General features: G+C 53.1%; 40 protein-coding genes (2 of these 40 running past the window's edge). 9 read left to right on the top strand and 31 right to left on the bottom strand.

What is annotated here, in order from left to right; all coding sequences use genetic code 11:
* From M2108_RS09600 to M2108_RS09575, 6 genes are all read right to left on the bottom strand, one after another.
* Nucleotides 1–791: the 5' portion of a DNA-3-methyladenine glycosylase family protein gene (locus M2108_RS09600; protein ID WP_277468880.1), read on the bottom strand. It extends 115 nt beyond the left edge of the window; 791 of the gene's 906 nt are visible here — the first part of the coding sequence; the start codon lies at nucleotides 789–791; its stop codon lies beyond the left edge, outside the window.
* Nucleotides 772–1,380, bottom strand: coding sequence for a methylated-DNA--[protein]-cysteine S-methyltransferase (locus tag M2108_RS09595; RefSeq protein ID WP_277468879.1), 609 nt, complete (start codon nucleotides 1,378–1,380; stop codon nucleotides 772–774). Before M2108_RS09595 ends, M2108_RS09600 begins: the two co-directional genes overlap by 20 nt.
* Nucleotides 1,361–1,948 carry a bifunctional transcriptional activator/DNA repair enzyme AdaA gene (locus tag M2108_RS09590; RefSeq protein WP_277468878.1) on the bottom strand — a complete coding sequence of 196 codons (588 nt, stop codon included), beginning with the start codon at nucleotides 1,946–1,948 and terminating at the stop codon, nucleotides 1,361–1,363. Before M2108_RS09590 ends, M2108_RS09595 begins: the two co-directional genes overlap by 20 nt.
* Nucleotides 1,949–2,181: 233 nt before the next feature.
* On the bottom strand, nucleotides 2,182–3,186 hold the full coding sequence (kdgT, locus tag M2108_RS09585) for a 2-keto-3-deoxygluconate transporter (RefSeq protein WP_277468877.1): 1,005 nt from the start codon (nucleotides 3,184–3,186) through the stop codon (nucleotides 2,182–2,184).
* A 52-nt stretch (nucleotides 3,187–3,238) separates the two neighbouring features.
* Nucleotides 3,239–4,201 carry a tripartite tricarboxylate transporter substrate binding protein gene (locus M2108_RS09580; RefSeq protein WP_481856887.1) on the bottom strand — a complete coding sequence of 321 codons (963 nt, stop codon included), beginning with the start codon at nucleotides 4,199–4,201 and terminating at the stop codon, nucleotides 3,239–3,241.
* Between the two features lie 182 nt (nucleotides 4,202–4,383).
* A complete protein-coding gene (locus M2108_RS09575; RefSeq protein WP_277468876.1) occupies nucleotides 4,384–6,705 on the bottom strand; it encodes a helix-turn-helix domain-containing protein in 2,322 nt (773 codons plus the stop codon).
* A gap of 254 nt (nucleotides 6,706–6,959) precedes the next feature.
* Between M2108_RS09575 and M2108_RS09570 the strand changes: the two genes are divergently transcribed.
* The 4 genes from M2108_RS09570 (at nucleotide 6,960) to hflX (ending at nucleotide 14,344) form a co-directional block, all read left to right on the top strand.
* On the top strand, nucleotides 6,960–8,588 hold the full coding sequence (locus tag M2108_RS09570) for an SWIM zinc finger family protein (protein ID WP_277468875.1): 1,629 nt from the start codon (nucleotides 6,960–6,962) through the stop codon (nucleotides 8,586–8,588).
* Nucleotides 8,585–11,581, top strand: a complete 2,997-nt coding sequence (locus M2108_RS09565; RefSeq protein WP_277468874.1) for a DEAD/DEAH box helicase — start codon at nucleotides 8,585–8,587, stop codon at nucleotides 11,579–11,581. Before M2108_RS09570 ends, M2108_RS09565 begins: the two co-directional genes overlap by 4 nt.
* 443 nt (nucleotides 11,582–12,024) lie before the next feature.
* Nucleotides 12,025–12,543 carry a hypothetical protein gene (locus tag M2108_RS09560; protein WP_277468873.1) on the top strand — a complete coding sequence of 173 codons (519 nt, stop codon included), beginning with the start codon at nucleotides 12,025–12,027 and terminating at the stop codon, nucleotides 12,541–12,543.
* A gap of 532 nt (nucleotides 12,544–13,075) precedes the next feature.
* Nucleotides 13,076–14,344, top strand: coding sequence for a GTPase HflX (gene hflX, locus M2108_RS09555; protein ID WP_277468872.1), 1,269 nt, complete (start codon nucleotides 13,076–13,078; stop codon nucleotides 14,342–14,344).
* A gap of 88 nt (nucleotides 14,345–14,432) precedes the next feature.
* Here the strand turns inward: hflX and M2108_RS09550 are convergent, their stop codons facing one another.
* From M2108_RS09550 to M2108_RS09535, 4 genes are all read right to left on the bottom strand, one after another.
* Nucleotides 14,433–15,158, bottom strand: a complete 726-nt coding sequence (locus M2108_RS09550; RefSeq protein WP_277468871.1) for a protein-glutamine gamma-glutamyltransferase — start codon at nucleotides 15,156–15,158, stop codon at nucleotides 14,433–14,435.
* Between the two features lie 127 nt (nucleotides 15,159–15,285).
* The gene (locus M2108_RS09545; protein WP_277468870.1) at nucleotides 15,286–16,548 is read right to left on the bottom strand and encodes a PucR family transcriptional regulator; all 1,263 of its coding nucleotides are present in this window, start codon (nucleotides 16,546–16,548) and stop codon (nucleotides 15,286–15,288) included.
* Nucleotides 16,549–17,028: 480 nt separating this feature from the next.
* A complete protein-coding gene (gene ald / locus M2108_RS09540) occupies nucleotides 17,029–18,162 on the bottom strand; it encodes an alanine dehydrogenase (protein WP_277468869.1) in 1,134 nt (377 codons plus the stop codon).
* 295 nt (nucleotides 18,163–18,457) lie between these two features.
* Nucleotides 18,458–19,684, bottom strand: a complete 1,227-nt coding sequence (locus M2108_RS09535) for a Zn-dependent hydrolase (RefSeq protein ID WP_277468868.1) — start codon at nucleotides 19,682–19,684, stop codon at nucleotides 18,458–18,460.
* A 216-nt stretch (nucleotides 19,685–19,900) separates the two neighbouring features.
* On the opposite strand from M2108_RS09535, the gene M2108_RS09530 reads away from it, so the two are divergent.
* The 4 genes from M2108_RS09530 to M2108_RS09515 all read left to right on the top strand — a co-directional run bounded on the left by M2108_RS09530 (nucleotide 19,901) and on the right by M2108_RS09515 (nucleotide 24,672).
* Nucleotides 19,901–20,776, top strand: a complete 876-nt coding sequence (locus M2108_RS09530; protein ID WP_277468867.1) for an aldose 1-epimerase family protein — start codon at nucleotides 19,901–19,903, stop codon at nucleotides 20,774–20,776.
* A gap of 244 nt (nucleotides 20,777–21,020) precedes the next feature.
* Complete coding sequence (locus M2108_RS09525; protein ID WP_277468866.1) at nucleotides 21,021–22,010, top strand: glycosyltransferase family 2 protein; 990 nt, start codon at nucleotides 21,021–21,023, stop codon at nucleotides 22,008–22,010.
* The gene (locus M2108_RS09520) at nucleotides 22,007–23,113 is read left to right on the top strand and encodes a polysaccharide pyruvyl transferase family protein (RefSeq protein ID WP_280776987.1); all 1,107 of its coding nucleotides are present in this window, start codon (nucleotides 22,007–22,009) and stop codon (nucleotides 23,111–23,113) included. Before M2108_RS09525 ends, M2108_RS09520 begins: the two co-directional genes overlap by 4 nt.
* Before the next feature lie 44 nt (nucleotides 23,114–23,157).
* The gene (locus M2108_RS09515; RefSeq protein ID WP_277468864.1) at nucleotides 23,158–24,672 is read left to right on the top strand and encodes an oligosaccharide flippase family protein; all 1,515 of its coding nucleotides are present in this window, start codon (nucleotides 23,158–23,160) and stop codon (nucleotides 24,670–24,672) included.
* Between the two features lie 121 nt (nucleotides 24,673–24,793).
* On the opposite strand, the gene M2108_RS09510 is transcribed toward M2108_RS09515, so the two are convergent.
* From M2108_RS09510 to M2108_RS09480, 7 genes are all read right to left on the bottom strand, one after another.
* A complete protein-coding gene (locus M2108_RS09510; RefSeq protein ID WP_277468863.1) occupies nucleotides 24,794–25,414 on the bottom strand; it encodes a P-loop nucleotide/nucleoside kinase family protein in 621 nt (206 codons plus the stop codon).
* A gap of 3 nt (nucleotides 25,415–25,417) precedes the next feature.
* Entirely contained in the window at nucleotides 25,418–26,284 is an 867-nt protein-coding gene (locus M2108_RS09505; RefSeq protein ID WP_277468862.1) for a class II fructose-bisphosphate aldolase, read from the bottom strand.
* Nucleotides 26,285–26,323: 39 nt separating this feature from the next.
* The gene (locus M2108_RS09500) at nucleotides 26,324–26,719 is read right to left on the bottom strand and encodes a tetratricopeptide repeat protein (RefSeq protein ID WP_277468861.1); all 396 of its coding nucleotides are present in this window, start codon (nucleotides 26,717–26,719) and stop codon (nucleotides 26,324–26,326) included.
* Nucleotides 26,720–26,752: 33 nt separating this feature from the next.
* Nucleotides 26,753–28,042 carry a PTS sugar transporter subunit IIC gene (locus M2108_RS09495; RefSeq protein ID WP_277468860.1) on the bottom strand — a complete coding sequence of 430 codons (1,290 nt, stop codon included), beginning with the start codon at nucleotides 28,040–28,042 and terminating at the stop codon, nucleotides 26,753–26,755.
* A gap of 30 nt (nucleotides 28,043–28,072) precedes the next feature.
* The gene (locus M2108_RS09490; RefSeq protein ID WP_277468859.1) at nucleotides 28,073–28,381 is read right to left on the bottom strand and encodes a PTS sugar transporter subunit IIB; all 309 of its coding nucleotides are present in this window, start codon (nucleotides 28,379–28,381) and stop codon (nucleotides 28,073–28,075) included.
* Nucleotides 28,382–28,408: 27 nt separating this feature from the next.
* Nucleotides 28,409–30,499 (bottom strand): BglG family transcription antiterminator, encoded by a 2,091-nt coding sequence (locus tag M2108_RS09485; protein WP_277468858.1) that lies wholly within the window; start codon nucleotides 30,497–30,499, stop codon nucleotides 28,409–28,411.
* 205 nt (nucleotides 30,500–30,704) lie between these two features.
* The gene (locus M2108_RS09480) at nucleotides 30,705–31,796 is read right to left on the bottom strand and encodes a threonine aldolase family protein (RefSeq protein WP_277468857.1); all 1,092 of its coding nucleotides are present in this window, start codon (nucleotides 31,794–31,796) and stop codon (nucleotides 30,705–30,707) included.
* 193 nt (nucleotides 31,797–31,989) lie between these two features.
* On the opposite strand from M2108_RS09480, the gene udk reads away from it, so the two are divergent.
* Nucleotides 31,990–32,631, top strand: a complete 642-nt coding sequence (gene udk / locus M2108_RS09475) for a uridine kinase (RefSeq protein ID WP_277468856.1) — start codon at nucleotides 31,990–31,992, stop codon at nucleotides 32,629–32,631.
* 83 nt (nucleotides 32,632–32,714) lie between these two features.
* On the opposite strand, the gene M2108_RS09470 is transcribed toward udk, so the two are convergent.
* The 14 genes from M2108_RS09470 to iolC form a co-directional block, all read right to left on the bottom strand.
* Nucleotides 32,715–33,962, bottom strand: coding sequence for a helix-turn-helix domain-containing protein (locus M2108_RS09470; protein WP_277468855.1), 1,248 nt, complete (start codon nucleotides 33,960–33,962; stop codon nucleotides 32,715–32,717).
* A 164-nt stretch (nucleotides 33,963–34,126) separates the two neighbouring features.
* A complete protein-coding gene (locus tag M2108_RS09465; protein ID WP_277468854.1) occupies nucleotides 34,127–39,652 on the bottom strand; it encodes a S8 family serine peptidase in 5,526 nt (1,841 codons plus the stop codon).
* Nucleotides 39,653–39,948: 296 nt separating this feature from the next.
* A complete protein-coding gene (locus tag M2108_RS09460; protein WP_277468853.1) occupies nucleotides 39,949–41,352 on the bottom strand; it encodes an MATE family efflux transporter in 1,404 nt (467 codons plus the stop codon).
* 82 nt (nucleotides 41,353–41,434) lie between these two features.
* Nucleotides 41,435–43,192, bottom strand: coding sequence for a hypothetical protein (locus tag M2108_RS09455; protein WP_277468852.1), 1,758 nt, complete (start codon nucleotides 43,190–43,192; stop codon nucleotides 41,435–41,437).
* 51 nt (nucleotides 43,193–43,243) lie between these two features.
* Nucleotides 43,244–43,927, bottom strand: a complete 684-nt coding sequence (locus tag M2108_RS09450) for a hypothetical protein (protein ID WP_277468851.1) — start codon at nucleotides 43,925–43,927, stop codon at nucleotides 43,244–43,246.
* Nucleotides 43,927–44,838, bottom strand: a complete 912-nt coding sequence (locus M2108_RS09445) for a sugar phosphate isomerase/epimerase family protein (protein WP_277468850.1) — start codon at nucleotides 44,836–44,838, stop codon at nucleotides 43,927–43,929. Before M2108_RS09445 ends, M2108_RS09450 begins: the two co-directional genes overlap by 1 nt.
* Nucleotides 44,839–44,922: 84 nt before the next feature.
* Nucleotides 44,923–45,795 (bottom strand): carbohydrate ABC transporter permease, encoded by an 873-nt coding sequence (locus M2108_RS09440; RefSeq protein WP_277468849.1) that lies wholly within the window; start codon nucleotides 45,793–45,795, stop codon nucleotides 44,923–44,925.
* Nucleotides 45,796–45,820: 25 nt separating this feature from the next.
* Nucleotides 45,821–46,723, bottom strand: a complete 903-nt coding sequence (locus M2108_RS09435) for an ABC transporter permease (protein ID WP_277468848.1) — start codon at nucleotides 46,721–46,723, stop codon at nucleotides 45,821–45,823.
* A gap of 81 nt (nucleotides 46,724–46,804) precedes the next feature.
* A complete protein-coding gene (locus tag M2108_RS09430) occupies nucleotides 46,805–48,418 on the bottom strand; it encodes an extracellular solute-binding protein (RefSeq protein WP_277468847.1) in 1,614 nt (537 codons plus the stop codon).
* A gap of 421 nt (nucleotides 48,419–48,839) precedes the next feature.
* Nucleotides 48,840–51,089: a helix-turn-helix domain-containing protein gene (locus M2108_RS09425; RefSeq protein WP_277468846.1), complete on the bottom strand. Its 2,250-nt coding sequence runs from the start codon at nucleotides 51,087–51,089 to the stop codon at nucleotides 48,840–48,842.
* 1,622 nt (nucleotides 51,090–52,711) lie between these two features.
* Nucleotides 52,712–53,608 (bottom strand): myo-inosose-2 dehydratase, encoded by an 897-nt coding sequence (iolE, locus tag M2108_RS09420; protein ID WP_277468845.1) that lies wholly within the window; start codon nucleotides 53,606–53,608, stop codon nucleotides 52,712–52,714.
* A gap of 78 nt (nucleotides 53,609–53,686) precedes the next feature.
* Nucleotides 53,687–55,720 (bottom strand): 3D-(3,5/4)-trihydroxycyclohexane-1,2-dione acylhydrolase (decyclizing), encoded by a 2,034-nt coding sequence (gene iolD, locus M2108_RS09415; protein WP_277468844.1) that lies wholly within the window; start codon nucleotides 55,718–55,720, stop codon nucleotides 53,687–53,689.
* Between the two features lie 24 nt (nucleotides 55,721–55,744).
* Nucleotides 55,745–57,205 (bottom strand): CoA-acylating methylmalonate-semialdehyde dehydrogenase, encoded by a 1,461-nt coding sequence (locus tag M2108_RS09410; protein ID WP_277468843.1) that lies wholly within the window; start codon nucleotides 57,203–57,205, stop codon nucleotides 55,745–55,747.
* A 187-nt stretch (nucleotides 57,206–57,392) separates the two neighbouring features.
* A protein-coding gene (iolC, locus tag M2108_RS09405; RefSeq protein WP_277468842.1) for a 5-dehydro-2-deoxygluconokinase crosses the window boundary here: on the bottom strand, nucleotides 57,393–57,671 show its 3' end. Its footprint extends 729 nt past the window's final position; 279 of the gene's 1,008 nt are visible here — the last part of the coding sequence; its start codon lies off the right edge, out of view; its stop codon occupies nucleotides 57,393–57,395.

Here is a 57,671-nt window from a genome sequence, read left to right as displayed (position 1 = left end):
TTGACCGCATTTTGCAGGCCGACATCGCCTGTAGGATACGCGGTTGTATCACGCAGGCAGCGCATCCGCACATACTGCGAGGTCCACGGGCCGATGCCCCGGAGCTTCAGCAGGCGCGCCTCCGCTTCCTCCGGCGAGGGCAGGGCCAGCAGCTCCTCCCGGCTCAGGCCGCCTCCGGCGATAAGGGCGGCAACCTCCAGCACCGTCCGCGCTTTGTTGCGGGTCAGCTGCAGGCTGCACAGCTCCTCCTGGGTGACCGTGAGGAACACCTCCGGTGCAGGGAAATGATAATACGTGTGTCCTTCATATTCTAATGAAGTCCCGTATTCGGCAGTGAGCCTGTGCTTGAGCCTGTAGGCAAAGGCCAGATTGACCTGCTGGCCGAGAATAGCCCAGCACAAGGCCTCGAACAGATCCGGGATGCCGATAATCCGCAGCCCCCTTTCGCTCACAGCCAGCGGCTGCAGCAGCGGGTCCCGTTCCGCAAGCCCAAAGAACGGGGCGAGATCGCGGTCCAGATCAAACCACTCCACAATATAGCGGACCAGGCCGGCCGTGGCCTCCGCTCCAGGAACAGCCCCGCTCAGCAGTGTAACCTGCAGACGCGGAGGCTGTTCCGCCGCCGTTGTCAGGCGGACCAGCAGCGGCTTCCCTTCCGGCATAAACAGCCGGTTAACCCCCTCATTGTCCGGACGGAACAGGCACTCCAGCGGGGAGCGGTTCATATAGGCCAGACAGGCCTTCAAGTCAAAATAATCCGGCAGCGGCAGCTCAAAAAGCAAATCGTTCATGTCCCTGCGCCCCCACATGTGTAATTCCCTCCAGTGCCAGCAGCTCCTGCTTCAGCTTCAGCCCGCCGCGGTAGCCGGTCAGGGTGCCGTTCGCCCCGATTACCCGGTGGCACGGCACGATGACCGGTATCGGGTTTTGACCGTTGGCTGCGCCTACGGCACGCACCGCAAGCGGACGGCCGATTTGCACAGCCAGCTCCTTATAGGTAGCAAGCTGCCCGTGCGGGATCTGCATCAGCCCTTTCCAGACCTCCTGCTGAAAGGCGGTTCCCCACAGATCAAGCGGCAGACTGCCGAAGCTGACAGCTTCACCCGCGAAATAGCGTTCAAGCAGATTGATAACCCCCATCTCCGCAAAAACGCCTGCATTCTCTTCAAGCTGTGCGGAAGGGGCATGGAGGTTCAGCCAGCCCGCCGGAAGCTGACCCTGATCCTGTTCATAGGAAACGCGGATCAACCCCTTGGCGCTCGCCCAAAGCGTCCATGCTCTGCCTCCAAGATTCACGGTATGATGATAGATTGTGACCGGCAAGGCAGCAGCACTCCTCCGGTTCCCGGCCATTTCAGGTTTACTCGTGATTCTGCTCATGAGCAGTCCCTCCCTTAGATTGATTGCGGTACTCTGTTGGTGACAGACTGTTCTTACGGGTGAACCAGGCGGCAAAATGTGATGCGCCCTGAAAGCCCGCCGCCCTGCCGATCTCGGCAACCGGCATATCTGTACGGGCCAGCAGCCCGCATGCTTTGTCCGACCGCAGCTGGTCCACCCGTGCAGCCGGCGAGCAGCCGGCCACGCGCTTATACGTCCGCTGCAGATGGAACGGGCTGACTGCAAGTTCCTCAGCCAGCTTCGCCAGCGTCAGCTTCTCAGCCAGCCGGGCCTCCATAACGGCATCCGCCCGGGCGGCCAGCACCGCATCCGGGCGGAGTGTGCCACCCTCCTCGGGCCGGCACCGCTTGCACGGGCGGAAGCCCGCCCGGACCGCTTTTTCCAAAGACGTATAAAACTCTACATTCTCCGCCTTGGGCGTCCTGGCCCGGCAGGACGGGCGGCAGACGATACGGGTCGTAAGCACTGCCGTATAATAAACACCGTCATAGGTCGGTTCACGGTCAACTACTGAAGCATAAATACGCTCAAACAATGCCTGCTCCATAATTACATCACCTCATACCGCCAGTATAAACGATTGGCCCCGGCTTATGCAGGTTTCCGGAACAGGAGAGCAAGATTACGACAGTGCAGGCCGAAACGGCTGTACAGTCTTTAACAGGGTCGTAACCGCACACAAAAAGAACCCTCCGCATAACGCCATTAGGCGCACGGAGGGTTGTTCAGCAAATAGATCTATTTTATAAACTATATCATTAACGTTGTTATAAGAATTATTTAAACAGCAGCTTTCGGTGTTCCAACATCAGAAGGCCCCTCTGACACAGGCGGTTTCTTCTTTTTCATATAATCGGAATAGTAAGCCGTAATGATTGGAACCAGAATGGAGGTCACAATAACGGATGCGGCTACAAGCGCTGTTGCGGTTTCGGCCGCAGGCAGGAATTCCGGCTTGAGGTTAGCCACCAGCATAGGATTCGCGACAGCTGCTCCGGCGGTGCTGGATGCGGCCAGTCCTGCTGTACCATTGCCCCCGCCGATGTACTTGTCGGCCAGAATCAGCGGAATACCGGTAATCACAATAACAGCGAGACCGAGCAGAATACCCAGCAGACCTGTATCCAGAATGACGCCAAGGTCAATCGAGCTGCCGAGTGCGAAGCCAAAGAACGGAATGAGGGTCTGTGTAGCTTTTCCGAAATAAGCGCGCAGGTCGTGGTCAAGGTTACCCAGCAGGAAGCCGACGAGGAACGGAAGTACAGCGCCTACAAATACATGCGGTTCAAATACGGCTACACCGGTACTGCCGAGGATCAGCATGGTTACGAGCGGGCCGGATTCCAGGGACATCAGCACGAATGCGCCGGATTCTTCTTTGGTCCCGTACTGCTGCATAATGGAGGCATACAAGCCGCCGTTGGTCATATCCATCGCTGAGATGATAGCAAGCACTGACAAGCCGGCGAAGAAGCCGTTCTTCACGCCGCCTTCAGGCAGGAACTGGATGGCAATCAGGGCCACAACCCAGGCTACGGCTATTTTGGTCAATACCAGTGTTCCGGATTTGCGCAGTACCGTTCCAGTTGCCCGCACGTCAATCGCTGCGCCCATACAGAAAAACCATACAGCAAGGATCGGCACCGTACCCGTCATAAGCCCCTTGGTGAAACCGCCGAAGTATTCGCCCGCATTAGGGAAAGCCGTGTGGATAATCGCCCCCAGGAACAGCGGTACCAGCATCATGCCGCCGGGAATCCGGTCGAGCGTCTTTTTAATCTTCATAGTAATTAATCATACCTTTCATCTTAGGTTGTTGCCCGGCCGCCTCTTCATGTCAGTTACGGCTCAGTCCAAGCTCCGGAATCATCCGTGAGAATAAATCATCGCTTTCCTTGAGCTGCCGTGAGAACGCCTTACCGTCCTTAACCAGCAGTCCAAGTCCGTTCATTGTCATAGCTTCGCGAAAGTTACGGTCTTCCGTCCCTTTAATAAAGGCCTCTGCCAGCAGCTCCGAAATGGCATCCGGCGTATCCTTAGGTACTGCAAGCCCTCTCCACGTACCGGTAAAGTTCACATGTATTCCGGTCTGTTCCTCCAGTGTGGGTACCTCAGGCAGCGCTTCTGAGCGCTTGTCGGCATTGACTGCCAGCGTCCGCAGCTTTCCTTCATCCACATACCTTTTCACCTCGGCCGGACTTACCGGTACCGCATCGACAAAGCCGTCCATCAAAGCAGAGACGGCCGGCCCCGCACCTTCAAAGGGGATATGGGCGAACTTCACACCGGTTTCCCGTTCCAATGTTACGGCAGCTAAATGCCATATGCTCCCCGTTCCTGCGTTTCCCATTTTCAATTCGCCTGGATGCGCTTTCGCAAAGTCGAGAAATTCATTCACAGTTTGCCATGGCGCTTCGGCTCTTACGGTAATGGCGGAAGGATCAAAATTCGTCTGGGCGATCGGTTTAAACTTCTCATAAGTAATCGGCAGCAGTCCCAGATGCGGCAGAATCGTCAGCTCCGCCGGTAAAAAAGTGACCGTGTAGCCGTCAGTCCTCGCATTCGCACCTTCCATCAGTCCGACGGAACCTCCGCCGCCTGTCCGGTTCAGTACGATTACCGGCTGGCCGAGCACCTTCTCCGCAGCTTTAGCCAAAGCCCGGGCGGTTGTATCTGTTCCTCCGCCGGCAGCATAAGGTACGATCAGTGTGATCGGTTTATCGGGAAAATCGGCGCTGACGCCATTGTCGCCCCGGTATCCGGTTATGCGGGCTCCAATAAAGAGAAGTGCAGCTATCATAACTGCTGCTATTCCTAACGCGATCTTTGTTGTCCGTTTCAACGGCCATCCCTCTTTCTTAATCTGTATACAGTGCTCCACCCCCTGAATATTTGGCACATCAGCCGCTTCGTGCGGGGATGTGAAAGTTTTCTCAAATAGAACTTTAAAGCATTCAGAGGGCATGCAGCAATCGTATTATCTTATTTTGAATCGTCAGAAATGCCGGAACCATGCGGTTTTGGCATTTCTGCATATGGATTGGAAGATTTGCTGTTCTCCCGGAACTTGCCCGGTGTAATGGATTTGCTCTTCCGGAAGACCCGGATAAAGCTGTTCTCATTCTGATAGCCGACAAGCTGAGCAATCTCAGCTACCTTCAGGCTGCTGCCCTGCAGCAGCTCACAGGCCTTCTCTATTCTAAGGCCGGTCAAATAGTCATACAGGGTCGTTCCGGTCTCTTCCTTGAAAATGGTGCTAACGGAGGAAACCCCCAAATTGACATGGGCGGCGATATCCTGCAGGCCAATATTATGCTGCAGATGCTCCTCCATATAAGCAATCAGCTGCTGTACAAGCACGTACTCCTTGGAATGCCGGTGCACTTCCAGTGCATGCGCCATCTGCTCAATGATACGGCACAGCATCTCTTCAATATCGTTCAAATCCAGTGTAGATACCTGGTGAATGGTATAGTCAGCCAGCTCCGGAGGCAAAGCATGTCCTCCTGCGGCGGCAATGCGGATAATTTCCTCCAGCAGATCATCCAGCATGCGGATCATTTTTTGCGGCTGAAGACCTCTCTTACGTACATCTTCCGCCCATCTGTGCACCCGCTGGCGCCCGGTAGCGGCGTCTGAGCTTTTGAGGGCCTGCAGCACCTCCTGCTGCCAGGTGTCATCGGCTGCCGTGCTGCTCTCATCAGGCTTGTTCTCCAGCCCGGGATAGAGGCGGACACGCCCGTACCCGTCGTACAGACGGTAAGATAAAGCGGCCTCTGCCTCCGTATAGGAGCGGGCAGCCTGGCCGATCTTCGCTGCCTGTGAACCGATCCCGGCAGACACGGATATGCCCAGCACATCGGACACAATGCCAACCAGCTTCAGCGTATCTTCGTACAGACTCCGCGCATTCTCCCCTTCGGCGGACTGAAGCAGCAGAACCAGGCTATCCTTGCGCGGTGATGCCGTAACCGTCCGCCAGGATGAACTGAAGAATTCGGATACCATATTGTTCATCGCATACTTGAGCAGCTGCTGGTCTTCCTCTGGATAAGCAGCCGCCCACTGTGAATGGCGGTCGATGGAAATGACCAGCAGCTCGAAAGGCCCCTGCTGCCAGCCGGCAAAATAATGCTCCCATTTCGTCCCTGTCTCCTGCTTGCCCATATTCCTGAGAATCAGATCCCCGAGGAATTTGGAGCGCAGCTCCGGGAGGCTCCAGTCAGCCACCAGCGATTTGCTCCGGAACTCGCCGACCAGCTTGCCGATGACAGGCTCCAGATCGTAGAGATTGCCGTGCCCTCCCCCTTTTTGCTCCGGGCTTAGCAGCCGGTTGATCCGCTTGAGCGGCCGGAAAGCGGCGAAGTTATAATAGTAGATCGCAGAGCAGCCGACAGCTATCGAGATCAGCGACAGCGACAGCATCATATTGCGGGCTGTCGTTACATTCTTCAGCAGCTGCTCCATCGGAACCAGCGAAACGAGGCGCCAGCCGGTGACATTGGAGAAAGCCTGGTTGGCCATATAAGCCTGGCCGTTTATTGTGACATGGGCAAACGGGCTTACATCGATCTCCGTCAGAACATCCTTCATATCCTCAAGCGGCACAGGCAGATTAATCTTGGGATAGATCAGCTCCCCCTCCAGATTGTATACAAACTGGTAGCTGGATAAATGGGTGTACATCTTGGAGAAAAGCGTATCGTAATCAAGATCGATGAGCACCGCCCCTGTAACGTTCCCGTTCCGGACGACCGGACGGGCCAGGGAGAGCAGCTCCGTATTGCTCAGCTGTGTATCGGAACCGGTGTACAGCCTTCTTTTAATCAGAAGCGGCTTCTCCTTAATTTCCTCCAGCCATCCGCTCCAGTCATGCTCCGGCGCTTCCTCCCAGTCGGACCTGTAGCCATACCGGCTTGACACTACGGAGTGTTCCTGAAAATTAATGACGCTGATTGCATGAATGTCCGGCTCCGACACCAGCGCCTTCAGCACATTCTGCGGCTGCGCGGCCGCCTCCGCCGCATGATCCGCATCTGCAGACAGGAACGCCAGCACAGCCGGATTAAAGGAGAGGTCGACCGCTTTGTTGTCCGCCTCCCGGAACGCCCGGTTCGTCACATCCACATTAATCTGCAGCAGCTCGACGTTCGGCGTGTTCAGCTCCGTATCAAGCGCCTGGCGGTATTCCCGGTAGGAGAACAAGCCGATCAGTGTAATACAGAGTGAGACACTTATGGTAAGAAACAGGATCAGCCGGTTCTGTTTGTTGTTCAGCAGGTACTTCAGTTTGAATCTCAGCATCGCTACAGCTTCATCCTTCCGCTATTTCCCTTAAGTTTTCAGACCCTTAGAGTAGCATGGATGGCCCTGCTGCAATATGGGGCATGTCATACCGGACAGGTTTTTTAAAAATTTATTTAAAATTGTCATCAAAGTGAAAGATAACCGGCAAAACTTATAGAGATGATATAATGAGGGGAATAGATCAGAATTAGAAACATATCCATGCCTTACTCTTTAAACAAACTTTGTTTACCTACAGGAGATTTATTGCGATGCATCCAAACTATGTGCTGGACCAGGCCGAATGGGACAAGCTCATTTCTGATACGGCCTATTATTTCGATGATTTGACCCTGAAGCGGGGCTTTCAATATTTCAAACAGAACCGCGTTCAGACGTTCTCCATCAGTGAGCCCCTGAAGATGCGGGCGCTGGTTGAAGGCAGAGAGGCATACCACGTCTATATCAGTCTCGATCATTTCTCCGGCAGCTATTGCGATTGTCCGGTAGACGGACCCTGCAAGCATATGGCTGCAGTGCTCATGCATTATGCACATGCTCAAGGGCGGTCGGTGGCACTCCTTGCGAATGCCAAGGCGACGGCCAACCGTCCCAAAGCCGCCTCCGATGATCCGGCAGATCAGGGGAGTCGCCAAGCCTTGCTTAATAGGCTCAGCGGGCTGATTCCTGAAGCGACCATAGCCCAGTGGCATGAGTATATGCAGCTGCTTGCGGCACCGCTGGATCATACGGTGCGCAATCCCCAGTATGCAAGCCGGGCGCTGACTGCCATTCATGAAGCCCAGCCGCCGCTCTCACCCGCTGCCGGCAGGCTGTTCAGGCTGCATTCCCATCTATTTATTCTGGAGAAGCTGCTGCAGCCCGTCCTGCCCGGAGCGGCCAACGCCGGTCTGGGCTATTCACTCGGCTATTACACGGCCATTGCCGTTTCCGAGCTGCAGACGGACATCACCGGGCTGATGCAGCAGCCGCTGCCGCTTCAGGCAGAGCCCGGAGAATGGCCGAGGGTGCTGGAGACCTTATCTTATCTGCGCAGGCAGATGCTGGCAGAGGGGCGGGACCGTTCGCGGGAGCAGCCTTATTTCTCGGCCTGCTATGACCTCCTGTGGAGACGCTGGCTCTCCCCTAATGCGGACAGTACGGCTCTTTACCTGGATGAGCTGGAGGCACTGCGCCAGGCGGAGGGGGAGCTCGATACCCCGCAATCCCGGCAGGCACTGCTGCTGGCAGAGAGCCGGATGTATTTCCTGCTGGGCGATGACCGGGCGGCATGGGAGCTGCTCCGCAAGGCCTCCGAACGGCCCGGCATTCACCCTGACGAGCTGCTTAGCTTCCTCGCCCCGCTGAGCGGGGACGGGCAGTGGTCACGCCTTGCGGCCTGGCTCGCTGAGACCGGCCCGCTGCTGACAAGCCGGTTATATAACCTGGGCGATTACGCCCGGCACTGGAAGGATGCAGTACGGCATGTACCGGAGACGGAGCCGCTCATGTGGGATACCCTGGCCGCCATGCTTCCCCTCTCGCGGGAAATCTACGAGGAGCTGCTGCTGCAGCACGGCAGGTACAAGGAATGGATGGATTACCAGCTCGCCTCCGGCAAGACGCCGGCCGACTTCCGTGTCAGCGATCTCCAGCCGCTGGAGAAGAACGCACCGGAGCTGCTGCTGCCCTTTTATCACCAGGCTGTGGAGCGGTTCGTCCTGGAGAAGAACCGGCACAGCTATAAATCCGCCGTCAAGCTGATCAAGCGGCTGGCCAAGCTGTATAAAAAACTGAAGCGCGACGAACGCTGGGAGGCATTTCTGGATGCCTTCACCTCCCGGAACAGCAGGCTGCGCGCCCTGCAGGAAGAGCTGCGGAAAGGAAAGCTGATCCCATGAATAATCATATACAGAATATTACAGTCCAGCTTGCCTTGACCCGGTACGGCGATGCCCTGATTTACGCCGTTGACGGCAGGAATGAATATGTTCCCGGCGTCCAGCTGAAGCAGCTGCTGTTCGCCTGGCATGAAGCCTCCTTCTATGGCACAGAGCTGACCCTCCAAAATGCAGACGGCGTGGATCTGGTTGTCCTGCCTGCCGAGCAGGTGATCCCGTTCTTCGCTGAACTGCAGCTGCTCACGCATGTCGGCTGGAGCTGGCAGGGCGATGCCGCCCTGCTGACCGAGCTGGCTCCGGCCGTGTCCGGGCTGCTGGCGGAGAAGAGGTATGTACCCGACTTCACCGCACACCGTGAGGGCCAGCTGCAATGGAGCTGGGACCAGCAGGCGCTGCAGCTGCTGGCCGAAGAAAACGGCGGGCTCGCCGCAGCGCTGGAGGGGCTGGCCGGACGGCCGGGTCTAGCGGCGGGTCTTGGCGCCGCCTTCTCGGCAGCGGTCTTCCAGCGCTATTACAGCACGGAGACCGAAGCCGGCGATCTGCGCAGCGAATTCCCGCTGCTGTTCAGTGCAGGCGGCGCGGCCGCCCTTGGCCTTGACGAGGAGAGCTGGCTGATGTCGATCGGCTGGAAGGCCGACACCGCGCCGTTCCGGCCGGCGCTGCAGCTGCTCGAGCCGGATGAGGAGTCGCCTTACTGGCGGCTCCGGCTGCTGCTTCAGGACAAGCGCGATGAAACCGCGCTTGTGCCGCTGCGGCTCACCACGGACGGTGAGCCGCACGGCCAGTGGCCCGCTCCGTGGGACGCCTACGTCCGCGAGCGGGCGCCCGGATGGCTCTCGCGGCTGCGTGAGAGCCTGCCCGGCGGGCACATCGGCCACGGGGACGATGTGCTGGGGGAACCGCTCAGCGATGAGCTCGCGTGGCGGTTCCTGAACCAGGACAGCCGGCTGCTGCTGGAAGCCGGCTGGCAGGTGCTGCTGCCGGCGTGGTGGGAGGCCGCCAGCCGCCGGAAGCCGCGCCTGCGCGCCCGGGTCAGCTCCGGCGAAGATAGCCGTGGCGGCGGCAGGTCGCTGTTCGGGCTGGATGCGCTGGTCGACTTCGACTGGCGCATCTCGATCGGCGACGCCGACCTCTCGGAGGCGGAGTTCGCCGAGCTGGTCGCCCGCGGCGAACGGCTCGTGCAGTTCCGGGGCAAGTGGATCCCGCTTGACCCCGCCCTGCTGGCCCAGATTCAGCGGGCCATGGCCGGGATGGACAAGTCGCACGGCTTGTCCTTCCAGGATGTGCTGCAGCTGCACCTGCTGGGCAGCGGCGAAGAGGGTGACGCTGCGGAAGCTGCAGCGGAGCAGGCCGGACAGCAGGCGGCGCGCGTGCAGCTGGAGGTGGAGCTGAACGAGCAGCTGGTTCAGCTGATCGGACAGCTCGGCCAGCGGGCCGAGTGGCCGCGGCCCGCTGTGCCGGCCGGGCTGCAGGCGGAGCTGCGCAGCTACCAGCATGAAGGCTTCGCCTGGCTGGCCTTCCTCCGCCGCTTCGGCCTCGGCGCTGTCCTGGCCGACGACATGGGCCTCGGCAAAACCGTGCAGCTGATTTCCTATCTGCTGCACATGAAGGAGACCGGCCCTGATGCGGGCGGGCCGCAGACCGATCCGCCGGGCTGGCCGGCGCTGATCATCTGCCCGACCTCTGTGCTCGGCAACTGGCAGAAGGAGCTGCAGCGCTTTGCTCCTTCCCTGAACGTCATGCTGCATTACGGCGGCAGACGGCTGAACGCCGGGTATTTCTACGGCGCGGCATCCCAGGCTGATGTGGTCCTGACCTCGTATGCTACAGCGGCACTTGACCAGGAGCTGCTCCAGCAGTTCACCTGGGCTGCCGTCTGTCTCGATGAGGCGCAGAATATCAAGAACGCAGGGACCAAGCAGTCCGCAGCGGTGCGCAGCTTCCCGGCACTGCACCGGATTGCCCTTACCGGTACGCCGATTGAGAACCGGCTGTCCGAGCTGTGGTCGATCTACGACTTCATTACACCGGGATACCTGGGCACGGCCAAGTCCTTCCAGGACCGGTTCGCGAATGCGATCGAAAAGGAGCGTAATCCCGAGCGGACGGCTGATCTCCAGAAGCTGGTGAAGCCGTTCATGCTGCGCCGCAAAAAGAAAGACCCGAGCATCCAGCTGGATCTGCCGGACAAAAACGAAATGAAGACCTATGTCAATCTCACAGCAGAGCAGGCGGCGCTTTATGACCAGAACGTGACCGGACTGCTCGAGAAAATGAACAAGCTGGAAGGAATCGAACGCAAAGGTGCCATTCTTGCTGCACTGACCAGCCTCAAGCAGCTCTGCGATCATCCGGTGCTGCTGACGAAGGAAGGCCTTCCGGAGGCAGGAGACGGTCTTCTGGATGCTGCTTCCCTGATCGAGCGTTCTTCCAAGCTGGAGCGGCTGCTCGCAATGGTGCGGGAGCTGCGTGAAGAGAATGAGCGCTGCCTGATCTTTACCCAATATATCGGCATGGGCCAGATGCTCCAGTCCGTGCTTCAGCAGGAGCTGAAGGAGCCGGTGCTGTACTTAAACGGCAGTACCTCCAAGCAGGCCCGCGACCGTATGATTGAGCAGTTCCAGACTCCGGCTCCGCCGGACGGAGCTCCGCCTGCCGCGGATCAGCCGAATGTATTCATTCTTTCACTCAAGGCGGGCGGCGTAGGCCTCAATCTGACGGCAGCCAATCACGTGTTCCACTTCGACCGCTGGTGGAATCCTGCCGTAGAGAATCAGGCCACGGACCGCGCCTACCGGATGGGCCAGACCAAGGATGTACAGGTGCATAAGTTCATCTCCCTCGGCACGCTGGAGGAGCGCATTGACGAGATGCTGGAGAGCAAGCAGCAGCTCAGCGATGATGTCATCTCCGGCTCCGAAAACTGGATTACCGAGCTGAACAATGATGCGCTGAAGGATCTGTTCACGCTGCGGCGGGAATGGGTGAGCTGATTGTATTACAGGACTTGCGGAACTGCGGCTCTGTATAAAAGAGTCCTTTTTGATAAGCTGTCCTGCTTTTGTTTTGTCCCGCTTCGTCACACTAAACCGCAATAGTTGCATTTTGTACACTTAAAAACGGCCACGACAGCACCGGGGGACATATAAATGTATTTTGTGCAATTAAATCTGTCTGGAATGACTGAAACAGCCCTTTTCCGGTTTTTTAATTGTACGAAATACTGTTAAACGGGCATCAGAGAGGAAAATCGGTGTTTTAGTTGTATAAAGTGCAGTTAAGCCAGATGGTTGCTAATGAATCAGCCGCGCACGTAACAGCATAAGCCCGAATATTTCAAAAAAAAGACGGTCCACGACGGGCCGTCTTTTTCATTTCCATAGTGTATAATATTGGTAATCATATTAAACCTTTTCCCGGGAAATGAGGAGCTGAAATGCGCCTGATTAAATGTATACTAACCGTGTTTACGGCTGCATGTTTGATGACAATCGCTGCCTGCTCGCCTCAGGAACATACGCCCTTTAACAACAGTGTAAATGAAGCGATACATACCGCTTACACATACAAGAAATCGGAGCTTGAAGCCGTTCTCCCGTCTGGGCAGGAGGAAATCAAACTACAAAGGCAGAAAAAAACGAAAGAAATCGGCAGCCTCACCACCGCAGCTTTTTTCAGCACTCTGGCTAACAGCCAGGACTATTCCCCGGGCCCAGAAATCGCTTTTTTAAGACAGCATAGGCTCCAGATCACCTACATCAGCTTCAGTGAAGTAAATACTACGGAAACATCGATTGAGCTCTCCTATACCGGTACGCTCCGCTTTGGAGAAGCTGCCGCAGATAAACTGGCTTTGGAGGGTACGATGATTCTCATAAACGATCAGGGAATCTGGAAAGTAGACAGCGATAGCTATAATTCTGAAGATATATCTGGCTTATTGGATTTGGATTAGCCTCCAAGTCTGTTTGCCAAAAAATGACGGATATGCTAAGCTTAATTCAACTTTTAGGAACGGAGGGTTGCACATGAATGTGATAGATTTTATCCGGATTCGTACTTTGCGCGGCTAATCAGATATGAATAGCGCTAAAGTTCTGCCCATGTGCAGAGGTCTCAGGATAGGTCTATCCATTTTTAAAGGCAACCCATAATGTATGCAGGCTGACCGTTGTTATTGCCGGAAGCAGCCTGCGCCTTTAGAAATCGCATCTCTATAGTTTTTGATCCACCCGGTCCGTCATAATGGAAATCCTATTTTATTTTCTGTTTACAGACGCCGGATGATCCTGATCATTCCAAGCTGTAGAGGTACCTGCTGGCAGGTAACGTGCGTACGCGGCATGTTACCTCTGGTCTATTCTGTTACTTCAATTGCAAGCACAGGCAGATAACGCCTGTGCTTTTTCATGTCGGTTAGACCGCAGCCTACCTGTCCTTCGCTTATCTTCACTCTATTCTTAAAATTTCAGGAGGTTGTTCATCATATGGAAACCACTCAACAACAAGCGATTCTTGTCGGGATACAGCTGCAGAATGATACAAATTTTGCTTATTCCATGGAGGAGCTGCGCAATCTGGCCGCTGCCTGCAATATTACCGTAATTGGCGAGCTGAGCCAAAAGGCCAGCCGGATTAACCCTTCCCACTACCTGGGCACCGGTAAAATCCAGGAGCTGGCCGCGATGGTGCAGGATGAGGACACCGTTATTATTTTTAACGATGAGCTGACGCCTTCCCAAATCCGCAATCTGGAGTCATCGCTTGACCGCCAGGTGATTGACCGGACCATTCTGATCCTCAATATCTTTGCCGACCGGGCCAAAACGAAGGAGGCGCAGCTGCAGGTAGAAGTTGCCCAGCTGCAGTATATGCTCCCCCGGCTGACGGGCATGCGCGAATCTCTAGGCCGCCAGGGCGGCGGATCGGGCCTGAAGAACAGAGGTGCCGGTGAAACGAAGCTGGAGCTCGACCGCAGAAGAATTGAGGAACGGATTACCGCACTGCAGACGGAGCTGCAGGCTCAGGTTGAACGGCGTCAGATCCAGCGGAAACAGCGCCATAAAAATGAGGTGCCGGTGGTCTGTCTCGTCGGTTATACCAATGCGGGCAAGTCCAGCCTGCTGAATGCCATAGTTGAGACTTATCATCCCGGCTCCAATAAACAGGTATTTGCCAAAAATATGCTGTTCGCCACTCTGGAAACTTCAGTGCGCAGCATCAGGCTGCCTGACCACAAAACCTTCCTGCTAACCGATACGGTAGGCTTTGTCAGCCAGCTGCCCCATCATCTGGTCAAAGCGTTCCGCTCTACCCTGGAGGAGGTAACCGAAGCTGATCTGCTGATTCATGTCGTAGACGCCTCAGATCCGCAGCATGAGCAGCATATGGCTGTCACCACCGAAACGCTGAAAGCGCTGGGGGCTGACGGTATCCCTACCGTGTACGCCTACAACAAAGCAGATCTGACCGGGCGTGCATATCCGGCAGTTGAGGGCGACTCGGTTACTTTGTCCGCTAAACAGAGCAGCGGGATTGTCGAGCTTACCGGACTGATCCGCTCACATGTGTTCAATGATTACATTCAGTGCGAAATTCTGATTCCGTATGACCGCGGCAGTATCGTCTCTTATTTTAATGAACATGCCCATGTCCAGGAGGTCAGCTACGAGGAGCAGGGAACAAGGCTGGTGCTGGAATGCCGGGCTGCCGACTATGAGCGGTTCCGCGGGGATTTTGTAGAGCTTTCAAACTAACCATATCGCGATAAAAGTGTAAAAGAGCCGGCTCCGGGATTGCTCCCGGGAACCAGCTCTTTTTGCTATTCAGCTATTGCCGGATAGGCTACTTATAAATATAAGTCCGGACACCAATTCTCGAATAAACTGCATTTTTCCCGCTGTTCCCCTTTACCGCCGGCACACCGCTTCTCGCCGCAAGCCCGCTGATATAGTCGAAATTCGGGTGCAGCGCCTCATCTGTCAAATAAGCAGACGTCCGACTGCCCGGCACTCTTTTCCTGTTAAGAGCAGCGATCATCTCCTCAGCACTCTTGATGCCCAGTCCATGCCCGTAGTAGCGGTCCGCGCCAAGCATAATGGCATTTTCACCCTGCCACTCCGGCAGCTCCGGGTCATGGTCAGGATTTTTGAAATACACAACATCCCCCGCCCGCATCTCAAACTTGTTGAATGTGGTGATCAGCTGCAGATTGCTGTCATAATTCCAGTCCCACAGATAAAGATCCGTAAAGTAGCGGTCAAACGCCTCTGCCCCGATTGAAGCAATGGTCGCTTTGTAAAGAATCATCACCATCGCCATTGCGCATTCAAACGCATACAGCTGACCGTTCACAAAAATATCGTTAATCGCCGCCGAAGGGCGCACTCCCGGCTTCAATTCAAATCCGCCGCCAGCCGTACGGTTCCAATACTGTGGATTGCAGCGGGAGTTTTTAAAATTGGAGAAGTCGGTTTTGCCCACATTCATTAAATTTGCCGCCTCTATTATCTCTGCCCGCATCTGCTGCTCAAAGCTCGAACCGCTGGGTGAGCCATAGCCTAACCCCATTCTGTCAGCCCCTTTCCTGATTCCTTCACAGAATATAGGTTATTGTACGTGTCGGGGCGTCCATTTGTGCTTGCTACTTTGGTTATTTAGCTTCTTTGAGCTGAGCAGATACGGAGCAGTTACACCTTCAACTCATAAACGAAAACCAGCCGTTCACCTGCGCCGTCTCCTCCGTAAGCAGATCCAGATAGACCGAAGTCCGGTAATCGGTCTCCTTCAGGCTTCTGCCGGTAATTTCGGCAATCCGGTTCAGCCGGTACATCAGGGTGTTGGTATGAATATGCAAAAAAGCGGCAGCCTCCTTCAGGTTCCCGTCCAGGGTGAGGTAGACTGCAATGGTTTTAAGAAAATCGCTTTTGTGCTCACGGTCATGCGCCTTAACCTGCTCCAGCAACGCACTGCGGCGGGGCCGGCTGCGCTTCTGTTCAATTATCGACGGAATATAGGCCCAAAAGCCGATTTCGTCGTAGAGCATCAGATTGCGGGCATGGTATGGAAGCAGCTTTTTGATCTCCAGCACCGCCAGGGCTTCACGGTAGGCCGCAGCAGCTGAGGTGTATTCCCGGTAAACGGGACTGCATCCGGCTGCAAGCCTGCAGCCTTCACTGCGGCTCATATCCGCAAGCAGCTTGTGTACGAACGAAGACAGAACCGCCGTCTCCTCCACCGGGAAAACAAACGAAAATAACAGGATCAGCCGGTTATGCTCAGCCGTTACAAACAGCAGCCGCTGCCCGGCATATGCATCCATCTTCTGCCGCAGACGGAGCAGAAATTCTTCATCAATCACTTTGTCGCTCTCGATTACCCCGATGTAATAGCTCTCCGGCAGCAGAATGGACCAGCTCTCCGCCTCCTGCCGGATGCGCGGCTCATTGTCATAATGCGAGGTCAGCAGCTTCCAGAAAAAATCCTCGAACGCCTTGTCCTGCCTGTTTTTCCAGCCGCGCTGCTTCAGCAGATAACGTCCGGCGATACCCGCCGCCTTCTCCACTACCCCCTCGGCATACCCTTCAGCGAGGTTACCGCCGTCAACGACCCAGATGTAACCCAGAATCTCCTGCTGATGCTTGATGCACATGGCCAGACGCGGACCAAGGCCGACCTCCATCACCGCAGGAATACGGATTGGGTGCGCCGTATTTTCAAGCTGATGCATAACGCCTTTTTTGCGGAGTCCGATGATAACGGTGTTCGGCACACGTTTGCCGATAATGGTGGATATGCGCGCCGGATCACTCTCAAACTGATGGGAGCTGTAGCCGATGACATGGTGGTTGCTGTCCTCTATCGTCACCTGGGACTGCAGCGATTCGCTGATGGTATCCGCGAGAGATTCCATACTGTCAAAAAAACGGTCAAACGTTAGCCCTGCCTCTGTTTCTGTCAATGTTCCCACCCCAGCCTGAAGAATACCGGATCTTGTACGTATAGGTGTTTACATTATATTACTCAGATTGGCAGCTGGCTATAGGTTTATGAAAGAAAACCTGACACATAAAGGGTTTATTTGTAAAAAGCCACCTCCCGGTATAGTATCCCTACAGCTTACAAGTTAACTTGTTAGCATAATGTCTGCTGTTACGGACTCAGATGCGCTTATTTATGGCAAAACCGCTCTTTATCCATCCTAACGGACACCAGCGACCTTATATGCCGGAATCCGGAGTATACACGGGGCTTGGGGAGAAAATAAGAGCTCTGGGGTCCGTTAGCTCAGCCGAACGGCTTTTTTCGGGAGAATAAGATCATTTCAGTCCCAAGCAAAAAAACCGGCGGATATCCGCCGGCCCCCAAAAGTATGCCCCTCTGCTCTCTATGGGTTCCTGTATGCCTTCCTTCTCTCTCTATGCTCAGGCTGAACACAAAACTAGATCAGAGTGAACTCCTGCTCTACCGCTTTCTCCACCGTGAAGTACTCTTCCCCAAGAGCTTCCGCCACGGCCTGGCAGGTGATTTTACCGTTAGCTACGTTGACGCCGCTCTTCAGGCCGGCATTGTCTTCGATCGCCTGGAATACACCTTTATTCGCTATTTGCAGTGCATACGGAACGGTTACGTTGGTTAATGCAATGGTCGAGGTTTTGGCTACAGCTCCCGGCATATTGGCTACGGAATAGTGGAGCACGCCATGCTTCTCGAATACCGGATTGTCATGGGTTGTTACGCGGTCAATCGTTTCGACGATCCCGCCCTGGTCGATGGCTACATCGACGATAACCGAGCCCGGCTTCATCGCCTTGACCATTTCTTCGGTTACCAGCTTCGGCGCTTTGGCGCCCGGAATCAGCACTGCACCTACCAGCAGGTCGGCTTCAGCTACAGCTTTGGCAATGTTGTAAGGGTTGGAGATCAGCGTGCTGATCTGCGAGCCGAAAATATCGTCCAGCTGACGCAGTCTGTCAGCACTCAGGTCAATAATTGTTACTTCGGCGCCGAGGCCGATCGCCATTTTCGCGGCATTTGTTCCGACTACACCGCCGCCGATAATGCTGACCTTGCCTCTGCTGACGCCGGGTACACCGGATAGCAGAATGCCTTGTCCGCCGTAGTTCTTTTGCAGGAACTGTGCCCCCAGCTGCACGGACATCCGGCCAGCCACTTCGCTCATTGGTGTAAGCAGCGGCAGCGTGCGGCCGTCCACTACCGTTTCATAGCCGATTGCGAATACACCCTTGTCTTTCAGTGCAGCGGCAAGTGCCGGCTCCGGAGCCAGGTGGAGATATGTGAACAGGATCAGGTTCGGACGGAAGTAGCCGTATTCGCTTTCCAGCGGTTCTTTGACCTTCATTACCATTTCAGCGGTTGCCCACACCGCGGCTGCGTCTGCAATCAGCTCGGCACCGGCTGCAGCATATTCTTCATCCAGGAATCCGCTGCCCGTTCCGGCTCCGGCTTCCACCAGTACTTTATGGCCTTCAGCTACCAGACTTACAACACCTGCAGGGGTAATGGCTACGCGGTTCTCGTTATTCTTGATCTCTTTAGGTACGCCAATAATCATCGTTAATCGCTCCCGTCTTGTGTAATTCTCTTATGTGAAGAATCATAACATACTGTTTTCTATTATATTTTGGGTAAAAAGAAAAACATTATCTGCCATGATTGTGTTTTTACACAATCAGGCGGCGGCCATTCACCGCAAGACAAAACACAAGTAGAAACGGCTATGCCGTCCTTCAGAGAAGGCGGTAACCGTTACTGCGAGAAATATAAGGATGATTGATAGCGTAGAACATATAAATTCTTATATTTTAAAAAAAGGACACCGTCCACGGTGTCCTTACGTTAGTAACACATTAGCCCCTAAGCACTGCAAGCACCGTCTCCAGCACGACATTGACGCCCTTTTCACAATCTTCGTAGGAGGTAAGCTCTTCCTCGCAATGGCTTTTGCCGTTCACGCTGGGGACAAAGATCATCGCCGACGGCAGGAATCCGGCTACGAATTGGGCATCATGGCCCGCCCCGCTGGCTATTGTCCGGCGGGAATAGCCCAGAGTGACAGCCGCCTGCTCCACAAGTCCGCAAAGGTGAGGGTCAAACCAGACCGTGTCGCGGCCCCACAGCTTGCTTTTTTGAACAGTGCACCCCAGCAGCTCTTCCGGCAGGCTATTGATAATCGCTTCCACCTCGCGGACAATGTCCATATCCTTATGTCTGGCTTCCACCGTAAAAATCACCTTGTTCGGAATGACCGTGTGAATATTCGGCAGCACGTTCATCCGGCCCATCGTGTATACAAGCCCGGAATCAAGCCCGCCCAGCCTGGCCCGCAGCTCAGTGATAAGGTCTGCGGCTGCAAACAGCGCGTCCTTGCGCATATCCATCGGCGTTGTTCCGGCATGATCCGATTCGCCGGTCACTTCAATCTCATAACAGGCCATGCCGACTACGCAGTCCACCAGGCCGATCGTAAGCTGCTCGCGCTCCAGCACCGGTCCCTGTTCTATATGCAGCTCCAGATAAGCCGTTGCTTCCTTAATCCGGTTCTCCGCCTCTCCGGCGTAGCCGCTGGCCAGCAGCGCCTCTTCAAAGGTTGTTCCTTCCGGGTCCTTCTTCTGCAGCATGGCTGTCTTGTCGAACTTGCCCGACAATACGCCTGAAGCCATCATCGAAGGCTCGAAGCGTGCCCCTTCCTCATTGGTGAAGTTCATCACGGTCACCGGAAGACGGGGCGCTATACCATGGTCAACCAGTGTTCTAACCACTTCAAGCCCGGCAATTACGCCGAGCACTCCGTCGAATCTGCCGCCCTTCTTCACCGTATCCAGGTGAGAGCCGATGACTACGGGCGGACCCTCCTCCCTGCCCGCAAGCGTGGCATACATATTGCCCATATCATCCACTTTAACCGTCATCCCAAGCTCTTCACAGCAGGAACGGAAGTACCCCCGCACCAGCACATCCTGCTCCGACAGCGACAGTCTGGTCACACCATTGTGATCCGTACGTCCAAAATCGGCAAAAGCCTCAATTGTATTCTTCAGCCTACCGCCGTTCACCAATAACTGCTGCATTTGCATGTTATATTTCCCTCCGCTTCGGACGATCATGTAATTAATGCTTTCTCTATATGTTATACCAATGCCAATTATAGTCATTGTACAGTCTGTAATAATGTTTTTTGGTAAATATTCACGTTCTGTTAGAACATGACGGAAGAGTTTGGTAGAATATGAGCTGCTATAACGTAAATGCAGGATGAATTCTATAATAAAGTATGGAAGGGGATTTAACACATGAACACTACACTGCGCAGCAGCTCCGCCGAAGCAGTCATTGATTCGCTGGGAGCTGAGCTGGTCAGCTTCAAGCTGCTGGCAACCGGCACTGAATATATCTGGAGCGGCGATGCAAAATTCTGGACAGGCCGTTCCCCGGTACTGTTCCCGATCATCGGGGCAGCCCGCGGCGGAGAGATCCGGGCTGGCGGAAGCACCTACACCATCGGCAATCACGGCTTTGCCAGACGCAGCGAATTCACTCTTGTTGAGGCTACAGATACTCACGCTGTCTTCAAGCTCTCGCAAAGCGGACAGACATTGGCCAGCTATCCGTATTCGTTTAATCTCTTCCTTACCTACATTCTGAGCGGAAGCAGACTTGAGATCAGCTACCGTGTGGAGAATACCGATGAGCAGGAAATTCATTTCCAGCTGGGTACCCACCCGGCCTTTAACTGCCCGCTGGACGGACAGGGCGCCATCACTGATTATTACCTGGAGTTCTCTGAACAGGAGCAGCTGGAGCGGCTGTTCCTGAATGATGCGGGTCTCGTCATCAGCGGAAAAAGCGCACCTGTACTGGATAATGAGCAGCTTCTGCCTCTTTCCCACGAACTGTTTCTGGACGGAGCGCTGGTCTTCCGGAATGTGAAGTCCGGTACAATTGCTCTTAAAAGCAAGCTTACGGACAAAAGCGTGACTGTCACCTCCAAGGGCTTTCCGGACCTTGGCCTCTGGCAGCCGAAAAATGCCCCTTTTGTCTGCATCGAACCGTGGCAGGGCATCGCGGACGGGGAAGATTTCAGCGGGGAGCTGAAGGACAAAACCGGCATAATCACCCTGCCGCAGGGCGGTCAATTCAACAGCTCACTGACCATAGAAATCAACTGATTTTGCCCGTTTTTCACAGGGCCATAAGGCGCTTCAGACAGCCGGTTTCGGCACTGGAGCGCCTTATTTTGCTTGAAACTAAGCAGTTATAAGTAAACTAAAGTAGTATATACAATCTTTTAATTGTGATAGTAAGATAATTACAATCATTGCGTCCATTCAACAATGTACGTACAGCACACGTGTGTCGATGCTTCCGTCACTGGCCCGGCTATCCGTTATTTTGAAAGGAAGTGATTGTTGCATGAAACCGGAGATAAGCATTATTGTGCCTATCTATAAAGTTGAAATGTATTTAAGAAAATGTGTCGACTCCATCCTGGCACAGACCTTCAGGGACTTCGAACTGATTCTTGTAAACGATGGCTCTCCCGACAATTGCGGCGAAATCTGCGAGCATTATAAAGAGCTGGACCCCCGGGTGAAGGTCATTCACAAGCAGAACGGCGGCCTGTCCGACGCCCGCAATTACGGCATTGATATTGCCGCAGGCAAATATATCGGCTTTGTAGACAGCGATGACTGGATTGAGCCTGATATGTTTGAAGCTCTGCATGGACTAATCACTGCCCATGATGCAGATATTGCAGTGTGCGGCCATGTCGAGGTCGAAGACGGTGTATATGTGGATAAGGAGTTCTCCCATGAGGTCCGTGTCTATAATAATGAAGAAGCGTTCAAAAAGCTGCTGGAAGATACCGAGATCAAGAATCTGGCCTGGGATAAGCTGTATAAGGCAGAGCTGTTCGCAAAGGTAAGGTATCCGGTCGGCAGATACTTCGAGGATATGTTCGCAACCTACAAGCTGTTTATGCAGGCGGAGAAGGTTGTTTCCCTGGATTCGCCCAAATATCTGTATTTGAGAAGAGGCGACAGCATTACAGGCAAGATGAATAACCGGAAATATTATGACCGGATCTGTGCCTGGCGTGAACTGTATGAGGACATCAAGCATAAAAATTACCCTGAAGCGATTGAAAAGTCCCTGGCCAGAAACGTGACCGAGGGCATTGAGCTGTGCAATCTCCAGATGATCGCCGGAGAAAACAGTGCCAATAAGGAATATATCGCGGAGCTGGGCAGCTTTTTCAGCAAACATCTCAAAGAGGTCATGCGCAATAAAAGCATCAGCAAGCAAATGAAGATAGCCTCTTTGCTTATCCTGACGAGCTCAAACACATATAGAGTCCTGTATCAATCCAAACTTCGTGTGAAGGGAAGTAACCTGACATGACTAACCTTATTCATAAGATGCTCCCGCTCTCTTTCCGGAATTATGTAAGCAATAATGAATTTTACCGGTATTTTCGAGGGTATATGGCCAACAGAGACCTGTACAGGAATAAATCGAAGGCCATCTTCGTAGTCGGTTCCCCGGAACACGATAATCTCGGTGATCATGCCATTACGATGGCTCAAATGAACTTTTTGAAAAAAGCGTTTCCCGATTATACCCTGATTGAGATTGTTGCCGACCGGCTGACTTATAACTGGAAATGCCTTGAGCAGTATTCCACCAGAGATGATATTTTCGTCCTCCAGGGCGGCGGAAATTTCGGTATCGAGTACTTCAGAGAAGAAGAAGTCCGCAGAAGGATTATAACCAATTTCCCCAATAACAAAATCATCCTCTTCCCCCAGACCATCTTCTTTGGCGATACCGAATTAGGCCGCAAGGAGTTCAAGAAAACACAGAGCATATACAGTGCCCATAGGGACCTGACACTGGTAGCCCGGGAAAAAACCTCCTATGAGCTGATGAAAGAAGGCTTTAAGCATAACAAGGTTCTCCTGACCCCCGATATCGTAATGTCACTGGATATTACGGATCCCCCCCGTGAGCGGAGCGGAGTTCTGATGTGCATCAGAGCGGATAAGGAGAGTATTTTTAACGAGGCGCAGAAGAAAATCATCAATGACAGTGTCTCCAAAGCTTTTGACCAGATTACCTATTCGGATACGTGCATTATACGTTATGTTTCTGTTGAGGAACGGGAGCATGAGCTGTATAGCTTATGGAACCAGTTCAAGGAGGCGGAGCTTGTTATAACGGACCGGCTGCACGGGATGATTTTTGCGGCAATTACCTCCACTCCGTGTATTGCACTCGGTAATTATAACTACAAGGTCGTAGGCAGCTACGAATGGATCAAGCATCTCGGTTATATCAAGTTTACTAACGACATCAGCCAGATTCCTGAGTTAATGGATGAATTAAGCAAGATTCCGGCTCCGCGGTACAACAATGATTTCTCAACCACACACTACAACCAGATCATAGAGGCCATGTCGGATAACGCAGACGAATTCACCCCTTCATCCATCGTGACGGCTTAGAGCATCCACCACGACATTCCCTGTAGCGAGGAAGCGATGTACTCTTGAAAACCAATATAAAACTTGCTGCGATTATTACCTATCTCTCTGTCTTTTTGGGTGTGATCATTTCCCTGGGCTCGACGCCTTACATCGTTTCAACCCTGGGAAAATCGGAATACGGGCTGTATTCACTGGTGAATTCCATTATCGCCTATATCGTGCTGCTGGACCTCGGCTTCGGCAGTGCGGTTATACGGTTCAACTCCAAATTCATCTCGGAAAATGATACGAACGGCCAGCGGAACATTAACGGAATGTTCCTGATTCTGTTCACGGGAATCGGCCTGCTTGCCCTGCTTGCCAGCCTGATTCTGGTATTTAATTTCAATTCTATTTTTACCAGTCTCAATGAATCTGAGCTTAGTATTCTCAAAACCATATTCATTATCGCAGCGGTCAATGTGGCAATCTCATTCCCGATGAATATTTACAGCTCTATTATTACCGCTTATGAACGGTTTGTTTATCTCAAAATCATCAATCTCCTGAGAGTGGTTATTTCCCCGGCGATGATGGTACTGGTGCTGTTCATGGGCCTGAGATCGGTCGGGATGGTTTCCGTTGCCCTGGGGCTGAACATTGCGATCGGCCTGGCCAACTATTTTGTCTGCAGATATAGAATGAAGCTGATCGTGAAATTCAGTACCTTTGACACCAAGCTGTTCAAGGAAGTATTCAGCTACTCTTCCTACATATTGCTGTCATCCATTGCCTTTCAGCTCTATACGAATGCAGACCCTCTGATTATCGGTATGTTCCTTGGTGCTACTCCGATTGCAATTTATGCCATCTCCACCCAGCTGAACACATACATTATGAATTTTTCCAATGTGCTGTCCAGCTTCTATCTGCCCAAGCTTACCAAAATGATTGTCAAAGGCGCGGATCAGGCCCGGCTGATGGTTGAGCTCGTCAAAATCGGCAGAATCCAGGCCCTCATTGTAGGCTACATTGTGTCAGGGTTTGTGCTGTTCGGGCAGGTGTTCATTCTGATCTGGCTGGGTGAAGGCTACCGGTATGCGTACACGATTGCGCTGATCATTATCATTCCGCAGATTACCTCGATCGTCCAGTCGCTGTTCGCCACGATGCTGGAGGCAATGAACCGGCACAAGGTTAAGGCCTTGATCTATTTTTCCATCGCCATCCTGAAAATTATCCTGACGCTGGTGTTCATCCGGGTCTGGGGCATTACCGGCTGTGCGATTGCAACGGCTGCAGGCATGATCGTCAATGTCATCCTGAACAACATCTATTACAAGTATAAATTGAAGTTTGACATCTTCTACTTCTGGAAGGAGATCATTAAAGTCTTCATTCCGGTCGTGCTGCTCGGCGGCGTGTGCGGATACCTGCTGACTTTTGTAAGCATCAGCTCCTATCTCCAGCTCGGCCTGTATGTCATCCTGTACTCCGTGCTGTACGCAGCCACCATGTGGACCTTCAGCATGAATGCAGATGAGAAGCAGATCGTTACAGGTCCGATGCGGAAAGTGGCGCTGCGGAGTCAGACTTAAAATGATATAACGGACAAAAGACACCTTTAGAGGTGTCTTTTGTGCATCAGCTTCCATCGCACCGCTCCCTTTTTCCAGCAAAATAGCCCCACAAAGTGGGGCCTTAACATAGAAGCTGACTTTAGGTACTACTGCCGCTCTCATCCCATTGCCTGATTTCCTCCAGCAGCTTCGGATAATCCACTGCCGAATAGTCGGTTACATCCACTTCCAAGAGCTTCCCCAGCTCGAAGGTATCGTAGCCTCGCGTGGTGCATCTGCTGATGAATGCCTCACGGGTTAGTAAATGTTCAGCTGTACTCCGGTCATATAATTCTTTTCCCTTGTTATAAGAAGTAACTATATGGCTCAAGTGTCTTTCCGGGTCCATATCCCGCTTCTTTTGGCGTTCATACAGAACATCCAGCTCTGCAATTAAGCGAATGGTCAACACCTTATAGCCGTAACATTCTGCCAATTGCTGAATCCGCGGCTTCTGCTTCTGACTGAAGGGATAATCGGACAGGATATTGCTTCCGGCCAGCATCTGCCGCTCCATTGTCTCATAGTACACGGCCCAGGCCATCCTTTCAATTTCCCGCTTCTCCTCCAGATTGTTAAAACCATACTCATCCGCTAAAAGTTCCTTCAGACTATCCTGAGACAGCATACAGAAAGCGCCGAAATATTCGTTCAGCATATTCCCGAGATACGTTTTCCCTGTACCGGGCAGGCCGGCCAGCAAAATCAACACCTTATTCATAGCTTATCTCACAGTATTGAGGCGGCCCTCTTTATTCATAAAAATACCGATTTTGTGCTTCACAATTTCTTTTACGGCCTCGTTGCACGGGATGATGTTATGACGCAGCGATTTGTTCACTTTGGTTTCTTTAAAGGTTTCCTTTGCCGTCTGCGTCCAGGTCACCAGCAGCTCTGTACCAACATTGAATTTGCGGATTCCGTTGTCAATGAGTTCATGAATATCGTCTTCGTTAACGCCCGTACCCCCATGAATGACCAGAGGCACATCGACAACCGCATTGATTTCTTTAAGCAGCGGAATATTTACCTGCGTCTTGGATTTGTATTGGCCGTGATTTGTGCCGATCGCAACTGCCAGAGCATCTACGCCTGTGGCCTTAACGAACTCTGCAGCATCCTGCGGGTCTGTATAAATCTTCTGGTCTTCATCCACATGGATGCCTTCCTCCGTACCGCCGATAGTTCCAAGCTCACCTTCCACGGACACATTATGCCGGTGCGCATAATCAACAACCGCTCTTGTCTTCATAATGTTCTCTTTGAACGGCAGGTGGGAGCCGTCATACATTACAGAAGTAAATCCTTTATCAATCGCTTCCTTAATATCATTGAAATCCCTGGCATGGTCCAGATGCAGCACCACATCGACCATTTCCGAGGTAGCCATCGCTTTACAGACCGCCACGAAGTTCTCATGACCTACATATTTCGCTGTGTCGATGCTGGTCTGTATAATGATTGGCGCTCCCTGCTCTTTGGCAGCCCGGATCATGTCCGGCAGCATCTCCAGATTGTGTGCATTAAAGGCGCCGACCGTATAATTCAATTCCTCTGCTCTGCGGGTTGCTTCTTTTAAGTTTATATACATTATGATTTCCTCCTACGGTTAATCTTTATATAGGCTTACTCAGTGCACGCCTCGCGTAACATCCTTGGAAATCTGCATCAGCTGATCCATCTTCTTGAGGTAGGTCTGCAGAGACTGTACATCGTTAGCTTTAGCCGCCTCGGCTCGCTTCTTGTTATACAGCTTCAACAGCGCCTTGTAGCCGTCCCCGACAGATTTTTTGAGCTTCAGGCTGCTCTCCAGCGCACCTATCGCCTGATCCTCATCGCCGAGCTCGTTATACGCCAGGCCGATTTCTTCATAAACGCTGGATTGCTCTGCTTCAGCCAGGCTGCTGATTGCCTCCTCCTTTGCAGCAATCGCAGCCAGCAGCTCCTGCTTGCGTTCTTCCGTCAATACAGCCTCCGCGGCTGCTTTCGCAGGTGCTTTATCCTTCTTCTTGCCGAATCCAAACATTGTGCTAACCTCCTAACGTCCCTTTCTCGAATGCTAGAATGCTTTCATCAGCGGACCAATGATCCAGGCATAGAGCAGGGCTGCGGTTACAGTATCCACATCTGTTGCAGTCGCATTGACAAAGCCCATGTTGTTAAAAATAGTAACGAGCAGCGCCGGCAGCAGGGTGATGAAGAAGCCGTGGAAAATACCTCCGATAATGGCCCCGCGGCGTCCGCCTGTCAGGTTGCCGAAGATTCCGGCCGTGCCGCCCGCGAAGAAGTTGGTCAGTATGCCCGGCAGAATCATCGCCCACCCGAACACAGGCAGGACAAACATAGCGATAATGGAACCGATTGTCGTGGTGATGAAGCCTACGATTACAGCATTAGGGCTGTACGGGAACAGTACCGGACAATCCAGCGCAGGCACCGCATTCGGCACAAGGCGCATCGCGATTCCCCGGAATGCCGGAACAATCTCACCAAGCAGCAGACGGACACCGGCCAGCAGAACATATACCCCGACGACGAATTGAATGGATTGCATGAATGCATACATAATGTAATTCGTGCTTCCGGATAAGGTAGTACCGAATTCCGGTCCTGCAAACGCTGCCGTAATGATGTACAGCGGAACCATAACGACCATCAGAGAGAGATACGTATCCTGCAGGAACTCGAACTGGGCAGGCAGCTTGATGTCTTCAATCGACTTTTTCTTCTCACCGCGTTCACCGAAGAGCTTCGCTACACCTGCTTCAAATACATAACCAACCGTACAAAAATGTCCAAGGGCAATCTCATCCATCCCCGTAATCTTACGGACGAACGGCTGGGCAATCGCCGGCATGGCTACGGCAAAGACGCCTCCGATGAAACCGCCGACCAGAATCAGGACAATGCCGCGCAGACCCGCAAAGTAACCGAACACCGTTGTCATCGTAGACATCCAAAGAATGGCCTGACCTGTCAGGAAGATATACTTCCACTTGGTAAACCGGGCAATCAGCACGTTGAACACGAAGATCGCCAGAAAGGTCAATGCGATATCACGGCCCAAGCCGAGCTCATTCATAGCCTGGCCGTTAATAGCCTCAATCGAAGGAATGATCCCTTGCATATGGAAGCCTTCCGTAAAAATTTTGCCGAAGTAGGTTAAGCTGCCGACGATAATGCTGGAGCCTGCCGACAGGACCATAAATCCCAGCAATGTCTTGAGTGAGCCTGAAATAATCTGTCCTACGGACTTTTTTTGCAGGATTAATCCGAGCATGGCGATCAGCGCGACTGTAATGGATGCCTGGGTCAAAATATTCTGAATAATAAAGTTAATTACTCCCACGTTCCCCCCGCCTTTTCTCTCAGGAATTTATTAAGCTAAAACGCCCTTTTCCTGTAACACCGGAACGATTTTTTCTTCGATTTCCTGTTTGGACACGATATTCTTCAGATAGATAATCGCAGTTTGTTTGGGGTCGATTGAGAATTTCTCGAATTGTGTCTGGAAATTTTGGGCGGTCATTATAATATCCGGTTTGTTGGATACCGCTGAGGAAATATCGCTATGATCCAGTCTGGCTTCAACACCGATTTTTTTCAGAACATCCTCAGCCGCCATTTGACAAGCAAAGCTGCTTCCCAGACCCGCTCCGCATACGAACAAGATTTTTATCTTTTGCATATTACCCGCTCCCTTTACTTTATAGATTTAATGAATCTCACCGTGCAGCGCTTCATTGAACGTCTTCACATCTTCGGCGGTAAATAACTTGTTCAGTTTATCTGTATCATCAATCAGTTCTACGAGGCTCTTCATAATTTTTATATGTGAATGCGAGTTCACTGCGGCTAAGCAAAATACAATTTTGACAGGATCATTGTCAGGATGGCCGAAATGGACCGGTTCCTTTAAAGTCATGACGCTAATACCCAATTTGTTCACTCCGTCTTCCGGCCGCGCGTGCGCTAACGCCAAATGTTTGCCTACGACGATATACGGACCGAATTCTTCAACCGATTTGATCATGGCCTTGATATACCGCTCTTCGATCACTTCATCATTCAATAGAGGCAGTGCAACCTTGGTGATCACCTCCTTCCAGTCTTTCCCTTCCTGATTAAGCAATATGTTGGAATCATATAGAACATCCTGTAACATCGGCTGTAGCTCCCTTGTATTAATTTTCAGATGATGCCGTTTGAAGGTCTCCTCAACCTGCTGATAGTCTTCCGGTGTAATGGTACCGCCGCTGTCCGTAATTAACGACAGGACATCCTGCATCAGTTTTGTCGCATCCAGCTTGTTGGAAATCGCTCTTCTTTTATCCTTATGGATATTTAAAAACGCTTTCAATTCTTTTTTATCACTTTCCATCAGGATTGGATTCAGTAAGAGAATAGGCTTCCTTGGATATTCGACTGGAATAGTCGTAAAAATCAGATCCACATCCAGTTTGTCAATAAAAGTAAGCTCATATGAACTCAAGACTGCTACAATCTCGATGTTGAAATGCTTTTTCAAATTGGCGGCCAGTAGCTTCCCGGTTGAAATTCCATGATTGCAGATTACAACTGCCTGATACATATATTGTTCTTCCTGGCTCATCCGGCTCGCTGAGGTGGAGAAATACACAGTCAGAAAACCAATCTCGTCTTCCGACAGCGTCTTCTTGGTGTAATCCTCGATTCGCCTGCTGAAGCAGGCTACCGCATTGTACATGGCTGTATAGGTCTCTTTTATCGTGTCCTTCAATGGATTGAACACCTGCAGCTCATTTTTGGCTCTGCTTAACAGGCCGTTGATATGCTTATACAAGCCTTCATATAAATCTTCTTCTTCCTGGGAAAAAGGAATCTCCGTTACCTTCTCCACATGTTCAATGAGCTGAATCGCCAGCAGCTGTGCCGCAACCCAATCGGACGAGCTGTTCATATCCTTGGGCTTAAACGATTCTATGGTGAAGGTAATATATTTAATTTCATTGAGGGAAGGGTACAGGGACAGGTCCCCGCAGATCGCATCTACGAAATTCCGGCCCGGGCCTTCCTTCATTTCCGCCCGCGTTTTAGTTGAATCGCTGATTGTATTGCCGCCCTGTATACGCCTCACCCATGCGGCTACAAACAGGATGATCTGGTTGCGGTACAGCTGGTTGGCCTCTGCGCTGGACTTTTTCAACAACTCATCATAACGGCGGCCGAGCTGCTGCAGCACCTGCTGGTCCAGATAGTCCAGTGCAAACCTGCTTGCTGCATCCGTGTTTTCATAGCGCATCACCTGATCTATATCTGTCATGCTGTTGATCACTTCGTACAATGTGGACCGGATCGACCGCTCATCGCCCTGCAGTACGATTCCCTGCTTCGTTAAGCTCACTACCGAAATTCCGTACTGCTGTAAATATTGGCGGAGCTTGCGCATATCTTCATCCAGCGTACTCTTGGATACCTGCAGCTTTCGCTCCATTTCACATAACAGCGTTGTTCTTGTCGTGTCGGCGATTTCCAGCAGCAGGGCGAGAAAGCGTTCATCCGGGCGGTAATAGTCTTTGTCCGTCTGGTCACCGACCTGTGCCATCAGCTTCCGTGTTGCCTGATCCGGCAGAACCAGCTTCATTCCCTGGCCTCTTGAGGTTGTCACCGCCGGATAATGATTCTCGGCCAGGTAATCATTGATCAGAGCTAGTTCATTCCGTAAAGTACGTTCACTTATATGGAATTCTTTGCTCAAGTCCTCAAAAGTCAAAGGCGTATTTACTCTCAGAAATCTGGCAAATATTCGTTGTGTACGTTCCTTCATGAAGGTTGGCTCCTTTCATAATCTGATTATAGATGTCCAAATAAAGAAAGTTTAGTACATCTTGTTGCAACTTGAAGTTGCAAAAATGTAAGCGCTCTAAATTCTGCGCTGCTAGCATTATACTTCTGCTGCTTGCCGGTTGGTTAGCGGTACTTCATAATAAATACGGCATCGCCCCCTTCCAGGACGATGCCGCTTACGTTTTCTACACTTCCTGCAGCAGCCGGTCCAGCAGCCCAAACGCCTCTTTCAGCTTGGCTTTGGGGATGCCGCTGTACAGGTCCCCGATGCTCAGCTCGTAGTAGCAGGAGTCCGGGCCGGTCTCCTTCAGCCGTGCGGCGAGGCCTACACCGGTCTGTTCAATTATCCGGATCAAGGCCGGCTCTACCTGTGCCTTGGATAAAGCAAAATGGACATGAAACATGTTCGAGACCGGAATTTCAGGCAGAGTAGCAGTTCTATCGCAACCGTTGAACAACGCTGCAAGCTCTTTGGCTTCTTCGTAATACTGCCCCATTTTGCCGGCACGCTGCCGGAAATAAACCTGTGCCGGAAGGATATACGGATACAGGCTGATCAGATCACCGCCGTGCCGCCGCTTCCAGACCTTTGACTCCTCAGTGAATTCTGCACTGCCCGCGAGGATTGCCCCGGCGATCCCGCCGATGCCTTTATATAAGGAAATATATACGCTGTCGAACAGCGCGCACACCTCTGCAGCCGTCTTGCCGTAGTAAGGCAGCACCTCAAACAGCCGTGCCCCGTCCAGATGCAGGATAATTCCCTGCTCCCGGCAGTAGGCGGAAATGGCTTCAAGCTCGGCATACTCCGGCAGTTGGCCGCCGATTTCCCGCTGCGGCAGCTCCAGGAGCAGACAGGCTATATCCTCTCCGATATTGCGGACATCGTCCAGGGTAATCAGGCGGTCCTTATCCGCCAGCAGAATCGGCTTAATGTGATGCAGCTCCTTCAGCCCGTCCTGCTCATGAATCTCCAGGTGGCACAGCGGGTGATAAGCTACCGTCTTTAGCCCTTTACGGTCAGACCAGATCCGGAGGGCGATCTGCTGGGCCATCGTTCCGCTTGGAAAAAACACCGCCGCTTCTTTTCCAAGTACACCTGCCATCTCCGCCTGAAAATCCTCAATGACTGCTCCGCTGCCGTACATATCGCTGGCAATATTGCCCTCTATACCGGCAAATGCCTGTTTGAGCACTTCCACATCCCGTTTCCCGTGTCCGGCCAGCTGGATGGAAGCAGCATTATACGCCTCCAGTAATGTTTTCTGTTCATACATAAAGTGCTATCACTCCTATCGTGTATACTCTCACTAAGCAATGTTCATAAATTATGGAATTTGCCAGCAGAAAACCTGATTTTTTTCAAAAATTCACGATTTATTCCCGGGTTCCAAGATGAAATATGTCCTACGCTGTGCTACAATATTGGAATTGCAAAGGCAATTGCTTAGGGAGGTTTATTACAACACCATGCTTATTATTGGTATCGCCGGCGGGACCGGTTCTGGCAAAACAACGGTAGCCCGCTCCGTTATTGACCGTCTTGGAACAGACAAAGTAACGTTCATATCCCAGGATAACTACTATAAAGACCATTCCTCTCTCAGCTTCGAGGAACGCGGAGCGATTAATTATGATCATCCGCTGGCTTTTGACACGGAGCTGCTGATTGAGCATCTTCATTGTCTGAAGTCCGGACAAATTGCTTATGCTCCGGTGTATGACTTTACGGTTCATGCCCGTTATACGGACAAGACCGTTGAGCTTATGCCGAACAACATCGTTATTGTTGAAGGGCTGCATGTGCTGTCCGACGAGAAGCTGCGCGAGCAGCTGAACATCAAAGTATTTGTTGATACTGACCCGGATGTACGGATTATGCGCCGGGTACTGCGTGACATTGAAGAACGCGGCCGGACCATCCGTTCGATCCATACCCAGTATTTGACGACCGTGAAGCCGATGCATGAGGCGTTCATCGAACCGTCCAAGAAATACGCCGACATTATCATCCCTGAAGGCGGACAGAACGAAGTCGGTATCGAGCTGCTGTCGGTACTGACTGCCAAATACCTGTCAGGTGATCAGCAGTGGAACGGAAGCGCACGTTAATAAGGCAGAAGGCAGAGGCCGTGAGCGATCATGGCCTCTGTTTTTTTTATTTGCTGTCTGCGCCGCCTTGCCGACCGGATGAATTAATATTCCTCCAGGCCGCTGCTCATCCCGCTGATCATTGAGAGCGACAGCTCCAGTGCCTTATCGCGCTCTCCGCTCTTGAGGTAATAAGACAGCAGCTTGCGCTCGTAACGTTCAATGGTGTAGGTGTCTCCGTTGCTGCGGAAATACGGCAGGGCTTCCTCCTCTATATAACGGTAATACGGCTGCCAGTCCTCTTTCAGTGACAGTATCAGCAGATTAAAGTTAATCTCCCGGCTGTCCTTGCGCTCCCGCGCCAGCGTCAGACCCTGATAGGTTAACGCCAGCAGTCCGGAAACCGGAAGGCGCTTTGCCCCCACACAGGAGGTAATATAGCAGTCGAGTACACTCAGGTAGAACGGATGCTCCGGCCCGCCGACCAGCTCCATCACCTGCGAGAACCCTTCTGCCGCTTCGTCATATAACCCCCGGCGCATATGCTCATAAGCTAGGTTATGGAGCAGCTTGTACTTGCGGTCGGCAGAGCCGCACAGCTCACAGGCTTTGATCAGATTCTCATAAGACTGATTGGCTATTGCAAAGGAATGCGGTTCTTTTACACTGAGCTGGATCAGCATAAGCGTCTCCGTATCAATGATCCGGATCAGATTAAGCGTCTTGCGGAAATATTGCAGTGCTTTTTCTGCATAATAATAGGCAATAATACTGGAGTGAATAGAGTGGTAAGCGAGCGCGAGGTGATAATAATACTCCTGCTCGGTATACTCCGACTCGTCGATCTCTGTCAGAACACCGATACAATCCAGAAATTGTCCTGACAAAAAATAATATATGCCCTGCAGATGTCTAAAATAGTTACGCACATAGGGGGAAGGAAGTTCAGCCTTTTGAATCTCCCTGATCAGCTGTAAGGCCGGCTTCAAATCATTATTGTATAGATGGTAACGTATTAACAGCAGGGGGTAGGGGATTTTATAATCAGGCAGATCCCTGAGCGTCTCCCGCTCCATTTGTGCTTTCAAGGCTTCCGCTTCCTGCGTCCGCTGCATCACCATGGCGTTATGCCAGTCGTTTAATTTGCGCTGGGTCTGAACAAAGCGTTCCACCTCTGCAGCCATATCGATCTGCAGGCGGTCGCACAATAAATCAATAATTTCCGGGGAATACTCGGTGATCCCCCGTTCGATTTTGCTTAAATGAGTCACTGAGCAAATGCCCTGGCCAAGCTCCCCTTGAGTTAAATGCTGCTTCTCCCGGTAGTGCTTGATAATTTTCCCCTCAGTCATTCCCAAGTCCTCTTTTCCGTTAAAGTACAGCAGTAAGCTCTCTTTATTATACAAGGAAAAGGCCGGCCGAGAATTCTTTGCATTAAAAATAGCCGGGAGGTCACCACATTGCAGCGGTAATTCCCGGCTTTTTGCATAAAATCAATACTTTTGAATATTAACCCTTATTTTTCTGCCGCATTCAACAGGTTATATATCGTCTGCGCTGTTTCTGCACGGCTTGCTGCCGCTTTCGGAGCGAATAGTCCGCTCGCATGTCCGGACATAATGTCCAGGCTGGCCGCTTTGATGATTGCTTCTTCCGCCCAGGAGGAAATCGCCGATTGATCCTTATAGGACGGAGTGCCAGCCTGAACACCTGCCTGCTTGGCGGCCGCATATTCATAAGCCTTCACAGCGATTACAGCCATTTCTTCACGGGTAATGCTCCGGTTCGGAGCAAAGGTTGTCTCCGTAAGTCCGTTCACCAGTCCGGCTGCATGTGCTGCAGCAACCTCATCCGCGTACCAGGCATCAGCAGCAACATCGCTGAATTGCCCTGCAGCAGACGCCTCAAGCTTGAGTCCCACTGCCCGCACGATCATCGCTACGAATTCGGCACGTGTCGTTTTGGTATCCGGAGCGAACAGCGTATCCGACTGGCCGGTAACGACATGCTTCGCGGACAATGCCTTAATAGCTCCCGCAGCCCAGTGTGAAGCAGAAAGATCCGTAAAGCTCTTCTCGTAAGCCAGTACACCGTATGTGCTGAAGTGGCCTACATTAGTAGTGATTGTATGCTGTGCTGCATTGACCTTGCCGCCTGTATATTCCCAAGCAGAGGTCTTATCATTCAGATAGTAGATGCCCGCCAGCTCTGCATTCAGACTGCCGCTGTAAGTCAGCGTCAGCTGCACGTCTTTAGGGAAGGCTGTAAGCCGGATTTCTTCTCCGCCCGCTTTTTTATAGGACAGATTGAAATCGTAAGCTCCACCTGAAATCAGTGTCACACCCGCTTCTGCGGATACAGGTGTCACCGTCTTGACTGCAATATTCAGATAGATATTCCCCTGGTTATTGTCATCCGCCTGTGCCGACAGTGCCGACAGCACTTCAGCAGGAATCGTTACCGTTCCGGCATCAGTCCGTACCGCCAGGCTGCTGCCCTTGAGCAGTTCACCCGCATTGGCCGGCAGCTTCACCGGAACGCCCGCCTTACCGTCAATTGTTGCTGCACCATTAGCTGCAGCTGCCAGATCAGAGGCTGATACAGTCTGCTCAGTGACCACAGCAGTATTACCATTTCCTGTATTGGTACTGCCTGTGGTGCTTCCGTTGTCAGTTCCGCCTCCGTTGTCAGTTCCACCTCCGTTGTCAGTTCCGCCTCCGTTGTCAGTTCCGCCTTCCGTCAGCGTGCCATTCTTGATCTGTTCCAGCATCTCATCCAGGCCAACGCCTCCGATGATGTCCTTGGCAACCGCTCCGACTGGGGCACTCTGGCCAAGCTTCAGGAAGTTGTTCACAATGAACTGGATATCTGTATCATCAACAATTCCGTCCTGATTGATATCCGATTTGGAATCACTGGTCTTATAAGCCAATCCGGCCTGCTTCAAATCCAGAATGTCGATGACTTCATCGCCGTTTACATCCCCGGCCAACGCACCATTCAGAGACAGCAGCTGCTGCGCACCGATCAGCTTGCCATTCTCAATCTTGTAATCGACCGTTGAATAGCTGAGGGAAGTATGGCCTGGGGCTTTGAATGTTACCTTAATCACCTCATCAGTAACAGGAATGGATTTAATGTTATACTGGGCATCCCTGTCAATGACTGCCGTGTATTTCTCACCTGATTCCGTTTCCGCATACACTTCAAAATTCATCTTGCTGTAATCCTTGCCGAATTGCAGAAATTCGCCGTTTACCATAAAAGCTTCCGGACCCACGTATCCATAAAGGCGTGAGGTGCGGGATACGAAATCCATATAATTCATGGTGTAAGCCGGGGTATACACAGCTTCCTCAGCTCCGGCTGCCGTCACGAAAAGGTCAATCATCCGCAGGGTGGCTACCTTATTATAATAAGCATCTCCGGCTACCTTGTATTTAAGGGTCAGCAGCGGCACATCGCCGTCGATCCCTGCAAGGCCCTCACCTTGCAGATTTACTTTTACGGTGCTGTAGAATTCATTCATTGCATCCCGCTGAACCTCTACCGTAGCTCCCTGCTTTGCCGCGAGCGCTTTAAGCTCGCTGGTTGCCCCGATCGACTCCAGTTCGAAGACCCCCGTGACATCTTCAAGGGTGAACTCGGCTCCGGTAAAAGCCTTCAAATTGTTCATATTAATCGTTGCCGTAAAGGTATCGCCCGCCTGCACCGATTCCCGGCTAAGCTCAGCTTGCGCATATGTGGTTTCCGGGGTCAGATAGACATATTTATTGCCCAGCCAGGTTGTCCCTACCGTTGCAGGGTCCCAGCCAAAGAGCCGCAGCTCATAGGGCTCCGATGCAAAATCTTCCTTTGTGATCCCGTAACGGAAATTCCCGTTCTCATCAGCTTTAAAGTACCCGGACATGAACGGGCTTCCATATTCATAATAGCTTACTGTATTGTCGCCTTGATCATAGGCATAGCCTGCCTCCTGCAGCTGCTTAATGCTGCCGTCTGTAATGTTCCCGTGTACCCAAATGGCTGAAATATCTTTGCCCTCAAAGGTTTCTGTCGTGAACAGCGAATCATCGGCCACTTCAATGATCTGCGGAGTCAGTGAAGCCGTATCTCCGGCAGCATTTGTAGTTTCTAGCGAAAGCTCCGGTGATGTATTATCTACCAGTGTCATCGGGGATTCCACCTGATAAGCTTCACCGTCAGCATCTATAGAGAATGCCTCCAGTGCGTATTCACCCTCCGGAACAAAACGGGAGACTTTAGAGATGCCGCCGTCTTCCATAAACGGATAGACATAACCCTTGAACAGATTGAACAGTATAATGTCCTTGCCTACAGCAATGCCTTTAGTGTCCAGAGTGCCCAGGAATCCCAGTGCCTCTCCAGTCTTGTAATCCTTGAGGTAGACATCCAGTGTCTCCATCGGGCTCTTCAGTGAGAAGAATGCGGTAGTAACCCGGTTGGAATAGGTATGCATCACATAGTTATTGGAGATTGCCGGCGGATCCATCTCCAGGTAAGCGAGTCCTTTGTCCGATACCCGGATGAGCAGCGGCAGCTGGTAAACGTCCGCAGCATCTGCTTCATTGATTACATGAATGTATCCTTCATAGGTTCCGTTCGGCACTGAATCATTTACCAGCAGCTCGGCATTAAACGTTGCAGCGGATTGTGCGGGAACGGTTATCTCATCGATGCCGAGTGTGATCGGAGCGTTCGAAGGCAGCTCCAGCTCCAGGCGGTAGGTCTTTCCTGTTTCGCCCCGGTTGTCCAGCTCCAGTGTCTTACTAGCGGAGGTGGCCCGCCCTTCCTCGGTATACACACTTCCATAGTTCAGGGAACCGGTAATATCGGCAATCTCAACATACTCATTGTCGGCGGAAACGCTGGTGGTTGTATCCAGCACTTTAACCGAGGTATCCGCATGAACTGCACGGTAAGCATCCACACGCCCTGCGCCGACTTCAAACACCGAATAGTCCGTATTCAAGTCAACACTGGTATTCATAAGGGCAGCCTTGACATCAAAAGGCGTATATTCCGGATTGGCCTGCAGGATAAGCGCGGCGATGCCGGCTACATGCGGGGTTGCCATGGAAGTTCCGGACATCCGCGTATAGGCGATATCATAATTGCTCTGGTTGACCGGATCATTCATATATACCGGATAGGTGGAGAATACCGCTACACCCGGAGCCACCAGGTCAGGCTTAATATCGTCGGTCCCCGATACAGGTCCGCGCGAGCTGAAGTCAGCCAGCGTATCGCCCGGCGACAATACATCCTCTGCAGCCGTAAAGCTGATAAACGGCTTATCCATCTGCTTAAGGCTCTCGCCATCCGGCTTGAGAATTTGGAAGGTCGGAATAAACCCGGCTGCCTCACCCAGATAATTATCGATATATCCGGTTGTATTATTATAGATAAGAGCCGCTGCCGCACCAGCTTTGGCAGCATTCTTGATTTTGACATTCAGGCCGATCTCCCCGCGTTCAATAAGGGCTACCTTACCTGCAACATCAAGACCGGTGAAATCTGCAGCCTTACCAAGACCTGCATATACGATTTCCAGTTCTGTACCAACGATGCTGCTAGGTTCATAGTTGAACTCTTCACCGAACAGCTTCATGGTCAGCGGCTGATAGACAGTATCCGTAACCGTAGCAGAATCAACATCCACGGTTGCTGGCAATCCCGCATCATATACAGAAGCCGTAACGGAAGGAATCGTGATCGGCACACTGGAGGCGCCAATGGTAATTCCCAGGGCGCTGGCTCCCGGCGTTCCAAGCGTGCCGGCTGATGGACCATCATTGCCGGCAGCGATCACGCTGACCACACCGGCAAACATGGCATTGTTGATAGCTATAGAAGCCGGGTCAAGCGGATCGTTAAATTTCGAGCCGAGAGACAGGTTGATGACATCCATTCCATCCTGTACCGCCTTGTCAATCGCGGCGATTATGCCGCTGTTCGCACCCGATCCATACGGCCCAAGGACACGGTAGGAATATAGCTCTACATCCGGTGCAACGCCCTCGACAGCATAATCGACAGCATTGACCTGCTGGCCGGCAATGGTTCCGGCTACATGTGTACCGTGGGCAGTGAAATATTCTGACTCGGATTCCGGCTCACCGGCTGCAACCCAGTCATTGTAGGTTGTCTCCATCGGATCGGCATCATTATCGATAAAGTCCCAGCCCTTGACGGCAGCCGGATCAACAGCTGCCGGATCTTCACCTGCAGTTTTACGGTATCCCTGGTAGACGGTGGTCAAATCGGGATGATTATAATCAATTCCCGTATCCAGAACACCTACCTTAATGCCTTTACCGGTAATATTCTCGTCATGCAGCCTGTCCACACCGATAACCGGAAAGCTTTCCATCTTCAGCTTGCTGGCGGCAGTCTCTTCTCCCGCAGTCTCATCAGCGGCGGTGTCCTCTCCTGTAAGATCGGTAGGTACAACCTTATCTTCCGGCAATTGAACTGTTGTATCATTCCAGATTTTTTTAACCAGTCCGGAACCCGCCAAATCCTGTACAGCCGTCCCCGGCAGGGTCACCGCCACACCGTTAAAGGCTTCACGGTACTCCTGATAAACCGTAATCCCCGACGACTTGTAGGAAGTCCCGCTGCGGGCTGACTGCAGTTTATTGATAAAAGCCTTAAAATCCTTATGGGACTGCTCAACCAGGTCCTCTGCGGAGGTCAATGCAAATTTTTTGGCCTTGCCAGAGCCTGTCAGACCGGCTACTGCCGCCGGTTCAGGGATAAACTGGACGATGACGTTAACAAGCTCTGTGCTCTCCGTGTTGACTCCGGGCGAGATTACCGGTCCGGAACTGACACTGAGCTGCTCCAGCGCCTGTCTTTGTGCCGGGGTCAGACCCTTAAGGATGGCTGCAGCCTGTTCCGGTGTGACAGTTCCTCCGGCGGACGGCGCCGCAAAAGCGGCAGGAGCCAGCAAAGTGGAAATCAGAAGTCCTCCTGCAACTGTACCGGATAACAAGCGGTTCATTGTTCTGCGCTTCATTTAAACCCTCCATAATTCATATTTAAAAATGTAAAAATGATGTTAACCCAATTTTTTAACTTAATATAAGCTGTAGGATTTTTGCTGTAAATTGGGGTAATTTCATGTTTCAACTCATAGAAAATAAGGGAATATCCGTTAAATCACTGTCATATATTCGGATAAAACAGGACTTACTCCGCCAAAAGACACAAAAAAAGACCGCTTTCTGCTGAAAGCGGCCGTCTTACCTGCCCTGTTTACCCCAAATGGGGCTGTACAGAAATCATATATATAACATCTTGCCCTAATCTGGATCAAATCACCTTATGCTGCAGCCACTTGTCCCCGAGGAAACGCCGCATGAAAATGAAGCCGCGGACCCCCCACTCACAGTTCATCGCCAGCCAGACACCGACAATGCCCATGCCGAACTGGATGCCCAGCAGGTAGCCCAGCACAACGCGGAACAGCCACATCGACAGCATGGAGACCATCGAGGTGAATTTGGAGTCCCCCGCCGCCCGGAGCGCCGATGGGGTAATGAAGCTGACCGACCATAGCGGGATCTGGGCAATGGAATTGATCAGGAAGACCAGAAAGATATCGTCGATAATTTCAGCCGGCGGATGGAACAGCGAAACCAGCGGATGAAAGGCCGGGAAAATCAGCAGGGCCATCAGCACATACGAAGCCGAGGACAGTACAAGGAATGACTTTACAAATTTCCGGGCGTCCCTGACATTGCGGCTGCCCATGCATTGGCCCACGACCGTGATCAGCGTCAGGGACAACGCATTGGCGGGAATCTGCATAACTCCGGCCAATGTGGATGTTATCGCGTTGGTCGCGATGGCATAGGTGCCCAGGCTGACGATGAAGATCTGGGTCAGAATTTTGCCGCCATTGAAAAACATCTGCTCCGCAGCAAACGGCAGGCCGATATTCATGATCCTTTTGAGCATCGACCAGTTCAGCGCCAGCAGATCCCGGAATTTCACATGCAGCGTGCTGTCCATCCGGAACAGATAGATTAGCGCACAGACGGCTGCAAAGTACCTTGATGCGTTGACAGCAATGGTCATACCGAACACGCCCATGTGCAAGCCGTTAATAAACACAAAGTTCAGCAGCACGTAGATCAGGTTCATAATCAGAGAGAGCACCAGTGAAGCCCTCGCCCTGCCGATCCCCCGCAGCGCCCCGCAGACCGCCTCCACAACCGCAATCCCCAGGTAGGACAGGCTGCTTCCGATCAGATACGTCCGGGCATTGGCCATGACATCCGGTGACGCCGCACCGAACAGCAGATTCAGCAGCGGACCGTGGAACACAATGCCGAACAGGCCAATAAATAAAGCCATCAGGGAGACGGACGACACCGCCCCCGCTGTGGCCTTGGAAACCATGAGGTCATTGCCGCTCCCCTTGTACTGGGCAACTACAACGGTTCCCCCGGTAGACACTGCAATGAACACACTGATCAGAAAAATATTAAGCGAGTCTATCATATTCACCGCACTGATTGCCGCTACACCGGACGAGCTGATCATTGCTGTGTTCACCAGATTCAGACCGACTACAAAGGCCTGATCGACCAAAATAGGAATAAACAATGAAATCATCTGCCGGTAATCCATAGTGTCACCGGAAAAATACTTATCAAGAAGCCGGTTGCCCTGCTTCCCTTGTACCTTTACCTTCACTCCAGGCTCTGGCATAACCATCCACTTCTTTATATTAGAATTTTGAATCTTGTCATTCTAACATATGAGGCGCAGGAGTCAAGGCAGTTCACTGTATTTACAGGTTTTGCTCTTGGGTCATAGATGGAGACAGGGTGAGTGTTATTTCCTTATTGAACGGAGTCATCAGATTCACTAGCACTGTCCTGCAGTTATTCTGCAGCTTTGCCTCACGTACCGAAGCCGCCAGATGCGCTGCCTCGCCGCCGGTCAGCTCAATCCAGTCCTCCCCGCATTCATAACGGAGAGTTCCGCCGCTCCATAGATAACAATCTTCCTCTACAGCCTCCAGTTCGCCTGACGTGAAGCTGCCCTCCTTGCCGAAAACAAAGGACAGCTGGGTCATTACTTCACCCGGCTCCTCACACTGCAGGCGAATCGTCCAGCCGGTACCGGTACGAACTGCCTCTGCCTCTGCGCGGAATGTCTGCTCATGGGTAAGCGGACGGATATGGTGCGGAAGCAGATACCATGGACTGACCGGCGCGCCAGCCGTTTCAGGCAGCCGCTCCGTTTCCACGGGTCCGTAGTATCCCTTCTTCTGTTCTCCCGCCAGCCGGTAGCCTTGAGGCAGCCTGCTCATCTCCTGCATTGGCACAAATCCCGGATTGAAATACGAAGCCAGCTGCACAGCCAGCAGCCGCACCTCACCATGGCGCAGCGCGAAGAAGGAGGGAGTCTCTGTCATCAGCGTCACGCTGGTTTCACCATCCCGGTAACGGGCGACCGGCGCCCCGAAATCGGTATGCAGCCGGCTGTGAGAAATCCGCCCCTGATGGCCTGCTGCCTCCATTCCCGCAAGATAGCCGTGCCGCAGAAACTCACCGTTCAGGACGGTATCGTATTGCTCGGGGAGGACAGCCTCCGCCGCTGGCGGCTGCTGCAGCTCCGGCTCCAGCAGCATCCGCACCAGCGCGTTCACCGAGCAGACGCCGGGATTACTGAGCGCCCGTCCGGCCCATTCGGCCATCCCGGCGAATACAGGATCGTTATCCAGCCGGGCCAGGATGGCATACGGCAAATAATACGGGGACAGGTCATGCACATGCCCCAGATCCTGCCGCCCGGAATAGTCAGTTACGACCTCGCCCGACGGATGGACGAGATAGACCATCATCCGCAGGTTCAGGCGGACGGGTTCCAGCAGCTGCGGGCGGTTCAGCAGGCGGGCGGCATGGATCAGCATAATATCGCTGACTGCGCTGTATATGCCGTTACTGCGCTCGGTCCACTCCCCGTCCGGCGTAATATCCATGCCTTCGGCCAGCCACTGCTCCGCCCGCCGGACGGCTTCCGGCAGTCCGAACAGCTCATGCAGATAAGCCAGGGCTGCACTGATAACCCAGCGGTGATTCGGCGTATGGCCGCCGCCTGTAAGCATAGCCGGTATGGTGCGCTCCAGAAACAGCCGCATCTTGTCAAGCACAGGCGCAAGCGGCGCCCATTCCTGCCGGGACAGCAGCTGATACAGCTGCGCATAACCGACGATTACAAAAGCTGTATCCGGCGGAGAGTGGAAGTTCGTCCAGCCTGGGGAGATTGTACCGTCCGCATGCTGGCCGCGCAGCACGAACCCAGCAGCCAGCTCAAGCCTTCCCAGCAGCTGTTCATCATGGTAGTATTTCGAATCGGGATTCACCAGCGCCGCTCCCCAGTAACACATCTCGGTTGGCGTACCGGTCGTATGATTGACCCAGGCAACGCCGGTGAACGGATCAATCGTACCGCCGTAATAGCGGCTCTCCGGATCAAGCACCTGCCGCGACAGGCCTTCCTCCACTGCTCTGTCGTTACTGTCCACCAGTTGCTTATACATTGTCATTCCTCCATGTAAGGCATTTATCACCCGGCACCGCCGGCAGCTTCATTACAGCCGCTCCAGCTCTTTACGCACACGCACCGGTATTTCAGCAAACAGCTCGTTCCACGAAACGAATAAGTCCTCCCGGTGCGCATACTCCCAGATCCCATAGACCCCCGAAGGAGTGAACCGGTAGGTCTGCAGATATTGGCGCACCTTCTGATCTGTCGCTTCATCTGCAGCGAGCAGCCCTTGGAAGCAGTCGCCGTAGATCAGCCCGTCCGCCCCTGCCGCCTCCTGTGTACAGGCGGCATAGCCTGGCAGCAGCTCAAAAATCTCCGGCATGGGCGAGAGCGCATGCTTGCCGGGCTGTACATAGAGACTGGCTCGGGTACCGCCCAGATTGGTGCGCCCGCGCAGCAGCCCTCTCAGATATTTGCCGTGAAAGCTGGCTTCGACATCCGCGACTTCCCCGTTGCTGCCAATATAGACCCATACATGCTCCAGATCATAGAGATGCTGGATATCGTAGTCATAATAAACCGCATATTCGATTACTGCCACTACCTCCGGCCGCCTGACATGAAGCCTGCGCCGGAAAGAAGGGGAAGCTCCGTCTTCCCGGAGTACCGTCACACCGAAGCGGACGGGGTAAAAAGGCTCGCTGCGGTCAAACAGCAGCTGCGGGGCATAGGCGGCAGCCAGCTTGCGGTTTTCCTCGCTTAATTTCACGCCCTCTGCGCTCAGCATCAGAGCGAACCCCGCGCCGCCAGTTTGGTTGTAAGCAGACGGTGACTCTCATGAATCTCCTCTGGCTGGCAGGCCGCTTTCAGCTCATACACCTTGACCTGAGCCCGCTCAATCATCGGCAGATAGGCATCATAGAATTGCAGGTCTCCGCTGTTCACATAGGGACACCAGTGATCCGAGAGCCCGATTGTCTCGTGAATATGGACGCCGACAATATCATTCATCAGCCCGCCCATCTCCCCCACACTGTCGTACAGCCCCAGCCGGTCCATCATAATCGCATGACCAGTATCATACCAGATGCCGACGGGCGCTCCCTTCAGCGCCCGGATGATTCTTTTGGCCTCGGCCAGCGTCGGAATCTGCTGCGGCCGGGAGCGTGTCTCGATCCCGAAGCGGATGCCGCTCAGCCCCTTGGCAGCAGCCTTATCGCAAACTTTATACAGGCTCTCGGTAATAGTCTTCACATAACCGGCGCTATAGGCCTCCCGCCGCTCGAGCAGCTCTGCCCACTTGCTGCGGTAGGCGGTCGAATCCTTCCCCTCACCGCTGTAGAGCTGCTCCAGCTCCTTCGCGATATCATTCGGGAAAGGAACCTCCCCGGGATGGACAACTACAGCCTCACCGCCATAGCGCTGCGCATACTCGGCAGAGCGGACCAGAAGCTGGGTGGCCCGCTCCCGTTTGTCTTTATCCTCAAAGCCGAGCAGCACCGAATCCGTACCGTAATCGGGATCTGCCACATGAGGAAAAGTATTGTGGACACTGGATACGCCGATCTCCCCCCGCTCAATCATCGGTTCGATCGCCCCCAGCATCTCTTCAGTCACATTATAGTTCAGCTCCACCCTGCGGAAGCCGAGCCCGCGGATTTCCCGCAGCAGCCCGTCTCCTGTTGTGTGACGCTTCATATTCCAGCAGGTTGAGAATGAAAATGTTCCTTTGTCCTCCAAAGCCTTGCTCTCCCTTCTGTTCTCTGCATGTGCAACCGGCAGTTAACCCTTAACGGCACCCAGCATTACGCCGCTGACAAAATACTTCTGCAGCCACGGATAGACAAGCAGAATCGGCACCGTAGCAAATACTACAGTCGCAGCCTTCAGGCTCTCCGGTGTCAGCCTCGTGCGGCTGGCACCTTCCATTAGCGTCAGCTCGGAGACCATATTGTTCTGTACCATCTGGTACAGCTTGAGCTGCAGCGGGTACAGTTCCGGACTGTTAATATACATCAGCGCATCCTGAAAACCGTTCCATCTGCCTACCGCATAGAAGAGTGCCAGAGTAGCAAGTACGGGCATGGACAGCGGCAGGACGATGCTCATCAGGGTGCGGAAGAAGGAGCTGCCGTCGATCTCAGCCGACTCCTCCAGACTCTGGGGAATATTATTGAAGAAGGAGATGAGAATAATCAGGTTGAACGGGCTGACCAGACCTGGCAGAATAAGCGCCCAGGTTGAATCGAGCAGGCGCAGGTCGCGCATCAGCAAATACTCGGGAATAATCCCGCCGCTGAAGAACATGGTAATAATGATAATAACCATAAACGTCTTGCGGCCTTTCAGGTAACCCTTAGTCAGCGGATAGGCTGCGGCAATGGTAAAGAGCATGCACAGCAGGGTTGTTGCAGCCGTCAGCAGCACCGTATAGCCCAACGAGCGGATCATTGCGTTATCCGAGAACACCTGAACATAGGCATTCCAGTTCAGTTCAATCGGAAGAATCGTGACTTCACCGGAAGTAATGGCCCGGTTGGAGCTAAGCGATACTGCAATGACATGCAAGAACGGAGCCAGACAGAACAACACGAACAAGGCCACACAGGTTATGATAACGATATCAAATATCCGGTTTGAAGTACGTTCACTCATAGTACTCCGCCTCCTTCCCTCTTTATCAGATAATGCCGTCGCCGGTCATTTTTTTCGAAATATAGTTGGAGCCGAGAATGAATACCAGACCAACTACAGCCTGGAACAATCCGACTACCGTTGCCAGTGTATATTGTCCGGATTCCAGACCGATCCGGTATACAAAGGTACTCAGCACATCGGAATACTCTCGCACTGCCGTATTTCCGATAACGTACGGGCGGTCGAAGCCGATGCTGACCATTTTACCAAGATTCAGAATAAGCAGAGTTACGATCGTCGGCTTAATGCTCGGGAGCGTAATATACCAGATCTTCTTTATCCGTGTTGCCCCATCGACCTCCGCTGCTTCAAACAGCTCTCTGTTTACACCGGTTAGCGCTGCCAGATAGAGAATGGTTCCCCAGCCGGCACTTTGCCAGACCCCGGTGAACAGGTACGTGATCAGCCACGGACCCTTTTCGGTCAGGAACGGGACCGGACTCAGCCCCAGGCCTTGCAGCACCTCGTTTATCATACCGGACTGGTTGCCGAACAATTGATAGACAATCCCTCCGATAATGACCCAGGAGATAAAGTGAGGAATGTAGAGAATAGTCTGCGAAATCTTTTTGAACCATGCACTCTTAATCTCATACAGCATAATTGCCAGAATGATCGGGGCCGGGAAGGAAACCAGCAAGTCCAGGAAATTAAGCATAAATGTGTTGCGCAGGGCGGTGTAAAATTCTTTCATATTAAAAACTTCGCGGAACGCGTCGAGGCCGATCCATTCACTGCCGCCGATCCCCTGGAACAGATTAAAATCCTTGAAGGCAATCTGCACACCGTACATCGGTCCGTAGCGGAAGATAAAAAAATAGATAAGTGGCAGTGAGAGCAGTGCGTACAATTGCCAATACCGCTTCAAGTAGCTCGCTTTACTCAAGCCGGTTCCCTCCTTGGGAAGAAAAACCGGACGGAGCGGCGTACCAGCTCCCTCCGGTTCTCTTTTTTATATTTAGTGTGCTTACAGATCCTTCAAGGCTGCTTCCAGCTCTTCTTTCAGCTGGGTTCCGCCCAGGGACATGAAATCCTTCATTTCCTGCTCGTAAACCGCTTCAAACTGCTCTGGTTTAGCCATTGCTGTCTTTACAATAATTACAGACAGCTTGTCACTGAGCGTAGTTCCGTATTTGGATTCCGCTTCAATCGGTTTACCGAAGACGATAGGTCCAACCGTATCGGTGTTGGCAATATCAATGGATTGCTTCAGCATTTCCTGGTTGCGTTCAGGGAAGCCGCTGACCCATGCTTTTTCATTGGTTGCCTGGTCGCCGATGTTCTTGCCGTTAGAGATGATCGCCATGTCGCCTGCATTAAACAGACGGTCAGCGAACTCCTGGGCAACATCCGCTTTTACTACCGGAATACCGTCAACCAGATCATAGTTTTCGCCTTCAACCCCGCTGTAGATATCGATCAGATTGTTGTCCGAAGCCATCCAGTCCAGATATTTAATGGCTTCCACGGCACGTTTGCTGCTCTTCGGAATCATGATGTACATCCCGTTTGAGGCATAACGCGATTTAATGTGCTTGTTGCCCTCATTAGCGTTGGTCAGGACATCTGCCGCCGTCACCTTGCTGCCCGGTACATTTTTGTAGAGATTATCCAGTGTACCTTCTGCGTAGAAGATATTGTCCACATCTTCAGACCAGTAGCCGACATTTCCGTTCTGGATATCCTTTGCCAGCTGCGTTTTATCTTCATCCAGGCTGAAGTCCTGGCTGACCAGCCCTTCATTGTAGAGCTTGTTCAGGAACTGCATCGCATCCTTGAAGCCGTCATGCAGCGGCAGCTCGTAACGCTGGCCGTAAGTCAGATCGCCCTTTATCGGTTTGATGAAGGAATAGATCAGTGTCTCGAATTGGGCTGGAGCGAGCGCCATGCCCATTGGGATATTTTTGCTGCCGAGGCCGCCCGGATCTTTATCTTTAAACGCTTTCAAAGTAGTGTACAGCTCATCAGTTGTCGTCGGCACCGGCAAGCCCAGCTTATCCAGCCAATCCTGGCGGATGTAGGAGCTGTAACGGCCAGTGATTGCCCGCTTACCCGGAATGGACATCTGCTTCCCGTCAAGCTGCCCGAATGCCAGTGTATCCTCACCAAGGAATTTTTTCAGATTCGGCCCGTGCTCATCAATCAGCGCTCCGACATCAGTCAGACCGCCCTGCTGGGCGTAACGGTAGAACACGCTGGAATCATAAGTGAACACAATATCAGGCACATCGGTGTTGCTGGCCATCAGTACGTTCAGCTTTGTAACTTCCTCGGAGCGCTGAACCGGCACATATTCGACATCAATGTTGTTCGGATCACCGAACCGTTCCTGCACCATATTGGAGAGATAGTTGTTGGTAATGGTATAAGGCGCAGGGCTGTTGCCGCGGTCGAAGATTTCCACCTTCAGCGTAACGCGCTCTTTGCTGCCCCCGTCAGTTGCTGTCCCTCCGTTTGACGCCGTATTCGCGTTTCCGTCTGCATTAGAGGAACACCCGGCCAGCAGGGACATCCCCATTACTGCGCTCAATCCGATTCCCAGTGCCTTCTTCAGAACTTTCTGGTTTGCATTCACTGTCATTGTGCCATCTCCTTCGCCTCTGCGGCTATAATGGTGACTTTATGAATCCCCCAACCTCACATCCGGGCTCCCGTACTGCCTTTCTTCAGAAAAGAATACTTTTACGCTTACGCCGCCTTTACTGCCTGGCCGCTTAACGTTCCGGGATGACCACAGTATTCCACACTTTCCTGAGGTCTGACAATAAACCTGTTTCGGATTGCAAAAACGCCTGAAATTCGGACTTCCGGTTTATCCGACCAACCATTTTCGTATGATAAACCGCTTTCAAATGGCGAAAAAAAGGCCGTATGATCGGCCCGCATCCCTCTTAAAAAGCGTGTGCGGGCCGATCATACGGCTGGTTTCACAGTACTGCGGTCAGCTGTATTCCTGCAGGCATAGCGTATGTCATTTAAAGGATATGAAGCAGGCCTGCTCCTCAGGCTTTGCCCGATTCACGGCGTTTAAGCTGGCGGTAATCCCCCGGTGTGATGCCGGCAACCCGTTTGAATACCCGGCCGAATGTAATCGCATTGGCATAGCCTACCTGAAGCGCAATGTCCTGAAGCGGGGAATCCGTTTCCGCCAGCAGCTGTTCGGCCTCCTTCATCCGCAGCTCCGTAACGAAGTCGACGAACTTCATTTTAAATTCGGTTTTGAACAGATAGCTGGCATACTTGCCCGAAACCTGAAACCGGTCGCTCAGATGCTTGAGGGAAAGATCGGGATTGGCAAAGTTCTCTTCAATATAATTTTTCATCTCGGTGACCATCGCCCGGTAGCTCTTGGTCTCACTTGCCGAGACATAAGTGCGGAATAAATCGGTCAGATACTCAAGCAGAATCCCCTTCATCTCATCCAGGGACTCGGCCTCCTCCAGCTCCTTCATCCGGATCTGGGCATTCTCTGCTGACAGCTCATCCTGCAGCTCCTCCGACATTACGGCTACCTCACGGCTGAGCATCTGCAGCATCGCCTGGATCAGGGAGCGGATATCATCATCCTGGAGGAAATTTTGTTTAAATGCTTCAAAAATCCGCTCCAGCTGCTCCCGCCATTGACCGCTCGACATCCGGAACTGCTTAACGAACTCGGCAATCATCTGCAGATAAGTATAAGTCTCCAGCAGCGGCTGGCGTGCCTCCCCGTATTCAGCCAGGGCGACATCCTCATTCCTCAGCAGCTTGTGCTGCATAACATGCTCGGCCGCCGCATAGGAATCGCGGATCGTGCCCGGCCCGGCTGCTGTAGGACCGATGCCGAAGCTGAGCGAAATCCGCAGATTCTGCTCCACCCACGAGCGGCAGTTCTCGGCAAAGAGACGAATCCGCTCGGTCATTTCCTCATCGCTTCCGGTCGACAGGAAAAGAATCGCTACCCGCCGGGTTCCGACCCATTCCGCCCAGCCCTGCAGCTCGGCGTTACGCGCAAGCTCCTGAAACACATTCATCAGGGCGAACTTCAGCGTATTCTGATCGCCCCGGGTATAGCGTTCCTCAAAAACCCGCTCATAGCGGTTAATTTCACTGAGCACCACCGTAAAACGCGAAGCGGCATCGGCGCCCGTAAGCGGGGACAGCTCCGCCAGCCGGCCGATAACATCATCCAGCCGCTCGCTGTGCAGCAGATCGTTGAACAGCTTGCTGCGCTGCAGCAGCAGGTTCTCCCGGCTTTTCCGGTCATAGTCGGTCATGTGGTTAATCAGATCCTCCAGCACCCCGTCAATCAGCATCATCTCATCGGGCCTGTCGGTCGACTGATCCATCCGCCTGATCTGGTGACCCTCAATGCGGTTCATAATGACCTGAATTGGTTTATAATTGCGCCGGGTCACATAGACCAGGTAAAAGATCGCGCAGATTACCGTCCCGATGGCAATAGCCACCCATAGATAGGAAACGACGGATACCCAGCCAAACAGGTTACCCGCCTTGATTCCGCTCGCCAAGGTCCAGCCGAGCCGCTTCAGCTGGAGTGTATTCAGCTGCTTGCCGCTCACCGCACCGCTGTGGTCCGAATGGGCCTGGTACACTACCTTCCCATCGCCGCCCAGAATCGTCACGAAAGAGAGCTGCTGGTTGACCATACTGTCCACAAGCTGCTCGATCCCGCTCATTTTGACATTGATGACCAGCACTCCCTCAGAGCCGAAGGGCAGCGGCATCGCCTTGTTAATCGTAAGCACACGTATCGGTGTACGCTGCACCAGTTCCGTCTTATAGTTGCGGACAGGCTGCCAGCCTTCCGGCAGCGGGCCGGAGGTGATCTGTCTGATCCAGTCTTCGTCTATAAAGCCGGATAGATCTTTTAATCCAGTTTCTGTTAAAACGCTTTCATTAATTTTGTCATAAAGATAAACAGACTGAATGTAGGAGGACGCATGGGTGAGGCTGCGCAGACTCTGGGCAACCGCATAAACAGATCCGGTATCCGGCTTGCCGGCGTTATTGAAATACTGCTTGTAGACATCACTGCGCTCCACTGACTCCAGCACGGACAGCTCCACTTCCCTGATCGTCTTATCAATATTATCCATGAGGTAGCTGGCTGAGATCCGGTCTGCCTTTTTCGTTTCCATCCGGGAGATATCATTAATAAATACAAACGAGGCGAAGATCAGAATCGTCACCGTAAGCAGAAAAATAGGGAAATAAGAAAGCAGTAATCGGCGATACCAGGTACGAAACAATAGACAACCTCCTCCACCACCGTTAGGATACCAGGCCGCGGTCCGGCCGTTCAGGTGCATATGCTGCCAGGAAGGCAGCTGTTTATAATTAAGACTGCGTCCTTTCATGGAAAGGGTCCGTTTCTGCAGGAAAAAGATGAAACCTTAATAAGGTTAATCAATATAAAGGCTTATGAATCACAGACGAGCCTATGTTCGGATTTCTGCCATTATAGCACATGCTTCCCGAGCCCGGCCAACGGGTAAAATTGACATTTACTGGTTATTATTTCTTCCCCGTTCTGCATGACAGACACTATAGGAAGAAACCTGATGCAGCCACAAGATTCCGCTGTGGAGGAGAGCCGGTTAGGGTGGCGGAATCAGTGCAGGGCGGGATAGTAGGTATATATTCTGATTGATAGGGATTGATAGGGATCGATTCCCATAGATTGAAGATAGCATGGTATTAATATGACGGATACACGGGAAAACACAGAAAAGCGGGACTTCCGCTGTTTCCGAACAGTTCCCGCACAGCAGAAAATCACCCTGACGGGTGATAGGTTTGAAACTATTAAATTCGAGCACAAAGTTGGCTCTGCACTGCCTGCCAAGAGAGTAAGCTTTGGCCGCCGCTCTTGATAGATGCGGTGTCGGGGCAGGTGCTCGCTAACTCAGTGCAGCAGCCACTGGCTGGGCGCCGTTAAGGTTGAGGCGTTGCAGCCACAGGTTGGGCGCCGTTAAGGGGATTTTTCCCCTTATTGAGGCGTTGCAGCCACAGGTTGGGCGCCGTTAAGGGGATTTTTCCCCTTATTGGGGCGATACAGCCACAGGCTGGGCGCCGTTAAGGGGATTTTTCCCCTTATTGGGGCGTTGCAGCCACAGGCTGGGCGCCGTTAAGGGGATTTTTCCCCTTATTGGGGCGTTGCAGCCACTGGCTGGGCGCCGTTAAGGGGATTTTTCCCCTTATTGAGGCATTGCAGCCACTGGTGGGCGCCGTTAAGGGGATTTTTCCCCTTATTGAGGCGTTGCAGCCACTGGCTGGGCGCCGGTAAGGGGATTTTTCCCCTTATTGGGGCGTTGCAGCCACTGGCTGGGCGCCGGTAAGGGGATTTTTCCCGTTCGCACGCGCGCTGAGGCAAAATCTGTCTACCCGCAGCTATTTTCACCAGCTATTGGAATAAGCAGACAAATTGTACTTCCGCCACCCAGCGCATTCGGAGTGATGTTTAAAGCCGCACTCCAGCCCGTAGCCCATACGCTGATATCCACTCACCGCCTCTCTGCCCTCGAGCACGCCGACTTAATTCTGGTACTGGATAACAGGCATATTATGGTGCCTTCCAGTTCGCATTTTCAGCTTGACCCTTACCTGACCTTCACTTTACACCATGCAGCCCTACCCTACCTTACACCCTCATCACGCGCATCCCGGACTCTACATTCTGGACCTCAGCTTCTATATCCCTGGGCCTGGCACCCCTTTACACTGGCTCACATTACCCTGTCTCCGGCGCGCTTCCTTTACTCTTTGCACCTTGTTATTACACCTTGTTATTACACCTTCGCAACAAAACCCTGCCGGCTCGGCCGGCTGGGAGCGCCAATCTCCCGCCGGCCTTCCGTCAGCAATCGCTAACTTACAGCCCGCTGGTTTCCCGGATATACTTCCGCGCCTTGATCGCATATTCCAGCGGATCGGCCAGTGCCGGGTCCTGCTCCGCCTCAACTACGAACCAGCCCGTATAGGACGAACCGGCCAGTTCAGCAAAAATATCGGCGAATTCGATGCAGCCATCCCCAGGCACAGTGAACGCACCCGCTTTTACCGCCTGCAGGAAGCTTAGCTTCTCGGCAATAACACGCCGTACCACTTCCGGACGGATGTCCTTTAAATGAACATGCCTGATCCGCGGCAGATGGGCGCGCAGCACCTCGAGCGGATTTTCTCCGGAAAAAGCCAGATGTCCGGTATCAAACAGCAGGGATATCTCAGCCGGATCTGTAAGCTCCATCAGCCGGGCAATTTCCGCAGCCGTCTGTACTCCGGTGCCCATGTGGTGATGATAGACAATCGCCATTCCTTTTTCGGCAGCCCGACGGCCCAGCTTGCCCAAGCCTTCAGCGAGTAGCGCCCACTCGTCTTCTGTAAAGACAGGCTTGGCATCAAACAGCGGCGTATCCATCTGCCCCTGGATGCTCCGGCCCTGCTCGGAGACGACAATGACCTTGGCCCCCATCGCGTGCAAAAAGTCGCGGTGTGCAACAAAGGCTTCAGCCGTCTCTTCGTACGGCCGCACCGTCAGATGCGCGCTGAACCAGGCGCTGGCAATCTGCAGACCGCGCAGCCCGAGTGCCCGGTGCAGCACCTCCGGAGAGCGGGGATACTTGTTGCCGACCTCGCTGCCTTGAAAACCGGCAAGTGCCATCTCGCTGATGCACTGCTCAAAGGTGTTGCCCCTGCCCAGCTCAGGCATATCATCATTGGTCCAGGCAATGGGTGCAATCGCCAGCCGGACCGCCTCTTCTTTGAACATCAATGTTCTTCCCCTTCCATTATGACTGGTATGGCCGGCTCCGGGCGGTCGCTTCAGCCCGTTGCAGCTCCGGCAGCGTTAGTAGCTGCGCGCCTTCTCCAGCCCGCTCAATTTCTGACCGTAAGCCGCCTGTACGCTCTCCTTGCCCGACACTTCCGCCACGCCGACATGCCACCAGGCACCGTATCCGTGGGTCATCGTCTTGGGCAGCACCTTGATGTCGATCAGCGTGGATTTCTCACTCTTCCTTGCCGCCTCCAGAGCGCTGCGCAGCTGCTCCGCTGTCGCCGCCCGGAAGGTCTCGACCCCGTAACCGGCTGCGCTCGCTGCGTAGTCGATCAGCATCAGCTCACCGCTCAGCTGGCCGTCCGCTCCCCGGCGGCGGAATTCCGTCGCCATGCTGTCCAGGCCTTGCTCCATCTGCAGATTGTTGATGCAGCCGAAGCCTGCATTGTCTAGCAGAAGGACGTTGATCTTCCTATTCTCCTGCAGGCTGGTCACCAGCTCGGAATGCATCATCTGGTAGCTGCCGTCTCCGACCAGAGCATAAACCTCGCGCTCCGGCTCAGCCAGCTTGATGCCGAGTGCTCCGGCGATTTCATAGCCCATGCAGGAGAAGCCGTATTCCATATGGTAAGTATCCGGCACAGCGGATTCCCACATCCGCTGCATATCTCCCGGCAGACTGCCTGCCGCTCCAATAACGATCGCATCCTGCGGAATGAGCTCATTAATGATGGCAAGCACCTGCGTCTGTGTAAGCGAGGTGTTCAGCACCCCGGCATACTCAGGCAGCTTGTCGTCAAGATGACCGGCAATCTCAGGCACAAATGGTGCCGCTTCATCTCCCTGCACAGCTGCAGCCGCGCCGGAAGCTGCAGCACACCCGGCTACACCCGCTGCCTCTGCCACGGCTTCAACAACTGCAGCTGCACCGCCTGCCCGGTATTCAACACCGGCCAGCCGCGCTCTTTCCGCCGCCCAAGCCTGCTTTGCCTCCGTGATCTCATCCGTAAAAGCGGAACGATAGCCGCGTTGCTCAAGCGCAACAGATAACGCTTTCAGACCTTCGGCAGCATCGCACACCACTGCCAGCGCATCCAGCTTGGCTGCATGGTATGGCGACGCGTTAAGCGTCACAAATTCCACGCCGGGATGGGCGAACAGGCTCTTCGAGCCTGTGGTGAAATCGGTGAACCGGGTGCCGGCGCCGATAACCAGATCGGCCTCCGCTGCAAGCGTATTGGCGCAGCCGTTGCCGGTTACGCCCAGGCCGCCCAGGTTGTAGGCGAAGTCGCTGGCAACAGCGCTTTTGCCAGCCTGCGTCTCGCCGAACGGAATGGCGAACTTCTCCGCGAAATCGCGCAGCGCAGCTCCGGCAACGCTGTAGCGGACGCCGCCGCCGCAGACCAGCAGCGGACGATGCTTGCTCGCGATCAGCTCCGCCGCCGCCGCAATTTCATCCGGATGCGGCAGCCGGCGGGCAATCTTATGAACGCGTCTGCGGAAGAAGTCGGCCGGATAATCCCAAGCCTCACCCTGAATATCCTGCGGCAGCGCGATCGTCACCGCCCCGGTGTCAGCCTGATCGGTGAGCACCCGCATGGCATTCAGCAGTGCCGACATCAGCTGCTCCGGCCGGTAAATCCGATCCCAGTATTTGCTTACAGCCTTGAAGGCATCGTTGACCGTAATCGACAGGTTGTACGTATGCTCCATCTGCTGCAGCACCGGATCGGGCTGGCGGGTCGCAAAGGTATCCCCCGGCAGCAGCAGGACGGGAATCTGATTCGCCGTCGCTGTCGCGGCAGCCGTCAGCATATTGGCCGATCCCGGACCGACGGAGGCCGTACAGGCCATAATCCGCCGCCGCCGGCTCTGTTTGGCAAAAGCAGTCGCCGCATGCACCATCCCCTGCTCATTACGGCCCTGAAAAATCTTTAATCCGCCCGGGGCCTCCTGCAGCGCCTGTCCCAGACCAAGCACGTTGCCGTGGCCGAAAACAGTAAATACACCCTCTACGAAGCGCTCCGGCCCGTTGCCGAAATCGACATACTGCTCATTCAGAAACTTCACCAGCGCCTGCGCCGTTGTTAATCTGATCCGTTCCACTTGAGTTCCACCCTTCTTCTATGGTTACTGCCAGCGGGCAGTGACAACCTTTTTGCGCGTATAGAATTCAACTCCGTCGGTGCCGTTCGCATGCAGATCACCGTAGAAGGAATCCTTCCAGCCGGAGAACGGGAAGAAGGCCATCGGAGCCGGTACGCCTACATTGACACCCAGCATGCCCGACTCGATATTTTCACGGAAGTAGCGGACTTTCCCTCCGTCATTTGTAAAGATACAAGCCCCGTTCGCAAACCGCGAAGCGTTGGCAAGCTCTACAGCATCCTCTACACCTTTGACCCGCACAATGGACAGGACCGGTGCAAAGATTTCTTCCTGCCAGATCTTCATCTCTTTGGTTACTTCATCAAATAACGTAGGTCCGACAAAATAGCCCTGACCCGCAGCCGCAGCATCTTCCCGGCCATCTCTAAGCAGCTTTGCTCCTTCGGCTACACCCTGCTCGATGTAAGCAACCGTTTTGTCCTTATGCCCCTGGCGGATAACCGGTCCCAGGAAGGTATCTTCCTCCAGCCCGCCCCCGATAGTCATCTTCCCGCACTCGCGCAGCAGGATCGAGATCAGCTCGTCAGCCACCTCTTCTTGTACAGTGACTACAGAACAGGCCATGCAGCGCTCTCCGGCAGAACCGAAGGCAGCGTTGATAATCTGTGTAGCTGATGCCTCAAGATCGGCGTCCGCCAGTACGATGGAGTGGTTTTTGGCCCCGGCCAGCGCCTGAACCCGTTTCAGGTGCTCTGTTCCTTTTTTATAGACATATTCCGCTACCGGCTGTGATCCGACAAAAGAAATCGCCTTAACGCCAGGGTGCTCCAGCAGCCCGTTAACCACATCATGCGCACCGTTGACCACATTGAGTACACCTTTTGGCAGTCCCGCTTGCTCCAGCAGTTCTGCCAGACGTGCCGCCAGCAGCGGGGTACGCTCGGACGGCTTCAGTACAAAGGTATTGCCGCAGGCTATCGCGAGCGGGAACATCCAGCAGGGAACCATCATCGGAAAATTAAACGGAGTGATCCCGCCGATGACCCCGATCGGATAGCGGTACATTCCTGATTCGATTCCGGTTGCAATATCCGGCAGCTGCCGTCCCATCATCAGTGTAGGCGCGCCCGCCGCGAATTCGACACACTCAATGCCGCGCTGTACCTCGCCGTAAGCTTCTTTATAGCTTTTTCCGTTCTCCAGCGTAATGGTTCTCGCCAGCTCCTCCCAATTATCCACCAGCAGCTGCTGATATTTAAAAAGAATCCGCGCCCGCCGCGGCACCGGGGTCTTCGACCAGCCGGCAAAAGCCTCCTCGGCCGCAGCCACCGCCCGGTCAACATCCTCTCTTCCAGACAGCGGAACTCTGGCCAGCTCTTCGCCGGAAGCCGGATTGAACACCGGTTCCGTCTGCTCGCTTTTTGCCTCAACCCATTCTCCGCCAATATAGTTTTTCAGTACTTCTACGTTTTGCTGTGCCATTTTTTGTCCACTCCTTCATCTCTGTTGATATGGATGCTGCTAATCGTTCACTGTACAAGTTGAAACGGCTACGCCGTCCTTAAAAGGACGGTATCCGTTTCTGCGCGAAAGATAAGGATAAAGTATACCTGAAAGATATACTTTCTTATCTTTTAAAAACCGCTGCTGATCTGCTTCCTAAAACGGACTAAGCACCGGAGACAACTTCTTTATTGGACTGCAGGAAGGCCTCCAGCTCTTCCAGGGTCGGCATCGCATCCGAGCAGCTGTGCCGCGAGATTACAATCGAAGCCGATGCGCTGCCGCGCCGCATAGCTTCACTGACACTGTCGCCCTGCATCAGGCTGTGGATGAAAGCTGAGGCGTAGGAGTCGCCTGCGCCGAAGGTCTTCAGCACCTTGGCCGGGAAAATCCCGCTCCGGTGATTCAGGCCGTCTGCCGTATAGGCAATCGAGCCGCTTCCGCC

This window comes from Paenibacillus sp. PastM-3, assembly GCF_029893965.1.
Lineage (GTDB): Bacteria > Bacillota > Bacilli > Paenibacillales > Paenibacillaceae > Paenibacillus_AQ.
Note: the sequence above shows the minus strand (reverse complement) of the source record. Positions and strands in the feature narration are given on the sequence as shown.

Excerpts from the sequence above, each read along its gene's own strand:
- M2108_RS09595 (WP_277468879.1), bottom strand. The coding sequence starts at position 1,380 with ATGAGCAGAATCACGAGTAAACCTGAAATGGCCGGGAACCGGAGGAGT.
- M2108_RS09590 (WP_277468878.1), bottom strand. The coding sequence starts at position 1,948 with ATGGAGCAGGCATTGTTTGAGCGTATTTATGCTTCAGTAGTTGACCGT.
- kdgT (WP_277468877.1), bottom strand. The coding sequence starts at position 3,186 with ATGAAGATTAAAAAGACGCTCGACCGGATTCCCGGCGGCATGATGCTG.
- M2108_RS09580 (WP_481856887.1), bottom strand. The coding sequence starts at position 4,201 with ATGATAGCTGCACTTCTCTTTATTGGAGCCCGCATAACCGGATACCGG.
- M2108_RS09575 (WP_277468876.1), bottom strand. The coding sequence starts at position 6,705 with ATGCTGAGATTCAAACTGAAGTACCTGCTGAACAACAAACAGAACCGG.
- M2108_RS09570 (WP_277468875.1), top strand. The coding sequence starts at position 6,960 with ATGCATCCAAACTATGTGCTGGACCAGGCCGAATGGGACAAGCTCATT.
- M2108_RS09565 (WP_277468874.1), top strand. The coding sequence starts at position 8,585 with ATGAATAATCATATACAGAATATTACAGTCCAGCTTGCCTTGACCCGG.
- M2108_RS09560 (WP_277468873.1), top strand. The coding sequence starts at position 12,025 with ATGCGCCTGATTAAATGTATACTAACCGTGTTTACGGCTGCATGTTTG.
- hflX (WP_277468872.1), top strand. The coding sequence starts at position 13,076 with ATGGAAACCACTCAACAACAAGCGATTCTTGTCGGGATACAGCTGCAG.
- M2108_RS09550 (WP_277468871.1), bottom strand. The coding sequence starts at position 15,158 with ATGGGGTTAGGCTATGGCTCACCCAGCGGTTCGAGCTTTGAGCAGCAG.
- ald (WP_277468869.1), bottom strand. The coding sequence starts at position 18,162 with ATGATTATTGGCGTACCTAAAGAGATCAAGAATAACGAGAACCGCGTA.
- M2108_RS09535 (WP_277468868.1), bottom strand. The coding sequence starts at position 19,684 with ATGCAAATGCAGCAGTTATTGGTGAACGGCGGTAGGCTGAAGAATACA.
- M2108_RS09530 (WP_277468867.1), top strand. The coding sequence starts at position 19,901 with ATGAACACTACACTGCGCAGCAGCTCCGCCGAAGCAGTCATTGATTCG.
- M2108_RS09525 (WP_277468866.1), top strand. The coding sequence starts at position 21,021 with ATGAAACCGGAGATAAGCATTATTGTGCCTATCTATAAAGTTGAAATG.
- M2108_RS09520 (WP_280776987.1), top strand. The coding sequence starts at position 22,007 with ATGACTAACCTTATTCATAAGATGCTCCCGCTCTCTTTCCGGAATTAT.
- M2108_RS09510 (WP_277468863.1), bottom strand. The coding sequence starts at position 25,414 with ATGAATAAGGTGTTGATTTTGCTGGCCGGCCTGCCCGGTACAGGGAAA.
- M2108_RS09505 (WP_277468862.1), bottom strand. The coding sequence starts at position 26,284 with ATGTATATAAACTTAAAAGAAGCAACCCGCAGAGCAGAGGAATTGAAT.
- M2108_RS09500 (WP_277468861.1), bottom strand. The coding sequence starts at position 26,719 with ATGTTTGGATTCGGCAAGAAGAAGGATAAAGCACCTGCGAAAGCAGCC.
- M2108_RS09490 (WP_277468859.1), bottom strand. The coding sequence starts at position 28,381 with ATGCAAAAGATAAAAATCTTGTTCGTATGCGGAGCGGGTCTGGGAAGC.
- M2108_RS09485 (WP_277468858.1), bottom strand. The coding sequence starts at position 30,499 with ATGAAGGAACGTACACAACGAATATTTGCCAGATTTCTGAGAGTAAAT.
- M2108_RS09480 (WP_277468857.1), bottom strand. The coding sequence starts at position 31,796 with ATGTATGAACAGAAAACATTACTGGAGGCGTATAATGCTGCTTCCATC.
- udk (WP_277468856.1), top strand. The coding sequence starts at position 31,990 with ATGCTTATTATTGGTATCGCCGGCGGGACCGGTTCTGGCAAAACAACG.
- M2108_RS09470 (WP_277468855.1), bottom strand. The coding sequence starts at position 33,962 with ATGACTGAGGGGAAAATTATCAAGCACTACCGGGAGAAGCAGCATTTA.
- M2108_RS09465 (WP_277468854.1), bottom strand. The coding sequence starts at position 39,652 with ATGAAGCGCAGAACAATGAACCGCTTGTTATCCGGTACAGTTGCAGGA.
- M2108_RS09460 (WP_277468853.1), bottom strand. The coding sequence starts at position 41,352 with ATGCCAGAGCCTGGAGTGAAGGTAAAGGTACAAGGGAAGCAGGGCAAC.
- M2108_RS09455 (WP_277468852.1), bottom strand. The coding sequence starts at position 43,192 with ATGTATAAGCAACTGGTGGACAGTAACGACAGAGCAGTGGAGGAAGGC.
- M2108_RS09450 (WP_277468851.1), bottom strand. The coding sequence starts at position 43,927 with ATGCTGAGCGCAGAGGGCGTGAAATTAAGCGAGGAAAACCGCAAGCTG.
- M2108_RS09445 (WP_277468850.1), bottom strand. The coding sequence starts at position 44,838 with ATGAAGCGTCACACAACAGGAGACGGGCTGCTGCGGGAAATCCGCGGG.
- M2108_RS09440 (WP_277468849.1), bottom strand. The coding sequence starts at position 45,795 with ATGAGTGAACGTACTTCAAACCGGATATTTGATATCGTTATCATAACC.
- M2108_RS09430 (WP_277468847.1), bottom strand. The coding sequence starts at position 48,418 with ATGACAGTGAATGCAAACCAGAAAGTTCTGAAGAAGGCACTGGGAATC.
- iolE (WP_277468845.1), bottom strand. The coding sequence starts at position 53,608 with ATGTTCAAAGAAGAGGCGGTCCGGCTGGCGATTGCACCCATTGCCTGG.
- M2108_RS09410 (WP_277468843.1), bottom strand. The coding sequence starts at position 57,205 with ATGGCACAGCAAAACGTAGAAGTACTGAAAAACTATATTGGCGGAGAA.